Source organism: Delftia sp. 60, assembly GCF_002754395.1.
Classification (GTDB): domain Bacteria; phylum Pseudomonadota; class Gammaproteobacteria; order Burkholderiales; family Burkholderiaceae_C; genus Comamonas; species Comamonas acidovorans.
This window is the reverse complement of the sequence record NZ_PEFD01000001.1, coordinates 295148-350995: the sequence shown is the minus strand read 5'-3', so window position 1 is coordinate 350995 and position 55848 is coordinate 295148. Positions and strand designations below refer to the sequence as shown.

The 55848-nt window shown below is 68.6% G+C and carries 50 protein-coding genes, 2 pseudogenes and 1 riboswitch (1 of these 53 running past the window's edge); of the genes and pseudogenes, 29 read left to right on the top strand and 23 right to left on the bottom strand.

Annotated elements, in window-relative coordinates:
- Positions 1–719, bottom strand: the beginning of a protein-coding gene (gene metH, locus CLV01_RS01545) for a methionine synthase (protein ID WP_099732516.1). Its footprint begins 2011 nt before the window's first position; 719 of the gene's 2730 nt are visible here — the first part of the coding sequence; its start codon is at positions 717–719; its stop codon lies beyond the left edge, outside the window.
- Positions 720–773: 54 nt separating this feature from the next.
- Positions 774–900, bottom strand: a riboswitch (S-adenosyl-L-homocysteine riboswitch).
- Positions 901–1177: 277 nt separating this feature from the next.
- Here metH and CLV01_RS01540 point away from each other — a divergent pair.
- From CLV01_RS01540 to CLV01_RS01520, 5 genes are read left to right on the top strand one after another with little or no spacing between them, the layout of a single operon-like run.
- Positions 1178–1969, top strand: coding sequence for a FadR/GntR family transcriptional regulator (locus CLV01_RS01540; RefSeq protein WP_099732517.1), 792 nt, complete (start codon positions 1178–1180; stop codon positions 1967–1969).
- The gene (locus CLV01_RS01535; protein ID WP_099732518.1) at positions 1966–2772 is read left to right on the top strand and encodes a transporter substrate-binding domain-containing protein; all 807 of its coding nucleotides are present in this window, start codon (positions 1966–1968) and stop codon (positions 2770–2772) included. Before CLV01_RS01540 ends, CLV01_RS01535 begins: the two co-directional genes overlap by 4 nt.
- Positions 2773–2803: 31 nt before the next feature.
- Positions 2804–3532, top strand: coding sequence for an amino acid ABC transporter permease (locus CLV01_RS01530; RefSeq protein WP_099732519.1), 729 nt, complete (start codon positions 2804–2806; stop codon positions 3530–3532).
- Positions 3529–4182, top strand: a complete 654-nt coding sequence (locus tag CLV01_RS01525) for an amino acid ABC transporter permease (protein WP_012202167.1) — start codon at positions 3529–3531, stop codon at positions 4180–4182. The genes CLV01_RS01530 and CLV01_RS01525 overlap by 4 nt, the downstream gene beginning before the upstream one ends.
- Positions 4169–4915, top strand: coding sequence for an amino acid ABC transporter ATP-binding protein (locus CLV01_RS01520; protein ID WP_012202166.1), 747 nt, complete (start codon positions 4169–4171; stop codon positions 4913–4915). The genes CLV01_RS01525 and CLV01_RS01520 overlap by 14 nt, the downstream gene beginning before the upstream one ends.
- A gap of 72 nt (positions 4916–4987) precedes the next feature.
- On the opposite strand, the gene CLV01_RS01515 is transcribed toward CLV01_RS01520, so the two are convergent.
- From CLV01_RS01515 to urtA, 7 genes are all read right to left on the bottom strand, one after another.
- Complete coding sequence (locus CLV01_RS01515; protein ID WP_012202165.1) at positions 4988–5347, bottom strand: FmdB family zinc ribbon protein; 360 nt, start codon at positions 5345–5347, stop codon at positions 4988–4990.
- 46 nt (positions 5348–5393) lie between these two features.
- Positions 5394–6623 (bottom strand): formamidase, encoded by a 1230-nt coding sequence (fmdA, locus tag CLV01_RS01510; protein WP_013800108.1) that lies wholly within the window; start codon positions 6621–6623, stop codon positions 5394–5396.
- A 36-nt stretch (positions 6624–6659) separates the two neighbouring features.
- Entirely contained in the window at positions 6660–7349 is a 690-nt protein-coding gene (gene urtE, locus CLV01_RS01505) for an urea ABC transporter ATP-binding subunit UrtE (protein WP_012202163.1), read from the bottom strand.
- 20 nt (positions 7350–7369) lie between these two features.
- Positions 7370–8113 carry an urea ABC transporter ATP-binding protein UrtD gene (gene urtD / locus CLV01_RS01500; RefSeq protein WP_012202162.1) on the bottom strand — a complete coding sequence of 248 codons (744 nt, stop codon included), beginning with the start codon at positions 8111–8113 and terminating at the stop codon, positions 7370–7372.
- A gap of 19 nt (positions 8114–8132) precedes the next feature.
- The gene (gene urtC, locus CLV01_RS01495; protein WP_099732520.1) at positions 8133–9335 is read right to left on the bottom strand and encodes an urea ABC transporter permease subunit UrtC; all 1203 of its coding nucleotides are present in this window, start codon (positions 9333–9335) and stop codon (positions 8133–8135) included.
- Between the two features lie 72 nt (positions 9336–9407).
- Complete coding sequence (gene urtB / locus CLV01_RS01490; protein WP_012202160.1) at positions 9408–10322, bottom strand: urea ABC transporter permease subunit UrtB; 915 nt, start codon at positions 10320–10322, stop codon at positions 9408–9410.
- A gap of 110 nt (positions 10323–10432) precedes the next feature.
- Positions 10433–11698: an urea ABC transporter substrate-binding protein gene (gene urtA / locus CLV01_RS01485; RefSeq protein ID WP_012202159.1), complete on the bottom strand. Its 1266-nt coding sequence runs from the start codon at positions 11696–11698 to the stop codon at positions 10433–10435.
- Positions 11699–11912: 214 nt separating this feature from the next.
- Between urtA and CLV01_RS01480 the strand changes: the two genes are divergently transcribed.
- Together CLV01_RS01480 and CLV01_RS01475 are read left to right on the top strand one after the other, a co-directional pair.
- Entirely contained in the window at positions 11913–15413 is a 3501-nt protein-coding gene (locus CLV01_RS01480; protein ID WP_099732521.1) for a hybrid sensor histidine kinase/response regulator, read from the top strand.
- Positions 15414–15432: 19 nt separating this feature from the next.
- Positions 15433–16407: a response regulator transcription factor gene (locus CLV01_RS01475; RefSeq protein ID WP_034397700.1), complete on the top strand. Its 975-nt coding sequence runs from the start codon at positions 15433–15435 to the stop codon at positions 16405–16407.
- Here the strand turns inward: CLV01_RS01475 and CLV01_RS01470 are convergent.
- Positions 16380–16874, bottom strand: a complete 495-nt coding sequence (locus CLV01_RS01470; protein ID WP_012202156.1) for a PACE efflux transporter — start codon at positions 16872–16874, stop codon at positions 16380–16382. The two genes, CLV01_RS01475 and CLV01_RS01470, sit on opposite strands and share 28 nt — an antisense overlap.
- Positions 16875–16948: 74 nt before the next feature.
- Here CLV01_RS01470 and CLV01_RS01465 point away from each other — a divergent pair, with 74 nt between their 5' ends.
- From CLV01_RS01465 to CLV01_RS01450, 5 genes and pseudogenes are all read left to right on the top strand, one after another.
- Positions 16949–17860, top strand: a complete 912-nt coding sequence (locus CLV01_RS01465; protein WP_099732522.1) for a LysR family transcriptional regulator — start codon at positions 16949–16951, stop codon at positions 17858–17860.
- A gap of 128 nt (positions 17861–17988) precedes the next feature.
- Positions 17989–19308 (top strand): annotated as a pseudogene (locus CLV01_RS01460) (M30 family zinc metallopeptidase); the annotation flags it as partial.
- Positions 19309–19379: 71 nt separating this feature from the next.
- Positions 19380–19658, top strand: coding sequence for a M30 family zinc metallopeptidase (locus CLV01_RS29360; protein ID WP_257221564.1), 279 nt, complete (start codon positions 19380–19382; stop codon positions 19656–19658).
- A gap of 194 nt (positions 19659–19852) precedes the next feature.
- Positions 19853–20068: a hypothetical protein gene (locus CLV01_RS29355; RefSeq protein WP_257221168.1), complete on the top strand. Its 216-nt coding sequence runs from the start codon at positions 19853–19855 to the stop codon at positions 20066–20068.
- A 28-nt stretch (positions 20069–20096) separates the two neighbouring features.
- Positions 20097–20969 carry a PPK2 family polyphosphate kinase gene (locus CLV01_RS01450; RefSeq protein ID WP_099732524.1) on the top strand — a complete coding sequence of 291 codons (873 nt, stop codon included), beginning with the start codon at positions 20097–20099 and terminating at the stop codon, positions 20967–20969.
- Positions 20970–20993: 24 nt separating this feature from the next.
- On the opposite strand, the gene CLV01_RS01445 is transcribed toward CLV01_RS01450, so the two are convergent.
- A complete protein-coding gene (locus tag CLV01_RS01445; RefSeq protein ID WP_099732525.1) occupies positions 20994–21812 on the bottom strand; it encodes a fumarylacetoacetate hydrolase family protein in 819 nt (272 codons plus the stop codon).
- 176 nt (positions 21813–21988) lie between these two features.
- Between CLV01_RS01445 and CLV01_RS01440 the strand changes: the two genes are divergently transcribed.
- The 6 genes and pseudogenes from CLV01_RS01440 (at position 21989) to CLV01_RS01415 (ending at position 28130) form a co-directional block, all read left to right on the top strand.
- Positions 21989–23293, top strand: coding sequence for a Glu/Leu/Phe/Val family dehydrogenase (locus tag CLV01_RS01440; protein ID WP_013800098.1), 1305 nt, complete (start codon positions 21989–21991; stop codon positions 23291–23293).
- 320 nt (positions 23294–23613) lie between these two features.
- Entirely contained in the window at positions 23614–24582 is a 969-nt protein-coding gene (locus tag CLV01_RS01435; RefSeq protein WP_012202149.1) for a Bug family tripartite tricarboxylate transporter substrate binding protein, read from the top strand.
- Positions 24583–24603: 21 nt separating this feature from the next.
- Positions 24604–26184: a class I adenylate-forming enzyme family protein gene (locus CLV01_RS01430; RefSeq protein WP_099732526.1), complete on the top strand. Its 1581-nt coding sequence runs from the start codon at positions 24604–24606 to the stop codon at positions 26182–26184.
- A gap of 20 nt (positions 26185–26204) precedes the next feature.
- Positions 26205–27202 (top strand): annotated as a pseudogene (locus CLV01_RS01425) (tripartite tricarboxylate transporter substrate binding protein).
- Between the two features lie 26 nt (positions 27203–27228).
- On the top strand, positions 27229–27681 hold the full coding sequence (locus CLV01_RS01420) for a PaaI family thioesterase (RefSeq protein WP_043783107.1): 453 nt from the start codon (positions 27229–27231) through the stop codon (positions 27679–27681).
- Positions 27682–27719: 38 nt separating this feature from the next.
- Positions 27720–28130, top strand: a complete 411-nt coding sequence (locus tag CLV01_RS01415; protein WP_012202145.1) for a Rap1a/Tai family immunity protein — start codon at positions 27720–27722, stop codon at positions 28128–28130.
- Between the two features lie 650 nt (positions 28131–28780).
- Here the strand turns inward: CLV01_RS01415 and CLV01_RS01405 are convergent.
- The 8 genes from CLV01_RS01405 to CLV01_RS01370 form a co-directional block, all read right to left on the bottom strand.
- The gene (locus CLV01_RS01405; RefSeq protein ID WP_012202143.1) at positions 28781–29326 is read right to left on the bottom strand and encodes a hypothetical protein; all 546 of its coding nucleotides are present in this window, start codon (positions 29324–29326) and stop codon (positions 28781–28783) included.
- A 138-nt stretch (positions 29327–29464) separates the two neighbouring features.
- Positions 29465–30532 carry a Bug family tripartite tricarboxylate transporter substrate binding protein gene (locus CLV01_RS01400; RefSeq protein WP_099732528.1) on the bottom strand — a complete coding sequence of 356 codons (1068 nt, stop codon included), beginning with the start codon at positions 30530–30532 and terminating at the stop codon, positions 29465–29467.
- A gap of 186 nt (positions 30533–30718) precedes the next feature.
- A complete protein-coding gene (locus CLV01_RS01395; RefSeq protein WP_099732529.1) occupies positions 30719–31591 on the bottom strand; it encodes an HpcH/HpaI aldolase/citrate lyase family protein in 873 nt (290 codons plus the stop codon).
- Positions 31592–31614: 23 nt separating this feature from the next.
- Positions 31615–32622: a tripartite tricarboxylate transporter substrate binding protein BugD gene (locus tag CLV01_RS01390; protein ID WP_013800091.1), complete on the bottom strand. Its 1008-nt coding sequence runs from the start codon at positions 32620–32622 to the stop codon at positions 31615–31617.
- A 103-nt stretch (positions 32623–32725) separates the two neighbouring features.
- A complete protein-coding gene (locus CLV01_RS01385) occupies positions 32726–34090 on the bottom strand; it encodes an MmgE/PrpD family protein (RefSeq protein ID WP_099735017.1) in 1365 nt (454 codons plus the stop codon).
- 41 nt (positions 34091–34131) lie between these two features.
- On the bottom strand, positions 34132–35334 hold the full coding sequence (locus tag CLV01_RS01380) for a CaiB/BaiF CoA transferase family protein (protein WP_099732530.1): 1203 nt from the start codon (positions 35332–35334) through the stop codon (positions 34132–34134).
- A 149-nt stretch (positions 35335–35483) separates the two neighbouring features.
- A complete protein-coding gene (locus CLV01_RS01375) occupies positions 35484–36650 on the bottom strand; it encodes an acyl-CoA dehydrogenase family protein (protein WP_012202137.1) in 1167 nt (388 codons plus the stop codon).
- Between the two features lie 30 nt (positions 36651–36680).
- Positions 36681–37586: an FAS1-like dehydratase domain-containing protein gene (locus CLV01_RS01370; RefSeq protein ID WP_099732531.1), complete on the bottom strand. Its 906-nt coding sequence runs from the start codon at positions 37584–37586 to the stop codon at positions 36681–36683.
- A 207-nt stretch (positions 37587–37793) separates the two neighbouring features.
- Between CLV01_RS01370 and CLV01_RS01365 the strand changes: the two genes are divergently transcribed.
- The 5 genes from CLV01_RS01365 to CLV01_RS01340 all read left to right on the top strand — a co-directional run bounded on the left by CLV01_RS01365 (position 37794) and on the right by CLV01_RS01340 (position 43330).
- Positions 37794–38711: an SDR family NAD(P)-dependent oxidoreductase gene (locus tag CLV01_RS01365; protein ID WP_017406887.1), complete on the top strand. Its 918-nt coding sequence runs from the start codon at positions 37794–37796 to the stop codon at positions 38709–38711.
- 169 nt (positions 38712–38880) lie between these two features.
- A complete protein-coding gene (locus tag CLV01_RS01360) occupies positions 38881–39774 on the top strand; it encodes a MaoC family dehydratase (protein WP_099732532.1) in 894 nt (297 codons plus the stop codon).
- Between the two features lie 212 nt (positions 39775–39986).
- Positions 39987–40796 (top strand): enoyl-CoA hydratase/isomerase family protein, encoded by an 810-nt coding sequence (locus tag CLV01_RS01350; protein WP_013800086.1) that lies wholly within the window; start codon positions 39987–39989, stop codon positions 40794–40796.
- On the top strand, positions 40793–42094 hold the full coding sequence (locus CLV01_RS01345; RefSeq protein WP_034397677.1) for an acetyl-CoA hydrolase/transferase family protein: 1302 nt from the start codon (positions 40793–40795) through the stop codon (positions 42092–42094). Before CLV01_RS01350 ends, CLV01_RS01345 begins: the two co-directional genes overlap by 4 nt.
- Positions 42095–42121: 27 nt before the next feature.
- A complete protein-coding gene (locus tag CLV01_RS01340) occupies positions 42122–43330 on the top strand; it encodes an acetyl-CoA C-acetyltransferase (RefSeq protein ID WP_099732533.1) in 1209 nt (402 codons plus the stop codon).
- A 10-nt stretch (positions 43331–43340) separates the two neighbouring features.
- Here CLV01_RS01340 and CLV01_RS01335 read toward each other — a convergent pair whose 3' ends face one another.
- The 3 genes from CLV01_RS01335 to CLV01_RS01325 are packed head-to-tail and all read right to left on the bottom strand — an operon-like array spanning position 43341 to position 46632.
- Positions 43341–44348, bottom strand: coding sequence for a Bug family tripartite tricarboxylate transporter substrate binding protein (locus CLV01_RS01335; RefSeq protein WP_034397674.1), 1008 nt, complete (start codon positions 44346–44348; stop codon positions 43341–43343).
- A complete protein-coding gene (locus CLV01_RS01330; protein WP_099732534.1) occupies positions 44345–45364 on the bottom strand; it encodes an NADPH:quinone oxidoreductase family protein in 1020 nt (339 codons plus the stop codon). The genes CLV01_RS01335 and CLV01_RS01330 overlap by 4 nt, the downstream gene beginning before the upstream one ends.
- A gap of 44 nt (positions 45365–45408) precedes the next feature.
- Complete coding sequence (locus CLV01_RS01325; protein WP_180288348.1) at positions 45409–46632, bottom strand: CaiB/BaiF CoA transferase family protein; 1224 nt, start codon at positions 46630–46632, stop codon at positions 45409–45411.
- 99 nt (positions 46633–46731) lie between these two features.
- Between CLV01_RS01325 and CLV01_RS01320 the strand changes: the two genes are divergently transcribed.
- From CLV01_RS01320 to CLV01_RS01295, 6 genes are all read left to right on the top strand, one after another.
- Positions 46732–47727 (top strand): LysR family transcriptional regulator, encoded by a 996-nt coding sequence (locus tag CLV01_RS01320; RefSeq protein ID WP_099732536.1) that lies wholly within the window; start codon positions 46732–46734, stop codon positions 47725–47727.
- Between the two features lie 155 nt (positions 47728–47882).
- On the top strand, positions 47883–48899 hold the full coding sequence (locus CLV01_RS01315) for a Bug family tripartite tricarboxylate transporter substrate binding protein (RefSeq protein ID WP_043823455.1): 1017 nt from the start codon (positions 47883–47885) through the stop codon (positions 48897–48899).
- 14 nt (positions 48900–48913) lie between these two features.
- Positions 48914–50425: a class I adenylate-forming enzyme family protein gene (locus tag CLV01_RS01310; protein ID WP_099732537.1), complete on the top strand. Its 1512-nt coding sequence runs from the start codon at positions 48914–48916 to the stop codon at positions 50423–50425.
- A gap of 355 nt (positions 50426–50780) precedes the next feature.
- Positions 50781–51752, top strand: coding sequence for a tripartite tricarboxylate transporter substrate binding protein (locus CLV01_RS01305; protein WP_099732538.1), 972 nt, complete (start codon positions 50781–50783; stop codon positions 51750–51752).
- Positions 51730–51990, top strand: coding sequence for a hypothetical protein (locus CLV01_RS01300; protein WP_013800077.1), 261 nt, complete (start codon positions 51730–51732; stop codon positions 51988–51990). Before CLV01_RS01305 ends, CLV01_RS01300 begins: the two co-directional genes overlap by 23 nt.
- Positions 51974–53365 (top strand): amidase, encoded by a 1392-nt coding sequence (locus tag CLV01_RS01295; RefSeq protein WP_097204699.1) that lies wholly within the window; start codon positions 51974–51976, stop codon positions 53363–53365. Before CLV01_RS01300 ends, CLV01_RS01295 begins: the two co-directional genes overlap by 17 nt.
- A 62-nt stretch (positions 53366–53427) precedes the next feature.
- Here CLV01_RS01295 and CLV01_RS01290 read toward each other — a convergent pair whose 3' ends face one another.
- Positions 53428–54558: a zinc-dependent alcohol dehydrogenase family protein gene (locus CLV01_RS01290; RefSeq protein WP_099732539.1), complete on the bottom strand. Its 1131-nt coding sequence runs from the start codon at positions 54556–54558 to the stop codon at positions 53428–53430.
- Positions 54555–55796 (bottom strand): ABC transporter substrate-binding protein, encoded by a 1242-nt coding sequence (locus CLV01_RS01285; protein WP_099732540.1) that lies wholly within the window; start codon positions 55794–55796, stop codon positions 54555–54557. The genes CLV01_RS01290 and CLV01_RS01285 overlap by 4 nt, the downstream gene beginning before the upstream one ends.
- Between the last annotated feature and the right edge of the window lie 52 nt (positions 55797–55848).

The window sequence follows — 55848 nt, the reverse complement described above, 5'->3', positions numbered from 1 at the left end:
ATGGCCTCGCGCACGGGGTCGTTGCCGCGGAAGCTGAAGCTCACGTTGGAGACGCCGCCTGAGACCTTGGCGCCGGGCAGATTCTTCTTGATCCAGCGCACGGCCTCGATGAAGTCCACGGCGTAGTTGTCGTGCTCCTCGATGCCGGTGGCCACGGCGAAGATGTTGGGGTCGAAGACGATGTCCTCGGGCGGGAAGCCCACCTCGTCCACCAGGATGCGGTAGGCGCGCTCGCAGATCTCGATCTTGCGCTGGTAGGTGTCGGCCTGGCCCTTCTCGTCGAAGGCCATGACCACGGCGGCCGCGCCGTAGCGCCTGATCAGCCGGGCCTGGCGCTTGAATTCATCCAGGCCTTCCTTCATGGAGATGGAGTTGACGATGCCCTTGCCCTGCAGGCAGCGCAGTCCGGCCTCGATGACTTCCCACTTGGAGCTGTCCACCATGACCGGCACCTTGGCGATGTCGGGCTCGGAGGCGATGAGGTTCAGGAAGCGCACCATGGCGGCCTTGCTGTCCAGCATGGCCTCGTCCATGTTCACGTCGATGACCTGGGCGCCGTTTTCCACCTGCTGGCGTGCCACGGACAGCGCTTCCTCGTACTGCTCGTTGAGGATCATGCGCGCAAAGGCCTTGGAGCCCGTGACGTTGGTGCGCTCGCCCACGTTGACGAACAGCGTGCCCTCGCCGATGGAAACAGGCTCCAGGCCCGACAGACGCATGGGAGGGGGAGTGAAAGAGGACGACATCAAGCTCACCTGCAAAAACGGCATGGCAACAGGTGAGCGTCGTTGGCACCGTGGGCGCGGTCCGGCCGGGAACCTGCACCTGGCCCAAGCCTGACGCGGCACGCGATCCGGTGTACGGATGGGCGGGTGCCGCGCTGCAACGCTCCTCGGGCCAAAGCCCGGGATTCTACGGCGGCTGGCGGCGGCCTGCAGTGCGGGTTTTACGCCCGCATTCGGGGCAGGCCTGCACAAAGCCATGCGGCACTGCACCAAAGCGCGGCAGCGCGGGCCGCCAGCGCCGCCTTCGGTAAGGATTGTCGATACCCCATCGCCCCGGTTTCTTTGCAGCACCTGAGGACAACGCTCCTTTTTTCGCATCTGGCACGCAATTCGCTATCTGCTGGGTACGTGGTCTGACCAGTCAGGCCAAAACCCTCCACCCGCGCCAGCCCATGCAAAGCATTCCGATCTCGATGGCCCAGACGCTGCAGCAGCACATCCTGAGCGGCCACTACCCCGGCGGCAGCCAGCTGCCGCCGCAGCGCGAGCTGGCCCGGCAGCTGGGCATCAGCCGCGCTTCGCTGCGCGAGGCGCTGTCCATGCTGGAGGCCCTGGGCCTGGTCGAGATCCAGCCGGGCAAGGGCGTGCGCATCAACGGCCCGCACAGCGGCCGTGCACGCATGCACCGCGCCTATGCCACCCCGGCGCTGGGCACGCTGTCGCCGCGCCAGCTGATCGAGCTGCGCCTCGTGCTGGAGCCGGGCTGGGCCGCGCTGGCGGCCGTGCGCGCCGACGACAGCGGCCTGCGCCAGCTGCAATGGACCCAGTCCCAGCTGGCCCATGCCCTCGCCCGCAGCGACCTGCTGGCCGCCGCCGACGCCGATCTGCAGTTCCACCTGCTGCTGGCCCAGCTGTCGGGCAACCCGGGCCTGGTGGCCATGGCGCGCCAGCTGGAGCTGGCCATCAGCCACAGCCTGCGCCTGCCCTTTGCCTGGAGCGGCGCCGACGACCAGCCCGTGCGCGAGCACGACGCCATCGTGCAGGCCGTCTGCGCGGGCGATGCGCCGGGTGCCGCGGGCGCCATGCGCGCCCACCTGCTGTCGGCCGCCAGGCGCAGCGGCATCGATCTCGACACACCGGACGACGCGACGGCGCCCGACGCAACAGCGCCTGATACATCTGCGCCCGACCCTGACCCGCTTTCCTTTCGCCTCACCCCACCTTCCGAAGGAGCTTTCGCATGACTTCCCCCCTGACACCCCGCCGCGCATTCATCCGCACCGCCCTGGCGGCCGCCACCCTGGCCGCTGCCGGCCTGGGCGGCGCAGCCCATGCCGACATGCTGGCCAACATCCAGAAGGCCGGCGTGCTGCGCGTGGCGATTCCGCAGGACTTCCCGCCCTTCGGCTCGCTGGGCACCGACCTGAAGCTGCAGGGCTATGACATCGACATGGCGGCCCTGGTGGCCCAGGAGCTGGGCGTGAAGGTGGAGCTGGTGCCCGTGACCAGCACCAACCGCATCCCCTTCCTGACCACGGGCAAGGCCGACATCGTCATCTCCAGCCTGGGCAAGAACGCCGAGCGCGCCAAGGTGATCGACTTCACCCAGGCCTATGCGCCCTTCCCCAAGAGCGTCTACGGCCCCAAGGACGTGAGCATCAAGGCCCCTGCCGACCTGGCCGGCAAGACCGTGGGCGTGACGCGCGGCTCCACCGAGGACCTGGCCCTCACGCAGGTGGCGCCGGCCTCGGCCACCATCAAGCGCTACGAGGACAACAACGCCACCGCGCAAAGCTATCTGACGGGCCAGGTGCAGCTGGTGACGCTGGGCAACATCGTGGCCAACGCCGTCAACGAGCGCACCAGGCTGCGCCAGCTGGACGTGAAGTTCGCGGTCGAGGACACGCCCTGCTACATCGGCGTGGCCAAGGGCGAGCCGGCGCTGCTGCAGAAGGTGGACGCCATCATCACCAAGCTCAAGGCCGACGGCCGCCTGGGCAACCTGTCCCAGCGCTGGATGAAGATGCCGCTGCCCGCCACCCTGTAACCGCTGCGCCCCTGCTCCCGGAAACCCTTCCATGGCCTATCAATTCGACTTCGGTGCCGTGTTCGACTACAGCGGCCTGCTGGCACAGGGCGCAGGCTTCACGCTGGCGCTGACGGCGGCGGGCGCCGTGCTGGGCGGCGCCATCGGCGTGGCCGGCGGCGTCAGCCGCGCCTGGCGCATTGCGCCGCTGCACTGGCTGTTCAAGGTGTACGTGGAGGGCATACGCAACACGCCCTTCCTGGTGCAGCTGATGTTCGTGTTCTTCGGCCTGCCTTCGCTGGGCGTGCAGATCAACGAATGGCAGGCCTGCCTGCTGACCACGGTGATCAACCTGGGCGCCTACATCACCGAGATCGTGCGCGCCGGCATCCAGGAGACGCCGCGCGGCCAGCTGGAAGCCGCTGGCGCGCTGGGCATGGGCCGCTGGGCGGTCTTCCGCCATGTGGTGCTGCGCCCTGCGCTGCAGCGGGTCTGGCCCTCGCTGAGCAGCCAGATCGTGATCGTGATGCTGGGCACCTCGGTGGTCTCGCAGATCGCCGCCCAAGACCTGACGTTTGCCGCCAACTTCATCCAGTCGCGCAACTTCCGCGCGTTCGAGACCTACCTGGTGGTGACGGCGGCGTACTTCTTGCTGGCCCTGGCACTGCGCCAGTTGCTGGCCTGGATAGGCCAGCGCTTCGTGGTGGGCCGCCGCACGCCGCGTGCAGCCCGGCCCGCTGCACCTGCTGCACCCGCAACCACTGCCGGAGACGCCGCATGATTGCCGATATTCCCCTGCTGCCCATCCTGGCCAAGCTGGCCGAGGGCCTGCTGGCCACGCTGGCGCTGTCGCTGCTGGCCTTCGTGCTGGGCGGCGCCACCGGATTGCTGGTGCTGTTCGCCCGCGTGGGCCGCAGCCAGAACCTGCGCCGCCTGGCCAAGGCCTATATCCAGGCCTTCCAGAACACGCCGCTGCTGATGCAGATGTTCATCGTGTTCTTCGGCTCGTCCATGGCCGGCCTGGACATCTCGCCCTGGACGGCGGCCGCCATCGGCCTGACGCTGTACACCAGCGCCTACCTGGCCGAGGTCTGGCGCGGCTGCGTGGAGTCCATCCCCAGCGGCCAGTGGGAAGCCTCGTCCAGCCTGGCCATGGGCTACCTGCAGCAGATGCGCCATGTGGTGCTGCCGCAGGCGCTGCGCCTGTCGATAGCGCCCACGGTCGGCTTCTCGGTACAGATCATCAAGGGCACGGCCGTGGCCTCGATCATCGGCTTCAGCGAGCTGACCAAGCTCGGCTCCATGCTGGCCAACGCCACCTTCCAGCCCTTCCTCATCTACGGCCTGGTCGCCGCAGGCTACTTCCTGCTGTGCTGGCCCCTGTCCCTCTACGCATCCCATCTGGAGAAGAAACTCTATGCCGCTCGTTGATGTGCGCGCCGTTCACAAGCATTACGGCAACAACCATGTGCTCAAGGGCGTGGACCTGAGCGTGGACAGCGGCCAGGTGGTCGCCATCATCGGCCGCAGCGGCTCGGGCAAGAGCACGCTGCTGCGCTCCATCAACGGGCTGGAGGCCATCCAGTCCGGCCAGATCGTGGTGGACGACGCCGTGCTCAAGGGCTCGGAGGGCAGCGCGCCCTCGCCCGCCCAGCTGCGCGCGCTGCGCCTGAACGTGGGCATGGTGTTCCAGCAGTTCAACCTGTTCCCCCACCTGACGGCGGGCGAGAACGTGGCCCTGTCGCCCACCGTGGTCAAGGGCGTGAAAAAGCCCGAGGCGGCGGCGCTGGCGCGCCAGATGCTGGCCAAGGTCGGCCTGGGCGACAAGTACGACAGCTACCCCGACCAGCTCAGCGGCGGCCAGCAGCAGCGCGTGGCGATTGCACGCGCGCTGGCCATGCAGCCCAAGGTGCTGCTGTGCGACGAGATCACCTCGGCCCTGGACCCGGAGCTGGTCAACGAGGTGCTGGCCGTGGTCAAGCAGCTCGCCGCCGAGGGCATGACGCTGATCATGGTCACGCACGAGATGCGCTTTGCCCGCGACGTGGGCGACCAGCTGGTGTTCATGCACCAGGGCCTGATCCACGAAAGCGGCCCGGCCAAGCAGCTGTTCGCCAACCCGCAGACGCCGGAGCTGGCGGGCTTCATCGGCGCCGTGCATTGAGCGGGACGGCCAGGCAGGACAAAGGCCCGCGTCGCGGGCCTTTTTTGCATCGGTGCGGCGCAGGGGCGGCAGTCAGTGGCTGATCATCCAGGGCCGCTTGGTCGGGAAGGTCTTGGCGCCGTTGGGCGCCGTGACCGTGGAGCCGCGCTTGCTGGCGCCGCTGCAGCAGCCGCAGCCCGAGGGGTGGCGCATGCGCGCGTAGCTGCCCTCGGCCACATCGCGTGAGCGCCTGGGCTCGTGCCGGGCGCGCTCGTTGGTATCGTGGGCGCGGCGCTGCTCGGGGCTGGTGCAGGCCAGGCGCGGGGCGCTGACGAAGACGCGGGGCGAGGCCGCCTCGCAGCTGGGGCAGGGCGCGGGCTCGTTGCGCTGCGAGAGGCTGCGCAGCGCGTCGAAGCCGCCGCATGCGGTGCAGTGGTAGTCATAGGTGGGCATGGGCGGCCTCTGGCGGATGGTGGATGGCGGGTGTCGTATGCCGGGCTTACTTGTCCTGGGCGATGGGCAGGTCCACCCCGCCCGTGATGATCTTCTGTGGACCCTCGGCCGTGGGATTGATGTCGAAGTCGAAGATCTCCGTGGGCAGCCACAGCGTGGCGCAGGCATTGGGCACGTCCACCACGCCGCTGATGTGGCCCTGCACGGGCGCCGTGCCCAGCAGCGAGTAGGCCTGGGCGCCGCTGTAGCCGAATTTCTTCAGGTACTCGATGGCGTTCAGGCAGGCCTGGCGGTAGGCCACGGTCACGTCCAGGTAGTGCTGCTTGCCCTTTTCGTCCACCGAGATGCCTTCGAAGATCAGGTAGTCCTTGTAGTTGGGCGTCATGGGGCTGGGCTTGAAGATGGGGTTCTTGATGCCGTACTTGGCCATGCCGCCCTTGATCAGCGAGACCTTCATGTGCACCCAGCCCGCCATCTCGATGGCGCCGCAGAAGGTGATCTCGCCATCGCCCTGGCTGAAGTGCAGGTCGCCCACGCTCAGGCCCGCGCCGTCCACGTAGACGGGGAAGAACACGCGCGAGCCGCGCGAGAGGTCCTTGATGTCGCAGTTGCCGCCGTGCTCGCGCGGCGGCACGGTGCGTGCGCCTTCGGCGGCGGCCTTGTCGCGCGCCTCGCCCTGCATCTGGCCCATGTGGGCGGTGGTGGCGTTGGGCGGGTTGGCCAGGCCGGGAATGCGGTCGGGGTCGGTGGCGATGAGGCCGGTCTCGCGCTCATTCCAGCTGGCCAGCATCTTGGGGTCGGGCAGGCAGCCGATCAGGCCCGGGTGGATGAGGCCTGCGAAGTTGACGCCGGGGATGTGGCGGCTCTTGGTGAACATGCCGTGGAAGTCCCAGATGGATTTCTGGGCCAGCGGGAAATGCTCGTCCAGGAAGCCGCCGCCATTTTGCTTGGAGAAAAAGCCGTTGAAGCCCCAGAGGCTGTCGTCGCGCGCGCCGATGTCCAGCAGGTCCACCACCAGCAGGTCGCCGGGCTGCGCGCCCTTGACGCCCACGGGGCCGGACAGGAAGTGGACGGTGGACAGGTCCACGTCGCGCACGTCTTCGGCGCTGTCGTCGTTCTTGATGGCGCCGCCGGTCCAGTCATAGGTCTCCAGCTTGAACTCCGCGCCCGGCTCCACCCAGACCGCCATGGGGATGTCGGGATGCCAGCGGTTGTGCACCTGCGGGTTGTCGTAGGGGGACTGGTTGAGATCGACCTTGATCAGGGTTTCGGCCATGGTGTGCTCCTTGCGATGGCAGTGGGAAAAAACGGATCAGACGGAGAGGTAGGACTTGATGCGCTGCTCGTCGGTATCTGCTCTGGCCGTCTCATGGACCAGGCGCCCGCCCTCGATGACGAACAGCCGGTCGGCCACATCCATGGCGAAGGAAAGCACCTGCTCGCTGACCACGATGGTGATGCGGCGCAGCTTGCGGATCTCGTTGAGCGCCTTGGCGATGTCCTTGATGATGGAAGGCTGTATGCCCTCGGTGGGCTCGTCCAGCAGCAGCACCTTGGGGTCGGTGACCAGGGCGCGCGCAATGGCCAGCTGCTGCTGCTGCCCGCCCGAGAGGTTGCCGCCCTTGCGCCGGCGCATGTCCCAGAGCACGGGGAACAGGGCGTAGATGTCGTCGGGCACCTGGCGCGTCTTCGCGTTCTCCAGGCCCGTCTGTATGTTCTCTTCCACGGTCAGCGTGGGGAAGATCATGCGGCCCTGGGGCACGTAGGCAATGCCCTTGGCCACGCGCCGGAAGCTCTCGTCCTTCGTGACGTCCTGGCCGGCCACGGTGATCTGGCCGCTCTTGGCGGGCATGACGCCCATCAGGCTTTTGAACAGCGTGGTCTTGCCCATGCCGTTGCGGCCCATGATGGCCACGGTTTCGTTCTCGCGGCCCTCGAAGCTGATGCCGTGCAGCGCCTCGCTCTGGCCATAGGCCACGTACAGATCCTTGACTTGCAGCATGTGAATTCCTTGTGCGTGCCTCAGTGGCCGAGGTAGACGTCGATGACCTTGGGGTCGGCCTGCACCTTGTCCATGGGACCCTCGGCGAGGATCTTTCCCTGGTGCATGACGGTGACCTTGTGCGCGATGCGCGCGACGAACTCCATGTCGTGCTCGATGACGATGACGGAGCGGTTCTTGCAGATGCGCTGCAGCAGTTCGGCCGTCAGTTCGCGCTCGCGGGCGCTCATGCCGGCGATGGGCTCGTCCAGCATCAGCAGCTCGGGCTCCTGCATGAGCAGCATGCCGATCTCCAGCCACTGCTTCTGGCCATGGCTGAGCAGGCCGGCCTCGGTGTCCAGGCGCTCGTCCAGGCCGATGTCGGCGGCCACGGCCTGCACGCGATCGCGCACCGCCTCCGTGCACTTGAAGGCCAGCGCGCCGAAGACCGAGCGGCCTTGCGGGTAGGAGACCTCCAGGTTCTGGAAGACCGAGAGGTTCTCGTAGATGGACGGCGTCTGGAACTTGCGCCCGATCCCCAGGCGCACGCGCTTGTGCTCGGCCATGCGCGTGAGTTCCTCGTTCTTGAACTTGATGCTGCCGGCCGTGGCGCGGGTCTTGCCGCAGATCAGGTCCAGCAGCGTGGTCTTGCCCGCGCCGTTGGGGCCGATGATGACGCGCAGCTCGTTCTTGTCGATGTACAGGTTCAGCGCGTCGATGGCCTTGAAGCCGTCGAAGGAGACCGTCAGGTCTTCCACGGCCAGCGTGAAGTCGGTATTGCTCATGGTGTGCTCCCGCTGTGGTTCAGGCGCCCTGGCGGCCCATGCCTTCGGACAGGGCGGACGTGGGCTTGGTGGCGGCCGGGGCCGGGGCAGGTGCTGCCTGGGCTACCTGCGCTGCGGCAGGCGCTGCGCCAGGTGCCGTGCCCTTGCGGCGGCTGTTCCACCACGGAACGATGCGGCTTTCCCACAGGCCGGCCAGCCCCATCGGGAAGGCCATGGTCACGCCGATGAACAGGCCCGCCATGAGGAACAGCCACAGGTCCGGGAAGCTCTCCGAGAAATAGGTCTTGCCCGCGTTGACCAGCAGCGTGCCGTACACGGCGCCCACCAGGCTCATGCGCCCGCCCACGGCGGCGTAGATCACCATTTCGATGGAGGGCACGATGCCCACGAAGCTGGGCGACATGAAGCCCACCTGCAGCGTGAACAGCGCGCCGCCCACGCCCGACAGCGCAGCGGCCAGGCAGAACACGAAGACCTTGAAGTTGGCCACGTCGTAGCCGGAAAAGCGCACGCGGTCTTCCTTGTCGCGCATGGCCAGCAGCAGGGTGCCCACCTTGCCGGTCTGAATCCAGCGGCACAGCACGATGGCGCCGATCAGCAGGGCCACGCAGACGTAGTAGAGGATGTACTTGGCGCTGTCCGTGCGCGTGTCCCAGCCCCACAGGGTCTTGAGGTCGGTCATGCCGTTGACGCCGCCCGTGTAGCCCTGCTGGCCGATGATGAGCACGGTGACGATCAGCGCCACGGCCTGCGTGATGATGGCGAAGTACACCCCGCCCACGCGGCGCTTGAACATGGCGAAGCTGATGAGCCAGGCCAGCAGCGTGGGCACGGCGATGACGGCGGCCAGCGAGAACGGCAGGCTCTTGAAGGGCAGCCAGAACGAGGGCAGCTCGGTCAGCTGGTTCCAGTCCATGAAGTCGGGGATGCCGGGCGTGGACTGGATCTTGGTGCTGATGGGGTCGGACGCCTCCAGCTTCAGGAACATGGCCATGGCGTAGCCGCCCAGGCCGAAGAACACGCCCTGGCCCAGGCTGAGCACGCCGCCATAGCCCCAGACCATGACCAGGCCGATGGCGACGAAGGCATAGGTCAGGTACTTGCCGACCAGGTTGAGGCGGAAGATGTCCAGCGCCAGGGGCAGCACCACCGCCAGCAGGACGGTGAGCAGCACCAGGCTGGCGAGCTGGTAGCGCTGTATCCAGGCTTTGAGGGCTTGCATGGAATGACTCCGGTGAACTCAGGGGAAATCGGGGGAACGCGGGGGAATTCGTGGACAGGGCCGGCGCCGGGATCAGCGCCGCACCTTGGACGCGAACAGGCCCTGGGGACGCAGCATCAGGATGAAGACGATCAGCGACAGCGTGATCACCTTGGCCATGGAGCCCGCGAGGAAGAACTCGGTGATGGACTGCGTCTGCGCAATGCCGAAGGCCGAGACCACGGTGCCCAGCAGGCTGGCCGCGCCGCCGAAGGTGACCACCAGGAAGGCGTCCACGATGTACAGCGAGCCCGAGGTGGGGCCGGTGGAGCCGATGGTGGTGAAGGCCGCGCCCGCCACGCCTGCGATGCCGCAGCCGATGGCAAAGGTCAGGCGGTCGGTCTTCTTGGTGTCGATGCCGATGGCATTGGCCATCACGCGGTTGCTGACCGTGGCACGCACGCGCAGGCCCCAGCGGCTCTTGTGCAGCGCGATCAGCACGCCGGCCGTGACCACCGCGGTCAGCGCCAGCACGAACAGGCCGTTGATGGGAATGTCCAGCCCCTCGGCCGGCGCCCACGAGCCCATCAGCCAGTCAGGCAGGGTGGGGCTGACTTCCTTGGGTCCGATGAAGGTGCGAAAGCACTGCTGCAGCGCCAGGCTCACGCCCCAGGTGGCCAGCAGCGTGTCCAGCGGCCGCTTGTAGAGGTGGCGGATCAGCCCCCACTCCACCAGCCAGCCGGCCGCGAAGGCGAACAGGAAGGCGGCCACGATGGCCAGCGGGAAGTAGTAGGGCATGAGCTCGGGCGCGTGCTGCGCCGTGAGCGTGGAGCCCAGGTAGATGGTGTAGGCGCCAATGGTCATGAACTCGCCATGCGCCATGTTGATCACGCCCATCTGGCCAAAGATGATGGCCAGGCCCAGGCCCATCAGCAGCAGCACGGCGAACAGGCTCAGCCCCGCGAAGCCCTGCATCAGGCCGATGTTCATCATGTCGGAAAAACTCATGGTGCTGCTCCTGCGCGCAAGCCAATCGGGAGTGGGGGAAACGGTTCACGCGGCGGCCCGCCCACCAGGCCGCAGGCCGCCACGCATCACCTGCCTGAACGGATCAGGACTTACTGGTAACCCTTGGGGAAGGGATCGGGTTTGATCAATTCCGGAGATTCCGAGACCACCTTGAACGTGCCGTCCGGCTGCCCCACGGCAATGCGCGACTTGCTCCACAGGTGGTGGTTGGCGTCCACCTTCACGTAGCCTTCGGGCGCGGTCTTGAGTTCCAGCCCCGGCGATGCGGCCACCACCTTGTCCACGTCGAAGCTCTTGGCCTTTTCCACGGCGGCCTTCCACAGCCAGGGGCCCAGGTAGCCGGCCTGGGTGACGTCGCCGATGACGGCATTGGGGCCGTACTTGGCCTTGAAGGCGGCCACGAACTTCTTGTTGTTCTCGTTGTCCAGCGTCTGGAAGTACTTCATCGAGGAGTAGAAGCCCGTGAAGTTCTCGCCGCCCACGCCGGTCATCTCGTCCTCGGTCACCGACAGCGTGACCAGCAATTGCTTGTCACCCGTGATGCCTGCGGCCTTGAGCGCCTTGTAGAAGGCCACGTTGGAGCCGCCCACCACGGCCACGAAGATGCAGTCCGGCTTTTGCAGCTTGATCTTGTTGACCAGCGAGCCGAAGTTGGTGCTGCCCAGCGGGTAGTACTCCTCGCCGACGACCTTGCCCTTCTGGAAGTTCTCGATGTGCTTGCGCGCGATCTTCATGGAGGTGCGCGGCCAGATGTAGTCCGAGCCGATCAGGAAGAAGGTCTTGGCCTTTTTCTCGGCCTTGGCCCAGTCCAGGCTGTACAGGATCTGCTGCGTGGCTTCCTGGCCCGTGTAGATCACGTTCTTGGACTGCTCCAGGCCTTCGTAGAAGGTGGGGTAGTACAGCAGGCCGTTTTCCTTCTCGAACACGGGCAGCACAGCCTTGCGCGAGGCGCTGGTCCAGCAGCCGAAGACGGCGGCGCAGCGGTCGTTGATGAGCAGTTTCTTGGACTTCTCGGCGAAGGTGGGCCAGTCGGAGGCGCCGTCTTCCTTGATCACGCGGATCTTGCGGCCCAGGATGCCGCCCATGGCGTTGATCTGGTCGATGGCCAGTTGCTCGGCCTGGATGGAGCCGGTCTCGGAGATCGCCATGGTGCCCGTGGCCGAGTGCAGCTGGCCCACGACGACTTCGGTGTCGGTCACGGCCAGCTTGGTGGTGTTGACCTGGGCCGTGGGCTGGGCGAAGGACCAGGCCGGCAGCCCGGCCACCGAGGCGGCGCCAAGCGCCTGCAGGACGCGGCGGCGGCCCATTTCCGTGCCGGGGGAACCAGGTGTGCGGGGGTCGGAGGGGTGGCTCATGGTGACTCTCCTGTAAGGATCGGTTGGGTGATCTGCAAGTGGCTGAAAACTGGCGTTGCGGTTACGGCTTGTTTCCGCGCTGGGTCCAAGATTAGGAAGAACCCTTGAAACCGCCCATACGTCAATTGACGTAGCCATCTGCGTACGCACCCCGCGCACTCCTCTTGAAAGCCGCGCCAGCATTGGCCCCGCACGTTTCTTGCTAGACCTGGGAATGCACTCCGCACCCCCGCCCGACAGCCCCGCCAGCACCTCGCCCGCGCCGCAGACCATCTTTCGGTTCCGGCGCGAATACAACGCCTGGGTGGCCGACGAGACCATGGAGGACTACGCGCTGCGCTACACGCCGCGCAGCTTCCGGCGCTGGAGCGAGTTCCGCGTGGCCAACACGGCCTTCGGCTCGCTGTCCTTCCTGGCGCTGGAGGCGATCGGCGGCGCCATTGCGCTGAACTACGGCTTTGCCAACGCCATGTGGGCCATCGTCACCGTGGGGCTGGTGATCTTCCTGACGGGGCTGCCCATCGCCGTCTGCGCCGCGCGCTACGGGCTGGACATGGACCTGCTGACGCGGGGCGCGGGATTCGGCTACCTGGGCTCGACCATCACCTCGCTGATCTACGCCGTCTTCACCTTCATCTTCTTTGCGCTGGAGGCGGCCATCATGGCGCTGGCCCTGCAGCTGGTGGTGGACTGGCCGCTGCAGTGGTGCTATGCGCTGTCGGCCCTGGTGGTGCTGCCGCTGGCCATGCGCGGCATCACGCTGATCTCGCGCCTGCAGGCCTGGACGCAGCCGCTGTGGCTGTTCCTGCTGGTGCTGCCCTTCGTGTGGATGGCGCTGTCCCAGCCCCAGCTGTACCGCGACTTCGCCAGCCTCACCGGCCTGCGCTCGGGCAGCAGCCAGTTCGATCCGCTGATGTTCGGCGCGGCGGCGGCCGTGATCTTCGCGCTGGTGGTGCAGATCGGCGAGCAGGTGGACTTCCTGCGCTTTCTGCCGCCGCGCACCCGGGCCAACCGCCTGCGCTGGTGGGGCGCGGTGCTGGTGGCCGGGCCGGGCTGGGCCGTGATGGGCATGCTCAAGATGGCGGGCGGCGCGTTTCTCGCCTTCGCGGCCATGCAGCTGGAAGGGGTGGACGCCTCGCGCGCGGCCGAGCCCACGCAAATGTTCCTGGCAGGCTTCCAGCAGGTGCTGCAGGCCCTGGGCCTGCCGGGGCTGGCCGTGGCGGTGACCGTGGTCTTCGTGGTCATCTCGCAGGTCAAGATCAACGTGACCAATGCCTACGCGGGGTCGCTTGCCTGGTCCAACTTCTTCGCGCGCATCACGCGCAGCCATCCGGGGCGCGTGGTCTGGATGGTGTTCAACGTGGTCATCGCCACCTTGCTGATGACGCTGGGCGTGTTCGGCGCGCTGGAGAAGGTGCTGACCATCTACAGCAACGTGGCCATCGCCTGGGTGGGTGCGCTGGTGGCCGACCTGGTCATCAACAAGCCGCTGGGACTGAGCCCGCCGGGCATCGAGTTCCGCCGCGCCCATCTGTACGACTTCAATCCCGTGGGCCCGGGCGCCATGCTGCTGGCCGCCGCCGTGGCCTGCTGCGCCTATGCGGGCCTGCTGGGCGAGACGGCGGCCGCGTTCTCGCCCTTCATCGCGCTGGCGCTGTCCATGCTGCTGTCGCCGCTGCTGGCCTGGCTGACGGGCGGGCGCTACTACCTGGCGCGGCCCGCAGGCAACCTGTGGAAGCCCGGCGAGACCGTGCGCTGCGCCGTCTGCCAGAAGCATTTCGAGTCCGAGGACATGGCGCACTGCCCCGCCTACGGCGCGCCCATCTGCTCGCTGTGCTGCTCGCTGGAGTCGCGCTGCCATGACCGCTGCAAGACCGGATCGCGCGCGGGCGAGCAGTTGCATGCGCTGGCCTCGGCCCTGCTGCCGCCGCGCTGGGCGACCAAGGTCAACTTCCGCGCGGGCCAGTACCTGGTGGTGATGCTGTCGCTGTGCGCGGTGACGGCCTTCATGGTGGGCGTGGTCTACATGCAGGAAAGCCTGCAGGCAGGCAGCGTCGATGGCGGCGCGCTGCGCATCCCCTTCCTCAAGGTCTTCGCGCTGCTGGCCCTGCTGTGCGCCGTGGCCGCCTGGTGGGTGGTGCTGAGCACGGACAGCCGGCGCATGGCGCAGGACGAGTCCGAGCGCCAGAACCAGCTGCTGCTGCAGGAGATCGCCGCCCACAAGCGCACCGATGCCGAGCTGCAGGCCGCCAAGGACCATGCCGAGCAGGCCAGCCAGGCCAAGACCCGCTACGTGGCGGGCATGACGCACGAGCTGCGCTCGCCGCTCAACAGCCTGCTGGGCTATACGCAGATCCTGCTCAAGAGCCCGCAGGTCGATGGCTGGGTGCGCGAGACCCTGTCCACCATGCAGCACAGCGGCCAGCACCTGCGCGCGCTGATCGACGAATCGCTGGAGCTGGCCAGCATCGAGGCCGGCCGCCTGCGCCTGGACCTCGCCCCCCTGCCCCTGCCCGCGCTGATCGACGGCATCGAGGCCATGATGCGGCCCCAGGCCCAGGCCAGGGGGCTGCAGTTCTCGGTCGAGACGCTGGGCACCATGCCGCGCTGGGTGCGGGCCGACGCCAAGCGGCTGCGCCAGATCCTGATCAACCTGCTGTCCAACGCCGTGCGCTTCACCCAGCACGGCGAGGTGCGGCTGCGCATGGACTTCAGGCCCCATGTCTCGCGCATCGAGGTCATCGATACCGGCATCGGGATCGAACCGCAGGACATGGAGCGCATCTTCGTGCCCTTCGAGCGCGGCAGCGCAGGGCGGCGCGTCAGCGAGGCGGGCACGGGCCTGGGGCTGACCATCACCCATCTGCTGACCGAGCTGATGGGCGGGCAGCTCACCCTGAGCAGCACGCCCGGCGAGGGCAGCTGCTTCACCGTGCGCCTGTACCTGCCCGAGATGGCGCCCGACGCGTCCTGGGTCCCTCCGGGCGCCGCCGCCACGCTGCACACCGTCATCGGCTATCTGCCGCCCCGGCGCACCCTGCTGGTGGTGGACGACCAGCCGCTGCAGCGCCAGCTGCTGGCCGGCCTGCTGCTGCCGCTGGGCTTCGAGATCCGCGAGGCCGCCAGTGGCCGCGAGTGCCTGGAGATCGTGGAGCAAAGCCCGCCCGACCTGGTGCTTCTGGACATCAGCATGGACGACCTGGACGGCTGGCAGACCGCCGCCCTGCTGCGCGCGCGCTGGGATGCGCAGCAGCTGCCCGTGGTCTTCGTCTCGGCCAACCTGTTCGACAACGACCCGCCGCGCCTGGCCGATGCGCGCTGCCAGGGCTTCGTCGCCAAGCCCGTGACCGAGTCCGAGCTGCTGCAGGTGCTCGAGCGCGTGCTGCGGCTGGAATGGGTGCATGACAACCGCCCGCTGCTGCTGCCGGCGCCGCGTGCAGAGCAGGCAGAGGCCAAGGCAGAGGAGGCGCCGGCAGCCGCCCCCTTCCCGCCCGATCTGCGTGAAGACCTGGCCCGGCTGGCGCGATCGGGCCAGGCCACCGCCCTGCGCGAGCGCCTGCGCCAGGCGCGCCAGCATGCGCCCGCGCATGCCGCGCTGCTCGATGCGCTGCAGGCCTGCGCGAACCGCTTCGACTTCGATGCGCTGGCGCGCATGCTGCCGCGGCCCGAGCAAGAGGATGAAGAAGACGAAGAAAGAGAGGAGACCGATGAATGAGAACCCGCAAAGGCCACAGATGACGACCGCCGACAGCAGCAGCCACCCCAGCCACCCCCCTCACAACGCCCACGTCATCCTTGTGGTGGACGACGCGCTGGACAGCCTGCGCATGCTGTGCGACGCGCTGGCCGCCGAAGGCTACGTGGTGCTCGCCGCCCGCGACGCCGACGAGGCCCTGCAGCGCTTCGCCCTCACCGTGCCCGACGGCGTGCTGCTGGACGCCGTCATGCCCGGCATGGACGGCTTCACGCTGTGCCGCACGCTCAAGGCCACGCCGGCCTGGGCCCATGTGCCCGTGGTGTTCATGACCGGCCTGTCGGACACGGACCAGATCATTCGCGGCTTTGCCAGCGGTGGCGTGGACTACGTGGTCAAGCCGCTGCGCATCCCCGAGGTGCTGGTGCGCCTGGCCACCCATGTGCGCAACGCCCGCGCCACGCGCCAGGCGCAGGAGGCCGTGGACGTGGCGGGGCTGGGCGTGGTGGTGCTCGACGGCCAGGGCCGCGTGGCCTGGCGCTCGCCCCAGGCATCGCGCTGGCTGGAGGAGGCCTTTGCGGACCAGCCCTTCCCGCTGGAGGCGGCCGGGGACTGGCTGGCCGGCGCACGCCAGCCGGATCAGCCCGGCCAGGCGGATCAGGAGGGCCAGCCCGCCCCCCAGGATCTGGCGCTGGCCCTGGCCGATGGCCGCCAGCTGCTGGCGCGCCACATGGGCGCCAGCGGCCTGGGGGAGTCGATGGTGCTGCTCAGCCACGAGGCGCCGCAGACGCCTGCCGCGCGCCGGCTGCAGCAGGTGGCGCTCACCCCGCGCGAGACCGAGGTGCTGTCATGGCTGAGCAAGGGCAAGACCAACCGCGACATCGCCGACATCCTGGGCATGAGCCCGCGCACGGTGAACAAGCACCTGGAGCACATCTTCGAGAAACTCGGCGTGGAGACCCGCACGGCCGCCGCCGCCGTGGCCGGTCAGTTGCTGCAGGCCGGCTCGCCCTGAGCACGCGGGGCCACCGCAGCGGATGCCGAGGCCGAGGCCGGCAGGCCGAACACATGGTCGAAGCACCAGTTGAAGACATAGGTGTAGACCAGGAAGAAGACCAGCAGACCGGCCTCCATCACCGTGGCCTCCCACAGCGTGACGCCGAACCACCAGGCCATCAGCGGGATCAGCACCATGGCCAGCCCGCCCTCGAAGCCCAGGGCGTGCACCACGCGGCGCATCACCGAGCGGCCCTTGACGCTCTGGCGCGCCTCCCATTGCTCGAACAGGTGGTTGAAGGTCAGGTTCCAGACGATGGCCAGCGTGGAGGCGGCAATCGCCATGCCGCCCGAATGCCCGGCGCTCTGGCCGATGGCCATGAACAGCAGGCTGGAGGCCGCGATGGCGATCAGTTCATACAGGGTCACGAAGACCACTTTGCGCTTGGGCCCCTGGAGGCCCTTTTTGTGTGTCTGCAAGGTCATAGGGGGCGCAGTTTATTTGTCCGGAATTGAACGTTAAAGTCAGATTCTTTCAATAAAACTGACAGGTTCCCGCCATGTCCTTTCCCGCTGACCAGGTGCCGCTGTTCCTTGCCGTGCTGGACCACGGTTCGTTTTCCGCCGCCGCACGCCGGCTGGGGCGGGTGCCCTCGGCCGTGAGCATGGCCATCGCCCAGTTGGAGGCAGAGCTGGACCTGCAGCTGTTCGACCGCAGCGGCCGCGAGCCCCGGCCCACGGCGGCGGCGCGCGCACTGGAGCCCCAGGCCCGGCTGCTGGCCGCCCAGCTGCAGCAGCTCAACCACCAGGCGCTGGCCCTGCACCAGGGACTGGAGGAGCGGCTGACCCTGGTGATCGCGCCCGAGCTGCTGTCCACGGCCTGGGCCGCGCCGCTGCAGCCGCTGGTCGAGGAATTCCCGGGGCTGGAGGTGGAGGTGCTGGTGGCCGCCCAGGTCGATGCGCTCAAGGAACTGCATTCGGGCCGCGCGCATCTGGCCCTGGTCTTCGAGCGCCCTGCCATCGACGGCCGCGAGGATTTCCAGGAGATGGGCCAGGAAACCATGGTCGCCGTGATGGCGGCCAGGCACCCGCTGGCCCGGCAACTGGGCGTGGATGGGCAGCAGCGCCTGGACGTGGGCCAGCTGGCCGGCGCGCGCCAGATCCTGCTGGCCAGCCGCGACCTGGCCCATACCGATCCGCGCTTCGTGATCTCGCACCAGCTGTGGCGTACGGACAGCCATCTGGCGGCCCTGTCGCTGGTCTCGGCCGGCCTGGGCTGGGGGTGGCTGCCCTTCAGCGTCGCCGAGCCCCTGCTGCAAACGGGCGCGCTGCTGCGCATCCCGCTGTGCAACATCAGCAACGGCACCCAGCTGTTCGTGGACTGGGTGTGGTCCAAGGAGCGCCCGCTGGGGCTGGCGGCGCGGCGGTTCGTGGAGCAGCTGCAGGTGCCGGTGCGGCTGGAGCCCAGGTGAGGCCTGCGGCTTTCGACCTGCAGGCAAGCCCTGCGCCTACACGCGGGAAACCGGCCGGTGCTTGCCGCCTGCAGGCAGGCCTGGGATAGTTGCGCAAGCGTCCGGCCGCCTCCTTCTTCTGGCTGGACATGGACCATCGAGAGGAACCCATGTTTCAAGATCACTTTGGGGGCAAGGCCCTTGTTGCACTGGCACTGGGTGCGGGACTGGCAGGCTGCGGCGGCGGGGGCGGCGGCTCCACGCCGGGCGACTCCATCACGACACAGCTGAGCCCCGCCTGCACGGGCGCCTCGTGCGGCGCGACCGACGCCATCACCTATTCCGGCCAGGGCGTCGGCGTCTGGAGCTACACCAACGCCACCGCCGCAGAGCAGCCCGTTGCCGTGGGCCTGCGCAATCTGGGCACCCGGCCCGTGACGCTGATCTATACCAACACCGGCGACGCCGCCGTGGCCCTGCCGCCCATCACGCTCACGCCGCCAGCCGCAGCGGCGCAGGGCATTGCGGCGCAACAGTCGCTGAGCGCTGCGCAACTGGTCAACCAGATCCCCCAGCGCGTACGTGACTTCAAGCCGAGCCTGCCCGCCCCGGTTGCAGGGCAGAGCGTGCAGCCCTCGCGCGCTGTGTCGGCGGCCGTGCTGCCCGTGGGCAGCCAGCGCAGCTGGTTCGTCAACACGGAAAGCCCCACGGTCGAGACGCGCAGCGCCACGCTGCGGCGCCAGACCACGGCGCCCACGCCCACGGGCACCCGCACCATCAACCTGTGGCTGGAAGACAGCGAGTACGGCGGCGCCAAGGTCAGCGACGCCCTGCTGGACACCGTGATACAGCGCTTTTCCAGCGGGCCGGATTCCGTGCACGCCCTGGTCACGGGGCTGGCGGGCCAGCCCTGGGGGCCCCAGGCCCACAGCGAGCTGATCGCGGCCGACCAGCCGATCGACATCGTGTTCGTGAACTTCACGCCCGACAGCCAGCCCTACGGCCTTCTGGGCTACTTCTGGGCCGTGAACAACTTCAAGCGCACGGCCGGCAACTCGCAGTTCCAGTACAGCAACGAATCGCTGTCGTTCTACATGGACACGGAAACGCTGTACCTGGGCGGCGCCAACGGGCTGACCACGCAGATCAGCACGCTGTCGCACGAGTTCATCCACATGATCAACTTCTACCAGCGCGGCGCGCTCAAGGGCTCGGACTACATGTTCGACACCTTCCTTGAAGAGATGTCGGCCCTGATGTCCGAAGACATCCTGGCCGAAAGACTCACACCCGGCACCAATCCCATGCGTGACGGCCGCATTACCGGCTGGATGTCCAAGCCCGGCTTCAACTGCGACCTGGCCAGCTGGGCCTCGGATGTCAACGCCACCTGCTTCGGCTACAACGTCACGGGCAGCCTGGGCGCCTATCTGCTGCGCCAGCACGGCGTGGGCTTCTACCAGCAGATGCTGAGGAACACCTCCTCGCCCGACTCGCTGCAGGTGCTAGGCAACGCCATTGCACAGGCCGGTGGCCCTCGTTGCCCGTCACGCTGCAGCGATGGGGTGCCAACATCGCCCTGCTGCCTTCCAGCGGCCCGGCCGGCTACGGCTGGCCCGCACGCACGGACCAGGGCTTTACCCTGGTGGGCATCGACGGCCAGCGCTATGCGGCTGCACGCCGCCTGCCCGCCACCGTGCCCGCCCAGCTCGCGGCGCGCGGCCACTTCCCCTTCGTACGCCAGCCGGACGCCCAGGGCCTGTACCAGGAGCAGTTGCGCGTTCCCGCCGGCACCACCCTCACCGCCATCGTGCAATGACCGCCATGACCCAGACATCCCATACCGCAGTCGCCCGGGCCCTGCCCCTGCTGCTGGCCGGCAGCCTGTCGCTGCTGGCCACGGCCTGCGCCGCGCCACCTCCACCTCCTGCAACCGCACCGGCGCCCGCTTCGGCATCGGCCGCGCCCGCCGCGCCGGATGCCGGCCAGCCCCTGACCCTGCAAGGCCGTCTGGTGCTGCGTGGCAATGCGCCCCATGAGCAGCCCGTGCTGCAGACCGCCTCCGGCGAGACCTGGCAGCTCAAGGGCCTGAGCGCCGAGCAGGTCACGCAGTGGCAGCGGCAGAACGTGGAGGTCCGGGGCCAGCCCGGCCCCAGGCCCGCCGCCGGCGCCGCGCCTTCGATGGCGCCGCCGCAACTGCAGGTGCAGTCCATTCGCGCCCAGCCCTGACCTTCCCCGCTCACCCACCGCTCAAGCCATGGACGCCTTCAACCCTTTCTCCAGCCGCGATGCGGCCGTGCAAAAGCTCTGGGAACAGTGGCAGCCGCGCTCCGCCAAGTCCGACAAGGACAAGCCCATCGCCCTGGCCGACTTCGACCCGGGCGCCAAGCCCTTTTCCAACGGCAACGGCAAGACCGAGGACAAGGCCGCCGTCGAGGCCCTGGCAGAAGAGATCGACGCGCTGCAGAACCTGCTGTACGCCGACCGCCGCTACAAGCTGCTGGTCGTGCTGCAGGGCACGGACACGGCGGGCAAGGACGGCACCATCCGTGGCGTCTTCGGCCGCACCAGCGCCCTGGGCATGAACGCCGTGGGCTGGAAGGCGCCAACCGATGCGGAGCGCGCGCACGACTACCTGTGGCGCATCCACCAGCGCGTGCCGGGCGCAGGCGAGATCACGGTCTTCAACCGCAGCCACTATGAGGATGTGCTGGTGCCCGTGGTCAACGGCTGGATCACGCCCGAGCAGCAGCGCCAGCGCTTTGCCCACATCAACGACTTCGAGCGCATGCTCAGCGAGACGGGCACCGTGGTCGTCAAGTTCCTGCTGCACATCAGCGCCGACGAGCAGCGCGCGCGCCTGCAGGAGCGCCTGGACGACCCGGCCAAGCACTGGAAGTTCGACGAGAACGACATGAAGGTGCGCACGCAGTGGAAGGAATACCAGCAGGCCTACGGCCAGTTGCTGGGTGCCACGCACACGCCCTGGGCGCCCTGGACCATCGTGCCGGCCGACTCCAAGACGCACCGCAACCTCATGATCGCCACCTTGCTGCGCGAGGTGATGCGCAACCTGGACCTGCGCTTTCCGCCCGGCGATCCGGCCCTCAAGGACTACAAGATCACCTGATCACTCGATGGCCTGCCTGAAGCCTCACAGCTGCAGGCGGGCCTCGGCGATGCCGTCCAGCTCGGCCACCACCAGGTCACCGGCCTGGGCAAAGGCCAGGCCATTCCACGTGCCCGTAGTCACCACCGTGCCTGCGGGCACGCTGCCATAGCGGCGCACCAGCTCCTGCAGCCAGCCGGCCAGCAGCCACAGCGGGTCGCTCAGCGGATGCGTTCCGGTGAACGCCTGCAGCGGCGCCGCGCCCACGCGCAGGCGGCAGACCTGGGCAGACCAGTCCCGCGGCGACTCGCGCGGCAGCAGCCGCGAAGCGTCCTGCCACGGCCCCAGCACCAGGGCGCCATGGCACAGGCCGTCGGCTGCCAGCAGCAGCGGCGGCGCCTTCAGGTGCTGGCGCCAGCGCGTATCCACTACCTCGATGGCGGCGGTGATGCCGTCAATCAGCTCCAGCCCATCGCCGGGCTGCAGCGCGGCAGCCATTTCGGCCGTCACCTCGCGGCCCAGGCGCAGGGCGATCTCGGCTTCGATGCCGCGCAGGTGCAGCGGCGCGCCGCCAGCGACCGAGGGGCTGGCCCAGACGCCTTCTTCGGGCAGCGGCGCATGGGTCAGCGGGGCATCGCGGCGCGGCGCGCCAGACTTCCAATAGCCCGGCACGCGACCTGGTCCCTGCTGGCTGCCAGCCACGCGCCAGCCCAGGGCGGGCGCCATGGCGGCCTGCACGGCCTGTGCATCTGCGGGCGTGCGCACCACGTCGGCCCAATCGTCGGCGTCCAGCAATTCGCCGCTGTGGCGTGCCTGGAGCAGCGCATGGGCCAAGGCTGTGGGAGTGCGGAGCGTATTCGTCATGGAGCGGCTTTCCTGGAGTGCATCGGTGGGTCTCAAGCGGCCCTGATTGTCCGCTGGACAAGGCTCTCCCAGGGTTATGCATTAAATGCATAAGGCTCTCGCTCATAAGGCGTTGGACAGCGCATAGCCCCGGGAATAAGCTCAAAACCCTCAGACAACTCTTGTGTGGAACCACCATGCAGCAACCCGCTTCGGCCGGCGTTACCAACCACGCCATCCCTTCCTACCTGCAGGCCGATCACCTCGGCCCCTGGGGCAACTACCTGCAGCAGGTCGATCGCGTCACGCCCTACCTGGGCCATCTCGCCCGCTGGGTCGAAACCCTCAAGCGCCCCAAGCGCATCCTGATCGTCGATGTGCCGATCGAGCTGGACAACGGCACCATCGCCCACTACGAAGGCTACCGCGTGCAGCACAACCTGAGCCGCGGTCCCGGCAAGGGCGGTGTGCGTTTCCACCAGGACGTGACCCTGTCCGAAGTCATGGCCCTGTCGGCCTGGATGTCGGTCAAGAACGCGGCCGTCAACGTGCCCTACGGCGGCGCCAAGGGTGGCATCCGTGTCGATCCCAAGACGCTGTCGCGCGGTGAGCTGGAGCGCCTGACGCGCCGCTACACCAGCGAGATCGGCCTGCTGATCGGCCCCTCCAAGGACATCCCCGCGCCTGACGTCAACACCAATGGCCAGATCATGGCCTGGATGATGGACACGTACTCCATGAACACCGGCGCCACCGCCACCGGCGTGGTCACGGGCAAGCCCGTGGACCTGGGCGGTTCGCTGGGCCGCGTCGAGGCCACCGGCCGCGGCGTGTTCACCGTGGGCGTGGAAGCGGCCAAGCTGACCGGCCTGTCGGTCCAGGGCGCGCGCATCGCCGTGCAGGGCTTCGGCAACGTGGGCGGCACGGCGGGCAAGCTGTTCGCCGACGTGGGCGCCAAGGTCGTGGCCGTGCAGGACCACACCGGCACCATCCACAACGCCAATGGCCTGGATGTGCCGGCCCTGCTGGCCCACGTGGCCGCCAAGGGCGGCGTGGGCGGCTTTGACGGCGCCGAGGCCATGGACGCTGCCGACTTCTGGAGCGTGGACTGCGACATCCTGATCCCCGCCGCACTGGAAGGCCAGATCACCAAGGACAACGCCGGCAAGATCAAGGCCAAGATGGTGATCGAGGGCGCCAACGGCCCCACCACCACCGAGGCCGACGACATCCTGACCGAAAAGGGCGTGCTGGTGCTGCCCGACGTGCTGGCCAACGCCGGCGGCGTGACGGTGAGCTACTTCGAATGGGTGCAGGACTTCTCCAGCTTCTTCTGGAGCGAGGACGAGATCAACGCCCGCCTGGTGCGCATCATGCAGGACGCCTTCGCGGCCATCTGGCAGGTCGCCCAGCAGCACGGCGTGACGCTGCGCACCGCCACCTTCATCGTGGCCTGCCAGCGCATCCTGCATGCGCGCGAGATGCGGGGACTGTATCCCTGATCACCCCCTGAGGCGCTGACGCGCCTTCCCCCTCTCTGCTTGCTTCGCAAGGGAGGGGGACGACACCCTCGCGGCGGGGCGGCCCTTGCTCGGTGTCCCTGACTTGGGCCGCGCCAGTTTTTGGCGCTGTGCACCACACGGTCAATGAAAGGCGCTTCGGCGCCTTTTTTGTTGTGGCCGCCTTTTCGGCAACGGGTTAGCACGCGTTCCAGTGGGCCTAAGCGCGGGTTTCCGAATGGCGAAGCGGATCTCCAGTCAAACCCTGGTGCCCTGGGGCCCAGGGTTTTCTATCGTTGCGGGCAGTGAACTGGAGACTGCCCATGACCGTCCGACGCAGCCTGCTGGCCCTGCTGGCCGCTTTGCCTTTTTTCTCCCTGGCTCCTGCCGCCGCGCTGGCGGCGGCCTGGCCTGAACGCCCCATCACCATCGTGGTGCCGGCCGCCGCTGGCGGCACCACGGACATTGCCGCGCGCGTGCTGGCCGAGAAGATGGGCAAGGACCTGGGCACCTCGGTGGTGGTGGAGAACAAGGGCGGTGGCGGCGGCAGCATCGGCACGGCCCAGGTGGCGCGCGCCAGGCCCGATGGCTACACGCTGCTGATGGGCAACATCGGCCCGGTGGCCATCAATTTCAGCCTGTACAAGCAGCTCAGCTACAAGGAAAGCGATCTGCGCGGCATCACCAATGTGATCTCCGTGCCCAACATCCTCGTGGTCCATGCCGATTCGCCCGTGCGCAGCGTGCGCGAGCTGGTGGAGCTGGCCAGGACCCGGCGCCTGAACGTGTCCACCTCGGGCGTGGGCCAGTCGCCGCACATGTCCTCGGAGATGTTCCGCCAGAAGGCCGGCATCGAGGTCACGCTCGTGCCCTTTCCCGGGGCCGCGCCTGCGGTCACGGCGCTGCTGGGCCAGCAGGTGGACTACATGATCGACAACCTGCCCAGCTCCATGCCGCACATCAGGAGCGGCAAGTTCCGCGCGCTGGCCATCACCAGCGCCACGCGCTCGGCCCAGTTGCCCGAGGTACCCACCATGACCGAGGCCGGCGTGCCCATGCAGGTCACGGCCTGGTTCGGCCTGCTGGCCCCTGCCGGCACGCCCGATGCCGTGGTCGAGCGCATCCAGCAGTCGGCCCGGCGCGCCATGCAGACGGCCGAGGTGCGCCAGCGCTTTGCCGACCTGGGCGGCGTGCCCGGTGGCGAGACACCGGCCGAGTACGACGCCTTCATCGCCCAGGAACGCAAGAGCTGGGCTCAGATCGTCAAGGCCGCAGGTCTGTCGCTGGAATAGTTCTCCCCACTCGCCCCTCCCATGCAAGAAGACATCGCCTCCCTGCTGCGCCAGCCCTTTGGCTCGCTGCCCGAACTCGTCGCGCTGCAGGCCAGCCAGCGTCCCCGCCACACCGCCCTGGCCATGGACGGCCGCAGCCTCCACTACGCCGCGCTGCGCCTGGGCATGGACCGCGTGGCCCTGCGCCTGCAACGCCAGGGCCTGGGCCCCGGCGGCGTGGTGGCCATCTGCGCGGGCAGCTCGCCCGAGTACGTGCTGGCCTTCCTGGGCGCGCTGCGCGCGGGCGTGGCCGTGGCGCCGCTGGCCCCGTCGGCCACCGCCGGCCACCTGAGCGCCATGCTGGACAACTGCGGCGCCCGGCTGGTGCTGCGCGACGCGGACACCGCAGCGCAATGGCCGCTGCAGGCCGGACAGGATCTGCAATGCGTGGCCCTGGACGGCGCTGTCGAAGCCGGCATGCCGTGGTCGCAATGGCTGGCTGCGGACGAAGCGGACCATGGCACGGCACCCACGCCCATCCACCCCCAGCCCGACTGGCCCTTCAACGTCATCTACTCCTCGGGCACCACAGGCGTGCCCAAGGGCATCGTCCAGTCCTGGGCCATGCGCTGGGCCCATGTGCAGCGCGCCATCCACAACGGCTACGGGCCCGATGCCGTCTCGCTGTGCGCCACGCCGCTGTACTCCAACACCACCTTGGTCGCGGCCCTGCCCACCCTGGGGCTGGGCGGCACCCTGGTGCTGATGCGCAAGTTCGACGCGGCGCATTACCTGGAACTGGCCGAGCGCCACCGTGCCACCCACACCATGCTCGTGCCCGTGCAGTACCAGCGGCTGATGCAGTGCCCGGGGTTCGACGGCGCCGACCTGAACCGTCTGCGGCACAAGTTCTGCACCAGCGCACCGTTCCATCCCGCGCTCAAGGCCGAGGTGCTGCGCCGCTGGCCCGGACGGCTCATCGAGTACTACGGCATGACCGAAGGCGGCGTGCGCTGCGAGCTGCACTGCCATGACTTCCCCGACAAGCTGCACACCGTGGGGAGGCCGGGACCGGGCGCCGACATCCGCTTCATCGATGAGCAGGGCCGCGAACTGCCGCCCGGCGAGCAGGGCGAGATCGTGGGCCGCTCGGCCGGGATGATGAGCGGCTACCACCGCCTGCCCGACAAGACGCAGGAGGCCGAATGGTTCGATGCCCAGGGCCTGCGCTTCATCCGCAGCGGCGACGTGGGCCGCCTGGACGAGGACGGCTTCATCGTGCTGGGCGACCGCAAGAAGGACATGATCATCACCGGCGGCTTCAACGTCTACCCGAGCGACATCGAGTCCGTGCTGCTGCAGCACCCGCAGGTGGCCGAATGCGCGGTGATCGGCGTGCCCTCCGATGCTTGGGGCGAGACCCCCGTGGCCTACGCCGTGGCGCGCCCCGATGCCACACCCTCGGCCGCCGAGCTGCGCGAATGGCTCAACGCCCGCGTGGGCAAGACCCAGCGCGTGGCCGAGCTGCGGCTGGCCGCCAGCCTGCCGCGCAGCGAGATCGGCAAAGTGCTCAAGCGCGCGCTGCGCGAGCAGTACCAGGCCGGCGCCCTGTCCTCTTCATGAAACGGAGTCCTCCCATGCCCATGCCCATGCACCCACTCCCGCGCCGCCGCCTGCTGTCCTGCCTGGCCCTGGCGACCTGCGCCCTGCTGGCCCCGGCCACCCATCTCGCCCATGCTGCCGAGGCCTGGCCTGCCAAGCCCATACAGCTGGTCATTCCCTATCCACCCGGCGGCAGTGCCGACCTGCTGGGCCGCCCTCTGGCCGTGCAGCTGCAGCAGCAGCTGGGCCAGCCCGTGGTGCTGGAATACAAGCCCGGCGCAGGCGGCACGCTGGCCTCGCAATACGTGGCGCGCGCCAGGCCCGATGGCTACACCGTGCTCATGGTGCTGGCTGCCCATGCCATCAACGACAGCCTCTATCCCAAGCTGCCCTACGACACCCGCCGCGACTTCGCGCCCGTGTCTTTGGTGGCCAACCTGCCCATGGTGGTTGCGGCCAGCAGCAAGCTGCCGGCAAAGAACATCCAGGAACTCATCCAGGCCGCCAAGGCCAACCCCGGCAAGCTCACCTTCGGCTCGGCGGGCAACGGCAACACGGGGCATCTTGCGGCCGAGTACTTCGGCTCCATGGCAGGCGTGCGCATGACCCATGTGCCCTACAAGGGCAGCGCGGGCGTGGTCAACGCCATGCTGGCCGGCGACATCGACCTGACCTTCGACAGCATCTCCACCTCCATGCCCACATCCGCAGCGGGCGCATGCACGCGCTGGCCGTCACCAGCCCGCAGCGCTCGGCGCTGGCGCCCGAGGTGGCCACCATCCAGGAGCAGGGCATCGCAGGCTTCGACGTGACCGGCTGGTACGCCGCCATCGCGCCGGCCGGCACGCCCGCCGAAGCCACCCAGCGCCTGAGCCGCGAGATCGCCACCGCCCTGCGCCAGCCCGCGCTGCAGGCCCAGCTGGCCGCCGGCGGCTACGAGCCCGTGGGCTCCACGCCCGAGGCGCTGCAGGCGCATATCGACAAGGAAATCACGCGCTGGGCCACTGTCGTCAAATCGACAGGTGCACGGGTGGATTGAGTCATGCCGATGCGATGATTGCCCGCATGAATACACCCATCAAAGACCACCCGGCCAACCCCTTCGAAGGCGAGGCGCCCGGCATCCTCTTCGGCCTGCCCATGCCCATGGCCCGCGCCATGAAGCTCAGCGGTGAACGCATTGGCGAGGACCGCGCCCAGATCCGCATGGGCTTTCAACCGGACCAGGCCAACAGCCGCGGCGACGTGCACGGCGGCGCCATCGCCTCGCTGCTGGACTGCGCCCTGGCCTCGGCCTGCCGCTCGCATGACCCCACGGCCTTCGGCGTGGCTACCATCGACCTCACGCTGCACTACGTCTCGGCCGGCAGCGGCGATCTCATCGCCACCGCCCACTGCGAGCGGCGCGGCCGCTCCATCAGCTTCGCGCGCGGGGAAGTGCGCTCCGAGGATGGCACCCTGGTGGCCCTGGCCACGGGGACGTTCAAGCTGATGGCGCGTGGCGGGGCTCAGGCCTGAGGCGCAAGGTGTCAGTCCCTGACCAGAGCGTTTTGGCCATGACCTGCATCCGTGCCATGGTCTTGCGGCCCATTTCCGTGCTTTGTTTGGCATGGGGTCTCGGCACATCGGTCTGTGCGCACGCCGACACCCGGTTGACACGCCCGACGGCAGACTCTCAGCGGTTGATCATCGAGAACAACAACCTGACGGCGCAGGCATTCTTTTCGGCTTACATGAGCAAGGAAGTGCCGGAAAGAAGGTATGCAGAGATGTACCTGCTCGGCGTTCTCGACGCAACGGAAGGCCGGGCCTGGTGTGACTACCGGCACCTCAAGACCATCACTCTGGCAGAGGTGCTGCACAGCAGTTTGCGAAGCATGGATGCCAGACAGCGCGCAACTCGGGCTGCCCACGTCATCACCGACATTCTCGCCAAACAGTTTCCCTGCCAAGCTGGGCCTCAATGAAACCCTCCCGCATGAGGCCGAAAATCCGGCGCTTGGTGCTGACCATCGGCCTGACAGGCGCAGCACTGGCGCAGGCAGCCCCTGACGCAGGGCTTGTGGGTCTGCTGGATGCACGCCGACCCGATACCGCCAACCTGTCATCGGAAGAACCACGGCCATCAACGGCCCACGGCCTTACATCCGTCTCTTGCCCGAGCCCAGCCAGACACCCGAATGCTGCGTCACCGCAGGCCAACCGGCGGAAAGTGGCATCCTGCGCTACCAGGGCAAAAAGGACACGGAGGCTGTTGCAGCGGCTGCACGTGCGGCGTTGTTCATGCCGCCCGTCGCCGAGGGATTCATTGGCCTGCAACTGGCCGAGGGTGCGAGAGTCCGGGTGCTGGGTCCGCAGCGCCTGCTTGTCTGGTGGCCGGATCGGCCGGGGTGACGCGGGTGGATCACTGCCTGTCCCGCGAAGGCCTGCATGTGCAGTGGCGTGAGCAGGTGGCAAGTGGAAGATGGGCAAGCGCGCAGCACTACTACCTGCCGCTGGGCATGGACGTGGAGCCCGACTGCTCCCCATCTGCCCAATAGCGCGCGCCGGGTCTTGCCCCCAGATCGCGGCGCGCACAAGGAAAGCGCATGCCGCGCTTTCCTTTTCACTCAAGCGGTCAGAGCCGCTTTTCCTTGGCCTCGATCAGCTTTTGCATCAGTTCGCAGACCTGCCTGGCCTGCTCCTGCGTGATGTCGATGTTCTCGATCACCGAGCGCTTGAACTGGATGCCGTTGACTGCGCCGCTGTTCTCGATGAAGCCCAGCGTCAGGGTACGGTTCAGGAAGTAGATGACGGCCGCGATGCCCCAGCCGATCAGCATGACCACCAGGCCTGCAAAAAAGCTCTGGGCCATCATGGACCCGCCCATGAACAGGGACAGAGCACCGATGCCCAGCGCCGTCTTCCAGGGCTTGTGATAGCCGTAGTAGGTGGAGCAGATGCCCTGCAGCGGGATCAGGCGCGACTGGGTGCCCGACAGCGAGGCGCTGCTGAACTCCAGGCGCTCGCTGCCCACGCGGATGGTGGTGGTGGGATCGATGTTGACCTTGGACAGGATCCAGGCGACCAGGCCGCCTTCGCGGCCTGTGATGGCAATGTGGTTGCCCTTGTCGTCTATGGGTTGCTCGCTGGCCTTCCAGGCCTTGATGACCAATGCACTCACGGTAATACCCTCTCTTGAATGTTTGAGAAACCACGGGCTGTCCCGTCATGGCATTGCACCACCGGGGCCGCCTGAGGAGGGGCGATTACAGCACAGGGCATGAGTGCAGCCCTGGGCAACCAGGGCCGCTGTGCGCCATCAGCCAGGTTGCACCCCCGCCGACTGCAGCAGCCGCCCCCAGACCGGAGCCTCTTGCGCCCAGGCCTTGCCGAAGCGCTGAGGGCTGTCGTCATCGACAGGGACGAAGCCGGCCGCGATGATGCGGGCCGTGCCTTCGCGGCTGGCCACGGCGCGGTTGGAGATCTCGCCCCATTGCCGCGTGAGGTCGGCCGGCAGGCCCCTGGGGCCGGCGATGGCCAGCCAGCCGGACAGTTCCATGGCCTCGTGGCGGTAGCCGGCCTCGGCAAAGGTGGGCACCTCGGGCAGCAGGGGCACGCGGCGCGTGCCGGTGACGGCCAGGGCGCGCAGCTTGCCTGCATCGATGTGGGGCTTGAGCGTGAGCAGGCTGCCCATGCCGATGGGGATGCGCCCGCCCAGCATGTCCTGCACCATCAGCGCCTCGCCCCGGTAGGCTGCATGCGCCATGCCGGCACCGGCCATGTCGCTGAGCACGGCGCAGGCCAGGTGGCCGTGCGAGCCTATGCCGTAGGAGCCATACGAGAGCTTGCCCGCGTTGGCCTGGGCCCAGGCCATGAATTCGCGCAGGTTGGTGGCGGGCACGTCGGCCGTGACCACCAGGGCGATGGGCGCCATGCACACGCGCGACAGGGGCGTGAGGTCGGTCAGCGGGTCGTAGGCGGTCTTCTTGTAGAGGTATTTGTTGGTGAGCATGGTGGAGGTGGTGCCCAGCAGCAGGGTGAGCCCGTCGGGCGGGGAGCGGACCACCATCTCGCCGCCGATCAGTCCGGCCGCACCGGGCTTGTTGTCCACCACCACGGTCTGGCCCAGCTGCTGGGCCATGCGCTCGCCCAGGATGCGCGCAATCACGTCGGTGGCGCCGCCCGCCGCAAAGGGCACGACGATGCGCACGGGCCGTGTGGCAAAGCCGGCCTGCGCCAGCACGCTGGCGGGCCCTGCCGCCACGGCGCCGGCCGCCAGGGCCAGCGCCTGGCGCCGATTCAATCGGTTATCCATTCGGTCATCAAGTCGGTCATTCAATTGGCCGTTGAATCCGCTGTTCGATGCCGTCCCCGAGATCACTGCCATCACACGCTCCTTTGCCTGGGTGCCACCATGGACGGAGACACCGGATCAAGAAACCGCCGTCTCGAAATCAATCGAGTTGGCCAAGCGTATTCGAGGCAGATGGATTCACCATCAGGGAAATCATTGGATGCTTGCGCCAGAATCAGAAAATTCTTGGCGCAAAACGGCCTTTCAGTCTCATTTTCATCAAGATCGTGCTGCAGATCTCTGTTGCGCCCAGGCATGGCGCAGCAGCACCTGTTCGGCCTGCTTGAGCACGGGCGCATCGACCATGCGGCCGTCCAGCACGCAGACGCCGCCTCCGGCCTCGGCCAGGGCCTGGCGCAGGCGCTGCGCGTGGGCCACGGCCGCTGCATCGGGGTCGAAGACGGCGTGCAGGGGCTGCACCTGGGCCGGGTGGATGCACAGCTTGCCGCCAAAGCCCATGCGCCGCGCGCGTGCCGCGTCCTGGGCCAGCCGCTCGGGGTTGCGCGTGTCCACCGTCACGCCGTCCACGGCCGCGCCGATGCCGGCGCGGCGCGAGGCCAGGACCAGGGCCATGCGCATGGGCAGCAGCTCTTCCTCGCCCTGCTCGCAGGCCATGCCCGCGTCGACCTGGAAGTCCAGGTGGCCGAAGGCCAGGCGCACCACCTGGGGCGCGGCAGCCAGGGCGTCGGCCGCGTCCAGGCCGGCCACGCTTTCGATGAGGGGCAGCACGGCTGCCCGTGCGCCCGCAGCCTGGGCCACCGCATGCAGGGTCTGGGCGTGCTCGGCCTTGGAGACCATGGCGCCGGCCACGCCCTGCTCCACCAACTGCGCCAGCGCGCACAGGTCATCCGCATGCCAGGGCGTGCCTTCGGCGTTGATGCGCACCAGCAGGCGGGCACGGGCCGGGCCTTGCAGCGCACCCACGGCCTGGGCCAGCGCCTGGCGGGCGCCGTCCTTGTCGGCCGGGGCCACGGCGTCCTCCCAGTCGGCGATGACCATGTCGGCGCCGCTGTCCAGGGCCTTGCCCAGGCGCTCGGGCCGCGTGGCGGGGACGAAGAGAAAGGAAGTGGCCTGTCGCGCCAGATCGTGCATGCGGATGTCCTTGGGAGAGCGGTTTATTCGGCCGAGACGCCTGCGGCCTTGATGACCTTGTCCCAGCGCGCCACCTCGGCCTGCAGGTGGGTGCGCAGGCCTTCCGGCGTGGCCTTGTCGGGCGTGACCAGGTCGGAGCTGAGTTCGGCGATGCGCTTTTTGACGTTCTCGTCCTTGATGGCCACGTTCAGCGCCTTGTTGATGGCCATGACCACCTCCTTGGGCGTGCCCTTGGGCGCGTACATGCCGTGCCAGACCTTGACGTCAAAGCCCTTGAGGCCCTGCTCGTCCAGCGTGGGGATGTCGGGCAGCGAGGACAGGCGCTTGGGCGTGGTCACGCCGAAGACCTTGGCGCGCTGGCCGTCCTTGATCACGGGCACGGTCTGCGTGGTCTGGTCGCACAGCAGGTCCACCTGGCCGCCCATGAGGTCGTTCATGGCCGGGCCTGCGCCCTTGTAGGGCACGGTGGTGAGCTTGACGCCCGCCTGGTGCATGAACAGCATGCCGCACAGCTGGGAGACGGCGCCGATGCCGGCATTGGCCAGCGAGACCTTCTCCTGGTTCTTCTTCACGTAGTCCAGCAGCTCGGCAAAGTTGTTGGCCGGGAAGTCCTTGCGCGACAGCAGGGTCATGGGCACGTCCAGCACCTGGCCGATGTACTCGAAGTCCTTGAGCGGGTCATAGGGCAGCTTCTTGTACAGCGCAGGCGCCGTGGCCATGCCCATGTGGTGGATGAGGATGGTGTAGCCGTCGGCCTTGGCCTTGGCCACGCGGTTGGGCGCAATGGTGCCGCCCGCACCCACGGTGTTCTCGACCAGCACGCTCTGGCCCAGCACCTGGCCCATGGGCACGGCCAGCAGGCGCGCCACCACATCGGTGGGGCCGCCAGCGCTGTAGGGCACGACGAGGACGACGGGCTTCTCGGGCCAGGCCGCAGCCAGGGCGCCGGTGGTCGTCCCGCCGGCGGCAAGGGCGCAGGCAGCGGCCGCTGCGTAAACGAGGCGGCGGCGGAAAGAAGTGGTGCGTTGCATGGTTTGTCTCCTGTGCACTTTGGTGGAAGCGGGAGGCGCTCTGTGGCGGCGCCTTTCCCATGGATTCGCCAGCCGGGGCCGGCGCGAAAACTCAGTCAAGAACTCAGTCAAGCAGGCGCTGCACGCGCGGCCAGTGCGCGATCTGCCACAGCCGCGCTACAGCGGCCTGGGCGGGGTCGTCCTGCAGGGCACCGCCATAGGCGATCAGTCGCAGCGCCTTGGCCGTGATCTCCCCGCGCGACAGCGTGTTGCCCGGATCGCCCTTGGGCTCTTCCACGCGGCCGTGCAGCGTGCGGCCATCGGTGGTGAGCACGGTGACCTTGCCGATCCAGCGCTGCGGGTAGGCGGCATCGACCTCAGGGTCCAGCACCATGCCCACCTTCTCGCGCAGGGCCACCGTGGTGGCGGCCAGGTATTCGTTGTCGAACTCGTCCAGGCCCGCATGGCCGTGGCGCGCGGCCAGCGCCAGCACCGTGCCCATGGAGAACTTGCTCTGGTGCACCGTGCCGGGATCGACCACGGGGCCCAGCACGTCGATGGCGCCCTGGTGCACGTGGCACGTGACCTGCGCCAGGTCGGCGGGGGCCAGGCCGTGGTCCTGCATGACCTGCAGCAGCGCGTCGGCGGCCGGGTGCGTGTGGCGGCAGGAGGCATGCCATTTGAACGAGGTCTCGGCCGTGGCCCAGCGCGTGCCGATGCCGTCCGTGAGGCGCGTGGGATCGGCGTCCGTGGACATGCCTGCCGCCAGGCCCTGCGGCCCGGTGAAGATGTCCTGCGCACCGGTGAATCCGTCCCGGGCCAGGTAGGCCGACATCAGGCCCGCAGCGGCCGCATGCGCCGTGTGCAGCTGCTTGCTGTCGGCGCCCGTGCGCAGGAACTCCCACAGCCCTGCCGACTGCGTGCCGGCCGAGCCGAAGGCATGCTGCATCTGCGCAGGCGTGAGGCCCAGCAGCCGGCCCACGGCGGCCGCGGCGGCCAGGGTGCCGGCCGTGGCCGTGGTGTGGAAGATGCGGTAGTGGCTGCGGCCCAGGAACTCGCCCACGCGGATGCCGACTTCGTAGCCGGCCACGCAGGCGGCCATGAGCTCGGCGCCGCTGGCGCCGATGCTCTGCGCCACGGCCAGCGCGGGCGGGAAGACCACGGCGGCGGGGTGGAAGACCGAGCCGTTGTGCACATCGTCCTGCTCGGCCACATGCGAGGCCGCAGCATTGGCCAGGGCCGCCATCATGGGCGAGGTGGTGTCGGCACTGCCCAGGATCTCGCTAGGCCCCTGCGCCGGTCCCTGGGACAGCGCAAAGCGCGTGATGCTCTGCACGGGGCGCGCGCCCTGGCCTGCCAGCACGGAGCCGAACCAGTCCACCCAGAGGTCTTCGGCGCGCTGCTGAACGGCGGCGGGAACGTCGTCCCAGCGCAGCGAGGCAGCGAATTGGGCCAGCGGATGGATGCTCACTTGGGTGTCGTTTTTCATGGGTTGGGTCTCCGGCGCATTCTTGGGCATGCGCCCTGGTTTCAGGGGGCGGTTTTTCCCGGGGGCGGGCACAGGGCACTGATGCGCTCGGCGCTCCAGCCCAGCTCGGCCAGGATGGCGGCGCTGTGCTCGCCCACGGCGGGCACGGCCTCCATGCGGTAGTCGAAGGCGCTGTTGGCACCGGGGGGCAGCAGCGCCTGCACCGGACCGGCCGGCGTGTCCACGCTGCACCAGCGCTGGCGCGCGGCCAGCTGGGGATGGGCCCACAGGCCGGCCATGTCGTTGACGCGCGCATTGGCAATGCCGGCCGCATCCAGCCGCTGCACCACCTGGGCGGCATCGAGCGCGTTGAACACGCCCAGGATCAGCGCACGCAGCTCCTCGCGGTTGGCGTTGCGGCGCGCATTGCTGTCGAAGCGCGCATCCGTGGCCAGCGCGGGCTGCAGCAGCACCTGTTCGCAAAAGAGCTTCCACTCGCGTTCGTTTTGCAGGCCCAGCATCACCGTCCCGCCGTCACCGGCCTCGAACGGCCCGTAGGGATAGATGCTGGCGTGCGAGGCGCCGGTGCGTGGCGGCGGCGGCGCGCCGTCGAAGGCGTAGTACATGGGGTAACCCATCCACTCGCCCAGCGCCTCCAGCATGGACACGTCGATGTGGCTGCCCTCGCCCGTGCGCCCGCGCAGCAGCAGGGCCGACAGGATGTTGGTGTACGCATACATTCCGGCCGCGATGTCGGCCACCGAGATGCCGGCCTTGGACGGCACCTCGGGCGTACCCGTGACCGAGAGAAAGCCCGCCTCGCTCTGGATCAGCAGGTCGTAGGCCTTCTTGTCGCGGTAGGGGCCGTCAGCGCCGTAGCCGCTGATGTCGCAGACGATGAGGCGCGGAAAGCGCTCGCGCAGCGCCGCATAGGACAGGCCCATGCGCGCGGCCGCGCCGGGCGCCAGGTTCTGCACCAGCACGTCGGCACCCTCCAGCAGCTGCAGCAGCGCCTGCATGGCCTCGTCCTGCTTGAGGTCCAGCGCCAGGCTCTGCTTGCTGCGGTTGATCCAGGTGAAGTGCGAGGACTGGCCCTGCACGCGCTGGTCATAGCCGCGCGCAAAGTCGCCGCTGCCGGGCCGCTCGACCTTGATCACGCGCGCGCCCAAGTCGGCCAGCTGGCGCGTGCAAAACGGTGCGGCCACCGCATGTTCCAGCGAGACGACGGTGGTGCCGTCAAGCGGCCGAAGACTTTGCTTTTTCATCTTGGAAATCCATTGCACTTTGGCGAAACCCACGACCCGACCAACTGGCGCGCTCCAAGCCAGGGACAGCAAGCAAGGGCCGCCCCGCAGCGAGGCTGTCGTCCCCCTTCCAGGGGGAAGGCGCGAAGCGACTCAGGGGGTTTTCCATTTCAGAACGAGCGGGGGAGACCAAGGATGTGCTCGGCCACGTAGGAATAGATCAGGTTCGTGGAGATCGGCGCCACCTGGTACAGGCGCGTCTCGCGGAACTTGCGCTCCACGTCGTATTCGCAGGCAAAGCCGAAGCCGCCGTGGAACTGGATGCAGGCATTGGCCGCCTCCCAGCTGGCCTTGGCCGCCAAGTACTTGGCCATGTTGGCCTGGGCGCCCATGGCCTGGTTGGCGTCGAACATCTCGCAGGCCTTCCAGCGCATGAGGTTGGCGGCCTCGACCTCGATGAAGGCATCGGCAATGGGGAACTGCACGCCCTGGTTCTGGCCGATGGGGCGGCCGAACACATTGCGGTCGCGCACATAGTTGGTCACGCGGTCCAGGAACCAGTAGCCGTCGCCAATGCATTCGGCCGCAATCAGCGTGCGCTCGGCGTTGAGGCCGTCCAGGATGTACTTGAAGCCCTTGCCTTCCTCGCCGATCAGGTTCTCCTCGGGGATTTCCAGGTTCTCGAAGAACAGCTCGTTGGTCTCGTGGTTGACCATGTTGGGGATGGGGCGCACGGTCAGGCCGCTCTTTTGCGCCTCGGCCAGGTCCACCATGAAGATGGACATGCCCTCGCTCTTTTTCTTCACCTCGGCCAGCGGCGTGGTGCGTGCCAGCAGGATCATCCAGTCGCTGTGCTGCACGCGGCTGATCCAGACCTTCTGGCCGTTGACCACGTAGCGGCCATCCTTCTTGACGGCGCTGGTCTTGATCTTGGTGGTGTCCGTGCCCGTGGTGGGCTCGGTCACGCCCATGGACTGCAGGCGCCATTCGCCTGAGGCGATGCGCGGCAGGTACTTCTCCTTTTGCGCCTGCGAGCCGTGGCGCAGCAGCGTGCCCATGTTGTACATCTGGCCATGGCAGGCGCCGGAGTTGCCGCCGCAGCGGTTGATCTCTTCCATGATCACGCTGGCCTCGGTCAGGCCCAGGCCCGAGCCGCCGTACTCCTGCGGGATCAGCGCGGCCAGCCAGCCGGCCTTGGTCAGCGCGTCCACGAAGGTCTCGGGATAGGCGCGCTGCTCGTCGATCTTGCGGAAATACTCGTCGGGGAACTCGGCGCACAGCGCACGGATGGCGTCGCGGATTTCGGGGAAATTGTTGGAAAGCGTGTGTTCGATCATGGTGGTCTCAAGGCTCGGTGTTCAGGGGTCTCAGGCCAGGGTGGCTTTTCCGGTCATGGTCAGCCAGCCCTCGTGGTCTTGCGCCCAGAGTTCGACGGTCTTGCCGTCCGCAGAAGGCTTGCCGTGCACGCTGAAGGCATGCAGGTCGAAGGTGGGGCGCACGGCCTTGAACTCGAAGGACAGCACGCGCGCCTGGGGCAGCTCGCGGCGCAGCAGGTCCAGCAGCAGCGTGGCGATCAGCGGGCCGTGCACGATCAGGCCCGGATAGCCCTCCACGCCCGTGACGTAGCGGCGGTCGTAGTGGATGCGGTGGCCGTTGAAGGTCAGGGCCGAGTAGCGGAACAGCAGCACGTCGTCGGGAACGATGGTGCGCGACCAGGCTTGCTGGCCGTCCAGCGGCGGCTTCTGCGGCGTGGGCGCGGGATCGCCGGGCTGGGCAGCGGCGCGGTAGACGATGTCGTGCTCCTCGGTCAGCGCCAGGCCCTGGTCGTTGCTGTAGGCATGCTCGACCAGCACGAACAGCAACTCGCCCGAGCGGCCGCTCTTGTGGCTGACCGAGCCGATGGTGGAGCGGCGCTGCACCTTCTGGCCTACCTGTAGCGCGTTGCCTGCCTCCCAGCGCAGGCGCCCGCCGGCCCACATGCGGCGCGGCAGCGGCACGGGCGGCAGAAAGCCGCCACGGCGCGGGTGGCCGTCGGGGCCGATCTCGCTTTGGCGTGCATGGGGCAGGAAGTACATCCAGTGCCACAGCGGCGGCAGCGCCGTGCCGTCGGCGGGCTCAGGGTCTTCCCGGTCCAGCGTGGCCGACAGCGCGGCCACGGGCGCGGCAGTGATGCTGTCTGCCAGGGTTTCGCTGCGGCCCTGCCAGGACTGAAGATGCGCCAGCGCGGCGGCGTCGAGGGTGTCGGTAGCTTGCTTGTCTGTCATGGCCGCCATGGTCGGTGCAAGCGCGGCGGCCCGCAATCCGCGTTTTCTTAAGCAAGCCTTTGGCCGCGCTGAAGGCTGGGCCGGCGCGGCCTGTCCGCCCCTGCTTTCATTCCCGCGAAGTCCGCCCTTGTGATTGGCGAATGGCGCGGTGCAGCGTTTGCCGGCATCCTTGGTCCCGACTTCTTTCCAACGAACACTGAACGGGGACGACAGGCCATGGCGCAGAAAATGATGCAGGACAAGGTAGTGGTGGTGACGGGTGCCGGCGGCGGCATCGGGCGCGACATGGCGCTGGCCATGGCGGCCGAGGGCGCCAAGGTGGTGGTCAACGACATCGGCACCTCCACCACGGGCGAGGGCACGGACGCCGGCCCGGCGCAGAAGGTGGTCGATGAGATCAAGGCCGCAGGCGGCCAGGCCGTGGCCAACACCGACAGCGTGGCCGAGGCCGCCAGCGCGGCCCGCATCGTGCAGTGCGCCGTGGACAGCTTCGGCCGCATCGACGGCGTGGTCAACAACGCCGGCATCCTGCGCGACCGGTTCTTCCACAAGATGAGCCTGGACGAGTGGGACGCCGTCATCAAGGTCCACCTGTACGGCAGCTACTACATGAGCCGCGCGGCCGCCAACCATTTCAAGGAGCAGGAAAGCGGCGCCTTCGTGCACATGACCTCGACCTCGGGCCTGATCGGCAACCTGGGCCAGGCCAACTACAGCGCCGCCAAGCTGGGGCTGACGGCCCTGTCCAAGTCCATTGCGCTGGACATGCAGAAGTTCAACGTGCGCTCCAACTGCATCGCGCCGTTCGCCTGGAGCCGCATGATCGGCTCCATCCCCACCGACACGCCCGAGCAGCAGGCGCGCGTGGCCAAGATCCAGCAGATGACGCCCAACAAGATCGCCCCGCTGGCCGTCTACCTGCTGTCCGACGCGGCCCGCGACGTGAACGCCCAGGTCTTCGCCGTGCGCAACAACGAGATCTTCGTCATGAGCCAGCCGCGCCCGCTGCGCTCGGTGCACCGCAGCGAGGGCTGGTCGCCCCAGTTCATTGCCGAGCACGGCATGCCTGCGCTCAAGGCATCGTTCGTGCCGCTGGACCGATCCGCCGACGTGTTCAGCTGGGATCCTGTTTGAACGACACCCCCTGAGGCGCTACGCGCCTTCCCCCTCTCTACTCGCTTCGCGAGGGAGGGGGACGACACCCTCGGTGCGGGGCGGCCCTTCCTCGGTGTCCCTGAGTCGGGCCGCGCCAGTTGCGAGGGTTGAAGCGCGCCAGCGCAATCAACCACTGAGAGGAACCGTGATGGCCATCAGCTATCAGCACCTGAAACAGCGCGCCTTCGAGCCCGTGCGCCAGCACTATGGCGAGCGCGACACCATGCTCTATGCATTGAGCCTGGGCCTGGGCAGCGATCCGCTGTGCGCCGACGCCCTGCCTTTTTTCTACGAAGGGGCGCCGGGCGGGCTGCGCGCCCTGCCCTCGCAGGCCGTGGTGCTGGGCTATCCGGGCTTCTGGGCGCGCGAGGCCGATACGGGCATCGATTGGGTGAAGCTGCTGCATGGCGAGCAGCGCATGCGGCTGCACCGCCCGCTGCCGGCCAGCGCCGACGTGGTGGGCCACAACCGCATCACGCATCTGACGGACAAGGGTGAGGGCAAGGGCGCCATCATGGTCACCGAGCGGCGCCTGGAGACCGCCGGCGGCGAGCTGCTGGCCACCGTGCAGCAGGTCAGCTTTCTGCGCGGCGATGGCGGCTACAGCCTGCTGGACGGCGGCCAGCCCAGCGACGCGCCCCTGGCGCCGCTGCGCCCCACGCCGGAGGACCGCGCGCCCGACTTCACCGACACCCAGGCCATACGCCCCGAGGCCGCGCTGCTGTACCGCCTGATGGGCGACTACAACCCGCTGCATGCCGACCCGGCCGTGGCGCGCAAGGCCGGCTTCGAGCGGCCCATCCTGCATGGCCTGGCCAGCTACGGCCTGGTGGCCCATGCCGTGCTGCGCCAATGCGGCGACTGCAATCCCGCGCGCCTGAAGGCGCTGGATGTGCGCTTCACCTCGCCCGTCTATCCCGGCGAAACCCTGGTCACCGAGATCTGGCGCACGCCCGACCAGCCCTGCCAGCTGCAGTTGCGCGCCCGCGTGCTCGAACGTGACAAGGTCGTTCTGAGCCACGGCTACGCCGAACTCGCTTGAATGGATCACCCCCTGAGTCGCTGTGCGCCTTCCCCCTCTCTCGCTTCGCGGGAGGGGGACGACACCCTCGCTGCGGGGCGGCGCGGCCGGCCCAGGCCCTTGCTCGGTGTCCCTGGCTTGGGACATGCCGATTTGGACGCCTCGTCAAAGGTGCGCATAGGAGCAAGCAAGACATTCCAGCTTTTGATCTCAAAGAATCCAACCTCGGCACCATGACTACATCACCTGAAACCTCCCCCGTATTGACCTCCGTCCAGGACGGCATAGGCACGATCACGCTGAACCGGCCCGAGGCCCGCAACGCGCTCAACCAGGCCATGCGCCCGGCCCTGGCCGCCGCCGTGGCGCAGATGCGCGATGACGCGCAGGTGCACACCGTCATCCTCACGGGCGCGGGCGGCGCCTTCTGCTCGGGCGGCGACATCAGCCAGATGATGGATGCCAGCCAGGCCGGCCTGCCCTGGCGCCAGCGCATGCGCAGCCTGCACCAGTGGTTTCCCGAGCTGGTCAACCTCGAAAAACCCGTGATCGCCGCCGTGGACGGCCCGGCCTTCGGCGCGGGCCTGAGCCTGGCGCTGGCCGCCGACTTCGTGCTGTGCACGCGGCGCGCGAAGTTCTGCGCCGTGTTCGGCCGCATCGGCCTGGTGCCCGACCTGGGCGCCATGCACATGCTGCCGCGCATCGTGGGCCTGCAAAAGGCCAAGGAGCTGGTCTTCACCGCGCGCACCGTGCAGGCCGAGGAAGCCAGGTCGCTGGGCATGGTCTACGAGATCGTGGAAGACGGCGAGGCCCTGCAGGCCGCCGCCGTGGCGCTGGCGCGGCGCTTCGGCGAGGCATCCACGGCCGCCATCGGCATGGCCAAGACGGCCATGAACCAGGCCTTCGAGCTGGACGCACGCGCCATGGCCGAGCTGGAAGCCTATGCCCAGACGATGTGCCGCGGCTCGGACTACCACCAGGAGGCGGTGCAGCGCTTCAAGGACAAGCAGCCCACGCGCTTCGACTGGGACCGCGCGCCATGAGCGTGCTGTCGCCGGACGCCCTGCAAGAAAGGCTGCAGGCCCTGATCCGCCCCGGCGACACCCTGTGGTGGGGCCAGGCCACGGCCGAGCCGCTGACGCTCACGCGCGCCGTGGTCGCGCACCGCCATGCACTGGCCCGGCACGGTGGCCAGGGCCGGCTGCGCGTCTTCGTGGGCATGGGCGCATCGGACACGCTGCAACCTGCGCATGCCGACGCCATCGACTTCTTCGGCTACGCGGCCGGCGGCCCCCACCGCGCGCTGGCCCAGGCGGGCGTGCTCGACATCCTGCCCAGCCACTACTCCCACCTGCCCGGCCTGATCGACGAGGGCCTGCTGCCTGCCGACGTGGTGCTGCTCCAGGTCTCGCCACCCGATGCACAAGGCCGCTACAGCCTGGGCCTGGTCCATGAATACCTGCCGGCCGCCATACGCAAGGCGCGCGTGCTGATCGGCGAAGTCAACCCCGCCATTCCGTGGACGCACGGCAGCCTGCACCTGCAGGCCGGCGACTTCGCCCTGCTGGTCGATGCCGAACACCCTCCGCTGGACCAGGCGCGCAGCGCGCCCGGCCCTGCCGAGCAGGCCATTGCCGGCCATGTGGCCGCCCTCATCGAAGACGGCGCCACGCTGCAGGTGGGCGTGGGCAACCTGCCCGAGGCCGTGCTCGCCGCCCTGCACGGCCACCGCGACCTGGGCCTGCACAGCGGAGCCGTGGGCGACGGCATTGCAGCCCTGGCCGAAGCCGGCGTGCTGACCCACGCGCGCAAGAGCCAGGACCGCGGCGTGGGCATTGGCGGCATCCTCATGGGCGGCGAATCGCTCAGGCGCTGGGCACACCGCAACCCCGCCCTGCAGCTGCGCGAGACGCGCTACACGCACGACCCCGAGGTGCTGGCCGCCAGCCACAGGCTGGCCGCCATCAATTCGGCGGTGGAGGTGGACCTCACGGGCCAGATCAATTCCGAAGTGGCGGGCGGCGTCTACGTGGGCGCTGTGGGGGGCGCCGTGGACTTTTTGCGCGGCGCGGCACGCAGCCGCGGCGGCCTGCCCATCATCGCCCTGCCCGCCACGGCCAGGGGTGCGACGCGCATCGTTGCGCGGCTGTCCGGCCCCGTCAGCACGCCGCGCAGCGATGCCGGCCTCATCGTCACCGAACACGGCGTGGCCGACCTGCGCGGCCAGACGCTGTCGCGCCGCGTGAAACGGCTGATCGACATCGCGGCACCGGAGCACCGCGCCGACCTGGAACAACAGGCACACACCCTGCTGCGCCAATGCGGCGCAGCCTTTTCCTGATCCACTGATTCCCAAGGAGACAACACCATGCGCAGAGCCGCCATCGTCACCCCCCTTCGCACGCCCGTGGGCACCTTCGGCGGCAGCCTGCGGCCGGTATCGGTCGAGGAGCTGGCCGCCACCACGGTGCGCGCCGTGGTCGAGAAAAGCGGCATCGACCCCGCACGCATCGACGACGTGGTCTTCGCCCAGTCCTACGCCAGCAGCGAGACGCCCTGCGTGGGCCGCTGGGCCGCGCTGCAGGCCGGCCTGCCGGTGACGGTGCCGGGCATGCAGCTGGACCGGCGCTGCGGCGGCGGCCTGCAGGCCGTGGCCACGGCGGCCATGATGGTGCAAAGCGGCGCCGCCGACGTGGTGATCGCAGGCGGCGTGGAGAGCATGAGCAACATCGAGTACTACAGCACCGACATGCGCTGGGGCGCGCGCTCGGGCAATGTGCGCTTCTACGACCGCCTGGACCGCGGCCGCGAGCGCTCCCAGCCCGTGGAGCGCTTCGGCAAGATCTCGGGAATGATCGAGACCGCCGAGAACCTGGCGCGTGACTACGGCATCAGCCGCGAGGCAGCCGACGCCTATGCCGTGCGCAGCCACCAGCGCGCCGCCGCCGCCTGGGAGGCGGGCCGCTTCGCCGACGAGATCGTCCCCGTCAAGGTGCCCCAGCGCAAGGGCGACCCCGTGCTGTTCACGCGCGACGAAGGCTTTCGCGCCGACGCCACCACCGACAGCATGGGCAAGCTGCGCGTGCTCATGCCCAATGGAACGGTCACGGCCGGCAACGCCAGCCAGCAGAACGACGCCAGCGCCGCCTGCCTGATCGTGGCCGAGGACAAGCTGGCCGAACTGGGCCTCACCCCCATGGCCACCCTGGTGGGCTGGGCCGCCGCAGGCTGCGAGCCCTCGCACATGGGCATAGGCCCCGTGCCCGCCGTCAAGAAGCTGCTGGCGCGCCTGAACCTCACGCTGGACCAGATGGACCTGGTCGAACTCAACGAAGCCTTTGCCTGCCAGGTGCTGTCCGTGCTCAAGGGCTGGGAGTGGAACGACCAGGACGCCATAGACCACAAGCTCAACGTCAACGGCTCCGGCATCTCCCTGGGCCACCCCATTGGCGCCACCGGCGTGCGCATCCTGGCCACCCTGCTGCACGAGCTGGAGCGCCGCAAGGGCCGCTATGGGCTGGAGACCATGTGCATCGGCGGCGGCCAGGGGATTGCGGCGGTGTTCGAGCGGGTGTGAGCTTCCCGCATCAATCCGCCCGCGCGCCCGACGCCTTCACGATCTCTTCCCACTTGCGGGCCTCGGCCTGGATGTAGCGCGCGAACTCGGCGGGCGTGGAGCCCACGGGCTCGGCGCCCAGGCGGCGGTATTGCGCGGCGATCTGGGGTTCGGCAAGCACGCGGCGGGACTCGGTCCACAGTTTCTGCACCACGTCCTGGGGCGTGTTCTTCGGTGCCCACAGGCCGTACCAGGTGCTGGTGCGAAAGCCCGGCATGCCGGCCTCTTCCATGGTGGGCACATCGGGCAGGGAGGGCGAGCGACTGGCCGAGGTGACGGCCAGCGCGCGCAGCCGGCCCGAGGCGATGAAGGGCATGGCCGAGGGCATGGAGTCGAACATGAGCTGGATCTGCCCGCCCATCAGGTCGGTCAGGGCCGGCGAGCTGCCCTTGTAGGGCACATGCTGCATCTGCGCGCCGGTCTTCAGGCGGAACAGCTCGCCCGACAGGTGCTGGGACGAGGCATTGCCGGCAGAGCCGAAGTTCACCTGTCCCGGATGGGCCTTGGCCCAGGCGATCAGCTCCTGCACATTGCGCACCGGAAGCTGGCTGCCCACGACCAGCACCAGCGGGACGTCGACCAGCTGCGTGACCGGCTCGAAATCGCGGAAGGCGTCATAGGGCGCGCTGGCATAGACGTAGGGGTTGATGACGTGGATGGAGGCGTTGACCAGCAGCGTGTAGCCATCGGCCGGCGCCTTGGCCACCAGGGCCGCGCCGACCATGCCGCTGGCGCCGGCCTTGTTGTCCACGACCAGCGGCTGGCCCAGCGCCTCGCCCAGCCGCGTGGTGACCACGCGCCCGACCACATCGGTAGGCCCGCCCGGTGGATAGGGCACGACGACGCGGATGGGCGCCTTGGGATAGCCCTGGGCCCCGGCGGATGGCTGCGCGCCTGCCGTTCTCCATGCGGCCAGCGCCGCAGCGGCGCCCAGCAGGGTGCGGCGGGAAAGCGCGGGGCCTGTGCGTTGCGTTGTCATACCTTGTCTCCTTGAATGGCGAGTGCGAGCTTGCCGGTCACGTTGCGGCCGTGCAGCGCATCCAGCGCAGCCGGCAGTTCATGCATGGCGAAGACCTGGCTGACCTGGGGATGGATGCATCCCCGGGCAGCCCAGTCGAGCAGCGTGGCAATGACGGGCTGCAGCTGCGCCGCGAAGGCCTGGCGCTCATCGGCCGGCGTCCAGCCGATGTAGCGGCCGTAGAAGAAGCCGTGCAGCGTGAGGTTCTTGACCAGGGCCAGGTTCATGGGCACGGCAGGGATGGTTCCGCTGGCAAAGCCCACGCTCAGCAGTTGCGCGTTCTGCGCAGCGGCGCGCAGCGCCTGCAGCAACAGATCGCCGCCCACGGGATCGAAGACGACGGAGGCGCCCCGGCCCTGCGTGGCCTGCTTGACCTGGGCGGCCAGGTCCTGCGGGGTGACTGCCTGGTGCGCGCCGCGGCGCAACGCATCGGCGCGCTTGGCCTCGGTGCTGGCGCAGGCGATGACCTGCACGCCGGGCGTCTGCCGGGCCACTTCCACCGCCGCGGCGCCCACGCCGGACCCGGCGCCCAGCACCAGCACCACATCGCCTTCCTGCAGGCGCGCGCGCCAGTGCAGGGCCGTGTAGGCCGTGCCGTAGGACAGGGGAATGGGCAGGGCCTGCAGCCAGGGCATGCCCGCAGGCAGGCGGTAGACGGTGGATGCATCCACCACCGTTTCCTGCGCAAAGGCACCCCAGTCGGCAATGAAGGCCACGGCATCGCCGGGCTGCAGGTGCTGCACCGCGCTGCCGCATTCCAGCACGCGCCCCACGCCTTCGGTGCCGGGCACGAAGGGCAGCGGCGGGCGCCGCTGGTAGCGGCCCTCGATCAGCAGGCCCGTGGCGTGGCTGACGTTGGCGTAGGCCACGGCAATCCGCGCCTGGTGCGCGCCCAGGGGCTGGCCGGGCCGTTCCATGGACTGCAGGCTGACCACCTCGTGCGGCGCGCCGAATTGATGGCAGACCAGGGCCTGCATGGATGTGTCCGGGGAGGTGGGTGTGAACGTAGATGTAGAAGCGCTCATGCCATGACCTCCTGCGCGCACTGGTACACCACGCCGCTGGCCATCCATTGCTCCATCTCCTGCGGCGTGCAGCCGGCCTCGGCCAGGATCTGGCGCGTGTGCTCGCCCGTGCGCGGCGCGGTGCCAAGGGATGCACCGGAGGTTGCTGCGTCTGCCGGCCAGGGTGAAGCCGCATACAGCAGCGGCCCGAACCCGGGCTGCGCCAGCGTGGCGAACGATGCGCGGTGCACGGCCTGGGGGTGCGCCACCACATCGGCCAGCGTGCGCACGCCCGCATGCAGGGCGCCCTGTGCGGCCAGGCGCTGCTCCCAGTGGACGCGCGGCTGCTGCGCCAGCAAGGCCTGCAGCCCGGCATGCAGCACATGGCGGTGGGCCATGCGGCCCGCATTGGAGGCAAAGCGCGCGTCCTGCAGCCAGTGCGGCAGGTCCAGCGCGCGGCACAGCCGTTCGAACTGGTCGTTGTTCAGGGCCAGCACGGTGATGAAGCCATCGGCCGTGGCGAACACGCCGTTGGGGGCGCTCACGCCTTCGGCGGGCAGGCCGCCGCGCAGCGTGTCTTCGGCCAGCACCGTGGATTGCAGGGCGCAGCAGACCTCGAACAGGTTCAGCTCCACATGGCGCCCGCGCCCGCTGCGCGCCTTGCCCAGCAGGGCCGCCGTGCAGGCCTGTGCCGCGTAGACACCGGCTGCAATGTCGGCCAGCAGCAGGCCCACGCGCTGGGGCTGGCCCTGCGCGTCGCGGTTGCTGGTCATCAGTCCCGTGTCGGCCTGCATGACGGAGTCTGTGGCGGGCCGGTCGGCATACGGCCCCGTGGGTCCGTAGCCGCTGATGGAGACGTACACCGGGTCCAGGCCGGCCGCGCGCAGGCTGTCGTAGTCCACGCCCATGCGCTGCACGACCTGGGGGCGGAAGTTCTGCACCACGATGTCGGCCTCGCGCGCCAGCCGCAGCAGCAGCGCGCGCCCCTGGGCCTGGCGCGCATCGACGGCAATGCTGCGCTTGCCCGCGTTGTAGGTGGCCGACAGGCTGCTGTGCCCATCGCGCGAGATGCCCACGTGGCGCGCCCAGTCGCCTTCGGGCGGATCGACCTTGATCACCTCGGCGCCCTGGCGCGACAGCAGGTGGGTGCAGTAGGGGCCGGCCACGCCCTGGCTCAGATCGAGTACACGGTAGTGCGCCAGGGGCGCCGGCGGCGCGGTTTGCAAAGCTTCTTGGTTCACGGTCAGCGGCCTTTCGCCATGGTTTCCTCCATGCTAGGGAGGCAGGGCTGGCGCCACAATCCTCGCCAGCAGGCCAGGCCTGGTGACTCCCGATCAACAATGGCCGGCCCCGGCCCTGCAAAGAATGCCGAGATGGACCTGAACCTGTGCCGCGTCTTCATCGACATCGCCGAGGCCAAGAGCCTCACGCGGGCGGCCGAGCGCGGCGGCATGACGCGCTCCAACGTCTCGCGCCGGCTGCGTGCGCTGGAGACCGAGATGGGCACGCAGCTGCTGCGCCGCACCACGCGCAATGTGGAGCTCACCCAGGCCGGCCAGCTGCTGTACCGGCGCTGCCTGGCCATGATGGAGGAGCTGCAGCGCGCCCGCGATGCCATCCACCAGTTGCGCTCCACCGTGAGCGGCGAGGTGGGCGTGCGCGTGCCCACCGGCTTCGGGCATTTCTATCTCAAGCCCCTGATCCTGGGCTTTTGCCGCGAGCATCCCGACATCCGCCTGCGCCTGCTGATCAACGACCAGATGGCCGATCTCGTGGCCTCCAAGGTCGATCTGGCGGTGCAGATCACCTCCGCGCCGCTGGACGATCTGGTGGCCACGCGGCTGTGCGATGTGCGCTGGAACTTCGTGGCCACGCCCGCCTGCCTGCAGGCGCTGGAGCAGTCGCTGGGCCGGCCCCTGCGCGCGCCTGCCGACCTGCTGCGGGCCCGCCTCATCCTGCCGCTGGCCATGGGCGGCAGGCTGGCCTGGCTTACAGGCAGCGGCGACGATGGCGTCGCCGCTGCCCTCGATGTGCTGCCCTCGCTGCAATCGGGCGACTACCGCCTGCTGTACGACGCCGTGCTGGACGGCCTGGGCCTGGCCCTGCTGCCGGACTACGTGACCTCGGCCGCGCTGGCCGGCGGCACGCTGGTGGCCGTGCTGGACCAGGTGGTGTTCTCCGGCCTGGGCAATGCCATGTACCTGGTGCGCATGCCCGACCGCCAGCCCACCATGGCGGCCCGCGCCTTCCAGCAGTTCCTGCGCGAGGCCATCGTCACCGCCGCGCCCAGCTGGCAGGCGGGCGCCGAGGAGGCGGGCGCGGACCTGTCTTCCTAGGACGTCCTAACAGCCGGCAAACCCCGGCTTAGGCAAAAGCAGATTCCCAAGAAACGCCGGCGTGCGCACCATTGCCTGCATGTCCGGCGCAGACCGGGCGCGCCGCCGTGCAGGCCACGGCAGCGCTTCATTCATTTTTTGCAGGAGACATGCACATGCCCGCCCAACACCGCCGCAAGGCCCTGGCCACCCTGGCCCATGCCCCGCTTCTGGCGTCCCTGGTGACCGCCCTAGCCACCCTGAGCGCCCTGACCGCCCTCCCCGCCGCCGCGCAGGACGCACAGCCCGTGCGTCTCATCGTGGGCTACTCGGCCGGCGGCCCCGTGGACCAGGGCGCCCGCCTGCTCAGCGTGGCGCTGACCAAGGAGCTGGGCGCCTCGGTGGTGGTGGAGAACAAGCCCGGCGCCAACGCCACCATGGCCGGCAGCGAGGTCGTGCGCGCCAGGCCCGATGGGCTCACGCTGTGGTTCGCGGCCAGCCCCACCATCACCATCAGCCCCAACGTGATGAGCAAGATGTCCTTCGACCCGGCCCGTGACCTCACGCCCGTGGCGCCCGTGCTCAGCTACTACAACGTGCTGGTGGTCAACAACAACGAGCCCTACAAGACCACGGCCGAGCTCGTGGCCTATGCCAAGGCCCATCCGCAAAAGCTCAACTACGGCTCGGCCGGCGTGGGCGGCTCCAACCACCTGGGCGCGCTGCTGTTCGCGCGGCGCAGCGGCATCGAGATGAACCACATCCCCTACAAGGGCAACGCACCGGCCATGACCGACGTGATCGGCGGCCAGCTGAGCATGATGCTGGACATCATCAGCACCGCCAGCACCTACATCCAGAGCGGCAAGGTGCGCGCCGTGGCCGTGACCTCGCCGCAGCGCAATGCCTCGCTGCCCGATGTGCCCACCTTTGCCGAGTCCGGCATCGAAGGCCTCAAGGGCTTCGACGTGGGCGGCTGGTATGGCGTCTACGGCCCCAAGGGCATGTCGCCTGAACTCGTGGCCCGCCTGAACAAGTCCATCAACGCCGCCCTGGCCCAGCCGGAGCTGCGCAAGCGCCTCAAGGAACTGGGCTACGAAGAGTGGACCGGCGCCCCCCAGAAACTGGCCGAGCGCGGTGCAAAAGAACGCGCGATGTGGGCCACCGTCACGCAAGGCATTGTGGTGGACTGAGGGATACGCGGAGCATGAGTCAACGAATACACCATCTGCTGGACCGCTGGCTGGCCGAAGCGCCGCAGCGTCCCTTCATCCACCTGCCCGACGGCAGCAGCCTGAGCTTTGCCGACCTGGGCGCGCTGGCGGACACGGCCGAGGCCGAGCTGCGCGCGCTGCAGGTGCGGCCCGGCGACCGCGTGCTGGTCGTGGCCGAGAACTGCCCCGAACATGCGGCGCTGATCCTGGCCTGCAGCCGCGTGGGCGCCTGGTCCTGCGGCGTGAACGCGCGCATGGCGCCCGGCGAGATCGATGCCTTTGCGGCCAAGGCCGATGCGCGCGTGGTGTATTTCACCTCGGCCGCATCGGACAGCGCCAGCGGCCACGCGCGGCGCTTTGGTGCAGGCGACTCGGCCCTGGCCGGCATGCAGCACAGCCCCGTGCGCGCGCAGGCCGTGGCCGAATCCGGCGCGCTGCAGGACGAGGTGGCGGCGCTGATCTTCACCTCGGGCACCACGGGCACGCCCAAGGGCGTGATGGTGGGGCATGACGCGCTGACGCTGTTCGCGCGCGTCTCGGCCGCGTCGCGCGGGCTGGGCCCCGAGGACCGCAGCTACGCCTTCGTGCCCATGACCCACATCTTCGGGCTGGGCACGGTGCTGCTGGCCTCGCTGCATGCGGGCGCGCAGATGGTGATGCGCCCGCAGTTCGACCCCGCCGACCTGCTGGATGCGCTGGCCCGCCACGGCATCTCCCAGCTTCAGGGGCCGCCCGCGCTGTACGCGCGCCTGCTGGCATATCTGCAGGAGCAGGGCATTGCCCACCCGCAGGCGCCAGCGCTGCGCTATGTCTATACCGGCGCCGGCCCGCTGGACCTGACGCTGAAAAAGCGCGTGGAGGCCGCCTTCGGCCAGGCGCTGCACCATGGCTACGGCCTGTCGGAATACGCAGGGTCGGTCCACCTCACGCGCCAGGGCGAGCAGCGGCCCGACACCAGCGCGGGCTACGTGGTGGAAGGCGCCGAGGTGCGCGCCGTGGACCCGGCCACGGGCCGCAGCCTGCCGGTGGGCGAGCGCGGCGAGCTGTGGATACGCGGGCGCGGCCTGATGCATGGCTACTTCCGCGATGACCAGGCCACGGCCGCCGTGATGCGCGAGGGCGGCTGGTACGCCAGCGGCGACCTGGGCGAGCTGCATGCCGACGGCGCACTCTTCGTGGTGGGACGGCTCAAGGAAATGATCATCCGCTCGGGCTTCAACGTCTATCCGGCCGAGGTGGAACTGGCGCTCAACGAGCTGCCCGGCGTGCAGCGCAGCGCCGTGGTCGGGCGGCCCGAGGGCGATGGCAACGAGGAGGTCATCGCCTTCGTCGAGCTGCAGCCCGGCGCCACGCTGGACAGCGCCGCAGCACGCTCCCACCTGCGCGAACGGCTGGCGCCCTACAAGCTGCCCGCCCGCATCGTGCCCCTGGCCGAGCTGCCCACCAGCCCCAACGGCAAGGTGCTCAAGCGCCTGCTGCAGGAACAGGCGCTGCGCGTTTCCTGAGCCCGGGCCGCCCAGCAGTTGCGCCGGCCACCGCTGCCGGTGCAACCTTTGTCTTGCCCTGCCTCTTCCCTGCCCCAAGCCCGGATGTGCGCACGCGCCACTGCCTTCCGGAGCCGGCCTCTGCAGCATGGACGCAACACCCCTACATTGCGCATCCGCAGGCCTTGCACCCCATCCTTCATGATGTAAAACTATGGCACTCAATGTTTCAATAGTTTTAACAAATTCATTATTTTTTCGCCTGCCTTGGCCTTGGCTGCAGTTACCGGATCCATCGTGAGATGCATCCCGGCGTGTCGGCCCGGATCTGCACAGGGCATGCATCCTCTCCCCCGCAACCACATGAATCAAGCCCATGAAAAGAATCCTCAGCCTGTTTCTCGGAGGTATTTTCCTGGTCGCTGCCAGCCTGGTTCATGCGGCCTGGCCAGACCGGCAGATCACGCTGGTTGTACCTTTCCCGGCAGGCGGTGGCACTGATGTCGTGGGGCGCATCATCGCCAAGGAGCTTGCACAACGCCTGCGCGTCAACGTGGTGGTGGAAAACCGCCCTGGCGCCTCGGGCAACATCGGCGCGCGCCAGGTCTCCAAGGCCAGTCCCGATGGATATACGCTGCTGATCTGCACCACGGCCCAGACCATCTCGGGCGCGCTGTACACGCAGGCCGGGTATGACGTGGCCAGCGACCTGGAAGCCATCTCCACCATCAACGACAGTCCTCTGGTGCTCATCACACGCCCGGGCCTGCAGCTGTCGTCGGTGCAGGACCTGATCGAGCTGGCACGGCGCAGCCCCGGCAAGCTGACCTATGCCACGCCGGGCTATGGCAGCGCGGGCCACATGGCGGCCGAGGCCCTGAGTCTGGCCGCCGACATACGCATGCTGCACATCCCCTACCAGGGCGCCGCGCCCATGATGGCCGACCTGGTCAGCGGCCAGGTCGATATCGCCTTCGACCTGCTGATCACGGCCAAGCAGTATGTGAACCAGGGCAAGGTCAATCGCGTGGGCGTGGCCACGCGCGAGCGCTCGCCCCTCATGCCCGACTGGCAGACGCTCAGCGAGCAAAGCCCGGCCCGGCTCGGCAATTTCAACGAGACCGCATGGAATGTGCTCATGGCACCCAAGGGCACGCCGGCCGCGATAGTGAACGCCATCAATGCACAGATGAAAAATATCCTGGCCGATGAAAAGGTGCAGCGCAAATTCATGGAGCTTGGCAGCACCCCCCTTTGGAAATCCGTGGACAGCACCAAGGCATTCGTATCCGACGACGCCAGAAAATGGAGAAAGGTGGTCAGTGATGCCGGCATCGCGAAAATCTGAAATACCCCCTTCGCCGCAGAAACTGGCAGGGCCCGATGTCAATGCGCTGCACGAATTGCTCAATGCGCTGAAAAAGCACGGCATCGACATCCCCTTCGAGCGGCTGGGACCCATCCTGGCGGAGCACCAGCTGCTGATGGAGCACCGCGGCCTCGTCAACGAACTGGCCCATGAGGCGGGTCCCTCGCACATCCACACCACCATTTCCCGTCAGAGCAACCATGCGCGGCAGTCCTGAACTTTCCATACGGCAGATGGCCAGCGCGCTGCGCGCCGGCAAGACCACCTCGGAGATGCTGACCCGGGCGGCGCTGGGACGCATCCGCGCCATGGACATCGACATCCATGCCTTCACCAATCTCGATGCCAGCGGTGCCATGGAGGCTGCGCGCAGCGCAGACATGGCGCGCGCCGAAAGCGCCGACCTGCCGCTGCTCCACGGCATTGCCGTGGCCATCAAGGACGTCTACGACGTGGCCGGCCTGCCGACCACCTGCCAGTCCTGGCTGAGCCTGGACTATGTGCCCGAAGAGGATTCCACGCCGGTGCGGCGCCTGCGCGATGCCGGTGCCATCATCCTGGGCAAGCTGGCCACGCACGAGTTCGCCATCGGCGCGCCCAGCCCCGACCTGCCGTTTCCCGCGGCCCGCAATCCCTGGGACCTGGCCCATATCCCGGGCGGATCGTCGTCGGGCTCGGGCGCCGCCATTGCGGCAGGCTTCACGCGGCTGGCCCTGGGCACCTGCACGGGCGGCTCCATCCTCATACCGGCCGCATGGTGCGGCGCCGTGGGGCTGAAACCCACCTACGGCCGCGTCTCCAAGCACGGCGTGTTTCCGCTGGCCTGGACGCTGGACCACTGTGGCCCGCTGTCACGCAGCGTGGAGGACGCAGCCATTGCGCTGCAGGTGCTGGCCGGGCACGACCCGCTGGACCCGGCCAGCTCCACCGAACCTGTGGACGACTACTGCACGGGGCTTGAGCAGGGCGTGAAGGGCCTGACCATCGGCGTGCCGCAGGACCACTTCCAGTCGTCGCCCCAGGCATCGCCCACGTTCCTGTCGGCCTTCGATCGCACGGCCGCCCTGCTGGCCGAGGCCGGCGCCCGTCCCATCCACGTGAGCCTGCCCCACAGCCAGCAGTTCCTGGCAGCCGGCCGCGTCATCCTCAGTGCCGAGATGTTCACCATCCATGCGCAGGACCTGCGCTCGCGCCCGCTGGACTATGGCGAGCTCACGGCGGCGCGGCTGCTGCTGGGCGCCACCGTGTCCTCGGAGGACTACCTGAACGCCCTGCGCGTGCGCCGCATGCTGGCGGCCCGCGTGGACGCGGCCCTGGACCGCTGCGACGTGCTGCTGACCGCCATCACCCTGGATACGGCGCCGCGCTTCGATCCCATGCCGCATTTCCGCCACTGGCCGGTGCAGACCCATGCCTTCAACGTGACCGGGCACCCGGCCATCAGCGTGCCGGTGGGCCTGTCGCCGCAAGGCCTGCCGCTGGCCGTGCAGGTGGTGGGACGCTACTTCGACGAGGCCCGCATCCTGCAGGTGGCCCGGGCCATCGAGCGGCTGACCGGCTGGGAAAACCAGCTGCTGCCCGACGGCACCTGACCGCCGTGCTTGGCTTGGACACAGCCGCAGCAGCAGCCCCGGTCCTCGCTATCAGCCTGACCTCAGGCCTCCATGCGGATGATCTGGCGTATGGCCTCGCCACGCGCCAGGCGGTCAAAGCCCTCATTGATCTGGTCCAGCGTCAGGTGGCCGGTGACCAGGCGGTCCACGGGCAGCTTGCCGGCCGCATGCAGGGCCAGGTAGCGGTCGATGTCGCGGCGCGGCACGCAGCTGCCCATGTAGCAGCCCTTGAGCGTGCGCTCCTCTGCCACCAGGTGCCAGACCGGCAGGCTGATGGCCTGGGCGCTGGAGGGCAGGCCCGCCGTCACGGTCTGGCCGCCGCGCCGCGTGATGCGGTAGGCCATCTCCAGTGCCTTGGCCGATCCCACCATCTCGAAGGCATGGTCCACGCCGCCGCCCGTCAGCGCCCGCACCTGCTTGACGGCATCCTCGTCGCCGGCATTGACGGTGTCGGTGGCGCCGAAATCGCGCGCCATGGCCAGCTTGTCGGCATTGAGGTCCACGGCCACCACGCGGGCCGCGCCCGCCGCCGCCGCACCCATCACCGAGGACAGGCCCACGCCGCCCAGCCCCACCACGGCCACGCTCTGGCCGGGGCTCACCCTGGCGGTATTGGCCACCGCGCCCACGCCCGTCATCACGGCGCAGCCGAACAGCGCAGCCAGCTCCAACGGCACCGACTTGTCGATGCGGTGCACGCCGCGGCGCGAGAGCACGGCATGCTCGGCAAAGGCCGAGACGCCGACGAAGTGCGAGATGGGCTGGCCATTGCGCGACAGCCGCCTGGCACCCGACAGCAGGGTGCCCGCCACGCCGGCCTGGCCTGCGGGCTCGCAGAGCACGGGCCGGCCCTCGGCGCAGGGCTGGCAGTTGCCGCAGCCGGGCACGAAGAGCATGACCACGTGGTCGCCCACCTCCAGGTCGGTCACGCCCTCGCCCAGCGCCTGGATCACGCCTGCGGCCTCATGGCCGAGCACGATGGGCGTGTCGCGCGGACGGTCGCCGTTGATGATGGACAGGTCGGAGTGGCACACGCCTGCGGCGGCCACCTTGACCAGCACCTCGCCGGGGCCGGGCGGCGCCAGGTCCACCTCCCAGATCTCCAGCGGGCGGCTGTCGGCATAGGGCGCGGCTGCGCCCGTTCTCGTGAGTACGGCGGCGCGTATCTTCATGATGTCTTCACCAGCTTGCAGCTACTCTTGGACAGCGGGCGGAAGGCCTCGTCACCGGGGATGGTGGAGAGCACCTTGTAGTAGTCCCAGGGGTATCTGGATTCCTCGGGCTTCTTGATCTGCACCAGGTACATGTCGTGCACCATGCGGCCGTCCTCGCGCACCTTGCCGTTCTGGGCGAAGAAGTCCTCGATGGGCATCTGCTTGAGCTGGCGCGCCACCGCGTTGCCGTCGTCGCCCCTGGTGGCCTGCACGGCCTTGAGGTAGTTGGTGACGGCCGAGTAGGCGCCCGCATGGATCATGGAGGGCATCTTCTTCATCTTCTCGAAGAAGCGCCGCGACCAGGCGCGCGTGGCCTCGGTGCGGTCCCAGTAAAAGCCCGTGGTCAGCACCATGCCCTGGCCGTAGCGCAGGCCCAGCGCATGCACGTCGTTGATGAACAGCAGGCTGGGCACCAGGGTCTGCCTGGGCGCGATGCCGAACTCGTGCGCGGCCTTGATGGCGTTGACCGTGTCGCTGGTGGCATTGGCCAGGTTGATCACCGAGGCCTTGGACGCCTGGGCCTGCAGCAGGAAGGACGAGAAATCACTGGCGTTGAGCGGATGGAAGGTGGTGCCCACCAGCTTGCCGCCGCCGTCTTTCAGGAAGTCGGTCACATTGGCCGTCATGGCCTTGCCGAAGGCATAGTCCACGCCCAGGATGAACCAGTCCTTCTTGCCCTGGGCCAGGATGCCGCGCACCGCGCCATTGGCCAGCGCATAGCTGTCGTAGGTGTAGTGGATGGCCGTGGGCGCGCAGTGCTCGTTGGTGAGGATGTCCGAGGCGCCGCCGGTGTTGATCACCATCTTGCCGCGCTCACGCGCCAGGTTGTTGACGGCGATGGCGACGGCCGTGTTGTTGATGTCCACGATCAGGTCCACGCCGTCGCGGTCGAACCAGGTGCGCGCATGGGTGGAGCCCACGTCGGCCTTGTTCTGGTGGTCGGCCCAGACCACCTCGATCTTCCTGCCCAGCACCTGGCCGCCGAAGTCGGCCACGGCCATCTTCGCGGCCTCGACGGAGCCGCGCCCCGCCGTGTCCGCGTACAGGCCCGACATGTCGCTGAGCACGCCGATGCGCACCACATCGTCCGATATCTGCTGCGCCTGCGCCGCCGCCGCCCACAGCAGGCCGGCGCCCAGCGCGCAGCCGGCAGCGCGCGCCTTGGTCAAGCCGCCTCGCATCAAGCCTTTCCGCATATCCGTCTCCTTGTCTCGGGGTTGTTTTTCTGGATACCGAAGGCAAGCCTAA

Excerpts from the sequence above, each read along its gene's own strand:
- CLV01_RS01435 (WP_012202149.1), top strand. The coding sequence starts at position 23,614 with ATGACCGTCCGACGCAGCCTGCTGGCCCTGCTGGCCGCTTTGCCTTTT.
- CLV01_RS01365 (WP_017406887.1), top strand. The coding sequence starts at position 37,794 with ATGGCGCAGAAAATGATGCAGGACAAGGTAGTGGTGGTGACGGGTGCC.
- CLV01_RS01385 (WP_099735017.1), bottom strand. The coding sequence starts at position 34,090 with ATGAAAAACGACACCCAAGTGAGCATCCATCCGCTGGCCCAATTCGCT.
- CLV01_RS01370 (WP_099732531.1), bottom strand. The coding sequence starts at position 37,586 with ATGGCGGCCATGACAGACAAGCAAGCTACCGACACCCTCGACGCCGCC.
- CLV01_RS01430 (WP_099732526.1), top strand. The coding sequence starts at position 24,604 with ATGCAAGAAGACATCGCCTCCCTGCTGCGCCAGCCCTTTGGCTCGCTG.
- CLV01_RS01520 (WP_012202166.1), top strand. The coding sequence starts at position 4,169 with ATGCCGCTCGTTGATGTGCGCGCCGTTCACAAGCATTACGGCAACAAC.
- CLV01_RS01470 (WP_012202156.1), bottom strand. The coding sequence starts at position 16,874 with ATGACCTTGCAGACACACAAAAAGGGCCTCCAGGGGCCCAAGCGCAAA.
- CLV01_RS01290 (WP_099732539.1), bottom strand. The coding sequence starts at position 54,558 with ATGAAGATACGCGCCGCCGTACTCACGAGAACGGGCGCAGCCGCGCCC.
- CLV01_RS01360 (WP_099732532.1), top strand. The coding sequence starts at position 38,881 with ATGGCCATCAGCTATCAGCACCTGAAACAGCGCGCCTTCGAGCCCGTG.
- CLV01_RS01415 (WP_012202145.1), top strand. The coding sequence starts at position 27,720 with ATGACCTGCATCCGTGCCATGGTCTTGCGGCCCATTTCCGTGCTTTGT.
- CLV01_RS01310 (WP_099732537.1), top strand. The coding sequence starts at position 48,914 with ATGAGTCAACGAATACACCATCTGCTGGACCGCTGGCTGGCCGAAGCG.
- CLV01_RS01525 (WP_012202167.1), top strand. The coding sequence starts at position 3,529 with ATGATTGCCGATATTCCCCTGCTGCCCATCCTGGCCAAGCTGGCCGAG.
- CLV01_RS01395 (WP_099732529.1), bottom strand. The coding sequence starts at position 31,591 with ATGCACGATCTGGCGCGACAGGCCACTTCCTTTCTCTTCGTCCCCGCC.
- CLV01_RS01480 (WP_099732521.1), top strand. The coding sequence starts at position 11,913 with ATGCACTCCGCACCCCCGCCCGACAGCCCCGCCAGCACCTCGCCCGCG.
- CLV01_RS01390 (WP_013800091.1), bottom strand. The coding sequence starts at position 32,622 with ATGCAACGCACCACTTCTTTCCGCCGCCGCCTCGTTTACGCAGCGGCC.
- CLV01_RS01540 (WP_099732517.1), top strand. The coding sequence starts at position 1,178 with ATGCAAAGCATTCCGATCTCGATGGCCCAGACGCTGCAGCAGCACATC.
- urtA (WP_012202159.1), bottom strand. The coding sequence starts at position 11,698 with ATGAGCCACCCCTCCGACCCCCGCACACCTGGTTCCCCCGGCACGGAA.
- CLV01_RS01465 (WP_099732522.1), top strand. The coding sequence starts at position 16,949 with ATGTCCTTTCCCGCTGACCAGGTGCCGCTGTTCCTTGCCGTGCTGGAC.
- urtD (WP_012202162.1), bottom strand. The coding sequence starts at position 8,113 with ATGAGCAATACCGACTTCACGCTGGCCGTGGAAGACCTGACGGTCTCC.
- CLV01_RS01515 (WP_012202165.1), bottom strand. The coding sequence starts at position 5,347 with ATGCCCACCTATGACTACCACTGCACCGCATGCGGCGGCTTCGACGCG.
- CLV01_RS01305 (WP_099732538.1), top strand. The coding sequence starts at position 50,781 with ATGAAAAGAATCCTCAGCCTGTTTCTCGGAGGTATTTTCCTGGTCGCT.
- CLV01_RS01335 (WP_034397674.1), bottom strand. The coding sequence starts at position 44,348 with ATGACAACGCAACGCACAGGCCCCGCGCTTTCCCGCCGCACCCTGCTG.
- CLV01_RS01285 (WP_099732540.1), bottom strand. The coding sequence starts at position 55,796 with ATGCGGAAAGGCTTGATGCGAGGCGGCTTGACCAAGGCGCGCGCTGCC.
- fmdA (WP_013800108.1), bottom strand. The coding sequence starts at position 6,623 with ATGGCCGAAACCCTGATCAAGGTCGATCTCAACCAGTCCCCCTACGAC.
- CLV01_RS01475 (WP_034397700.1), top strand. The coding sequence starts at position 15,433 with ATGACGACCGCCGACAGCAGCAGCCACCCCAGCCACCCCCCTCACAAC.
- CLV01_RS01380 (WP_099732530.1), bottom strand. The coding sequence starts at position 35,334 with ATGAAAAAGCAAAGTCTTCGGCCGCTTGACGGCACCACCGTCGTCTCG.
- CLV01_RS01320 (WP_099732536.1), top strand. The coding sequence starts at position 46,732 with ATGGCCGGCCCCGGCCCTGCAAAGAATGCCGAGATGGACCTGAACCTG.
- urtE (WP_012202163.1), bottom strand. The coding sequence starts at position 7,349 with ATGCTGCAAGTCAAGGATCTGTACGTGGCCTATGGCCAGAGCGAGGCG.
- CLV01_RS01400 (WP_099732528.1), bottom strand. The coding sequence starts at position 30,532 with ATGGCAGTGATCTCGGGGACGGCATCGAACAGCGGATTCAACGGCCAA.
- CLV01_RS01440 (WP_013800098.1), top strand. The coding sequence starts at position 21,989 with ATGCAGCAACCCGCTTCGGCCGGCGTTACCAACCACGCCATCCCTTCC.
- urtB (WP_012202160.1), bottom strand. The coding sequence starts at position 10,322 with ATGAGTTTTTCCGACATGATGAACATCGGCCTGATGCAGGGCTTCGCG.
- CLV01_RS01345 (WP_034397677.1), top strand. The coding sequence starts at position 40,793 with ATGAGCGTGCTGTCGCCGGACGCCCTGCAAGAAAGGCTGCAGGCCCTG.
- CLV01_RS01340 (WP_099732533.1), top strand. The coding sequence starts at position 42,122 with ATGCGCAGAGCCGCCATCGTCACCCCCCTTCGCACGCCCGTGGGCACC.
- CLV01_RS01450 (WP_099732524.1), top strand. The coding sequence starts at position 20,097 with ATGGACGCCTTCAACCCTTTCTCCAGCCGCGATGCGGCCGTGCAAAAG.
- CLV01_RS01315 (WP_043823455.1), top strand. The coding sequence starts at position 47,883 with ATGCCCGCCCAACACCGCCGCAAGGCCCTGGCCACCCTGGCCCATGCC.
- CLV01_RS01530 (WP_099732519.1), top strand. The coding sequence starts at position 2,804 with ATGGCCTATCAATTCGACTTCGGTGCCGTGTTCGACTACAGCGGCCTG.
- CLV01_RS01535 (WP_099732518.1), top strand. The coding sequence starts at position 1,966 with ATGACTTCCCCCCTGACACCCCGCCGCGCATTCATCCGCACCGCCCTG.
- urtC (WP_099732520.1), bottom strand. The coding sequence starts at position 9,335 with ATGCAAGCCCTCAAAGCCTGGATACAGCGCTACCAGCTCGCCAGCCTG.
- CLV01_RS01330 (WP_099732534.1), bottom strand. The coding sequence starts at position 45,364 with ATGCAGGCCCTGGTCTGCCATCAATTCGGCGCGCCGCACGAGGTGGTC.
- CLV01_RS01295 (WP_097204699.1), top strand. The coding sequence starts at position 51,974 with ATGCGCGGCAGTCCTGAACTTTCCATACGGCAGATGGCCAGCGCGCTG.
- CLV01_RS01420 (WP_043783107.1), top strand. The coding sequence starts at position 27,229 with ATGAATACACCCATCAAAGACCACCCGGCCAACCCCTTCGAAGGCGAG.
- CLV01_RS01350 (WP_013800086.1), top strand. The coding sequence starts at position 39,987 with ATGACTACATCACCTGAAACCTCCCCCGTATTGACCTCCGTCCAGGAC.
- CLV01_RS01300 (WP_013800077.1), top strand. The coding sequence starts at position 51,730 with ATGCCGGCATCGCGAAAATCTGAAATACCCCCTTCGCCGCAGAAACTG.
- CLV01_RS01445 (WP_099732525.1), bottom strand. The coding sequence starts at position 21,812 with ATGACGAATACGCTCCGCACTCCCACAGCCTTGGCCCATGCGCTGCTC.
- CLV01_RS01375 (WP_012202137.1), bottom strand. The coding sequence starts at position 36,650 with ATGATCGAACACACGCTTTCCAACAATTTCCCCGAAATCCGCGACGCC.